At 68.4% G+C, this 53,297-nt stretch carries 68 protein-coding genes and 6 tRNA genes (2 of these 74 only partly in view); 51 read left to right on the forward strand and 23 right to left on the reverse strand.

Annotated elements, in window-relative coordinates; all coding sequences use genetic code 11:
* From J5226_RS12700 to J5226_RS12790, 19 genes are all read right to left on the reverse strand, one after another.
* Nucleotides 1-598 carry the beginning of a DNA cytosine methyltransferase gene (locus tag J5226_RS12700; RefSeq protein ID WP_215840221.1) on the reverse strand. The gene continues 1,067 nt to the left of window position 1, outside the view, so only the first 598 of its 1,665 coding nucleotides appear in the window; it begins with the start codon at nt 596-598; its stop codon lies beyond the left edge, outside the window.
* The gene (locus J5226_RS12705) at nt 591-827 is read right to left on the reverse strand and encodes a hypothetical protein (protein WP_215840222.1); all 237 of its coding nucleotides are present in this window, start codon (nt 825-827) and stop codon (nt 591-593) included. Before J5226_RS12705 ends, J5226_RS12700 begins: the two co-directional genes overlap by 8 nt.
* Nucleotides 820-1,233, reverse strand: coding sequence for a hypothetical protein (locus J5226_RS12710; RefSeq protein WP_215840223.1), 414 nt, complete (start codon nt 1,231-1,233; stop codon nt 820-822). The genes J5226_RS12705 and J5226_RS12710 overlap by 8 nt, the downstream gene beginning before the upstream one ends.
* On the reverse strand, nt 1,226-1,801 hold the full coding sequence (locus J5226_RS12715) for a hypothetical protein (protein WP_215840224.1): 576 nt from the start codon (nt 1,799-1,801) through the stop codon (nt 1,226-1,228). The genes J5226_RS12710 and J5226_RS12715 overlap by 8 nt, the downstream gene beginning before the upstream one ends.
* Nucleotides 1,794-2,279 (reverse strand): hypothetical protein, encoded by a 486-nt coding sequence (locus tag J5226_RS12720; RefSeq protein ID WP_215840225.1) that lies wholly within the window; start codon nt 2,277-2,279, stop codon nt 1,794-1,796. The genes J5226_RS12715 and J5226_RS12720 overlap by 8 nt, the downstream gene beginning before the upstream one ends.
* A gap of 3 nt (nt 2,280-2,282) precedes the next feature.
* Nucleotides 2,283-3,188, reverse strand: a complete 906-nt coding sequence (locus J5226_RS12725; protein ID WP_215840226.1) for a recombination-associated protein RdgC — start codon at nt 3,186-3,188, stop codon at nt 2,283-2,285.
* A gap of 89 nt (nt 3,189-3,277) precedes the next feature.
* Nucleotides 3,278-3,640, reverse strand: a complete 363-nt coding sequence (locus J5226_RS12730) for a hypothetical protein (protein WP_215840227.1) — start codon at nt 3,638-3,640, stop codon at nt 3,278-3,280.
* 104 nt (nt 3,641-3,744) lie between these two features.
* Entirely contained in the window at nt 3,745-4,221 is a 477-nt protein-coding gene (locus J5226_RS12735) for a recombination protein NinB (protein WP_215840228.1), read from the reverse strand.
* Nucleotides 4,221-4,901, reverse strand: coding sequence for a lambda-exonuclease family protein (locus J5226_RS12740; RefSeq protein ID WP_215840229.1), 681 nt, complete (start codon nt 4,899-4,901; stop codon nt 4,221-4,223). Before J5226_RS12740 ends, J5226_RS12735 begins: the two co-directional genes overlap by 1 nt.
* A 7-nt stretch (nt 4,902-4,908) precedes the next feature.
* Nucleotides 4,909-5,574, reverse strand: coding sequence for a hypothetical protein (locus J5226_RS12745; protein ID WP_215840230.1), 666 nt, complete (start codon nt 5,572-5,574; stop codon nt 4,909-4,911).
* Nucleotides 5,575-5,576: 2 nt separating this feature from the next.
* Nucleotides 5,577-6,248 carry an AAA family ATPase gene (locus J5226_RS12750; RefSeq protein ID WP_215840231.1) on the reverse strand — a complete coding sequence of 224 codons (672 nt, stop codon included), beginning with the start codon at nt 6,246-6,248 and terminating at the stop codon, nt 5,577-5,579.
* A gap of 56 nt (nt 6,249-6,304) precedes the next feature.
* Nucleotides 6,305-6,784, reverse strand: a complete 480-nt coding sequence (locus tag J5226_RS12755) for a hypothetical protein (RefSeq protein WP_215840232.1) — start codon at nt 6,782-6,784, stop codon at nt 6,305-6,307.
* Nucleotides 6,781-7,035 (reverse strand): hypothetical protein, encoded by a 255-nt coding sequence (locus J5226_RS12760; protein ID WP_215840233.1) that lies wholly within the window; start codon nt 7,033-7,035, stop codon nt 6,781-6,783. Before J5226_RS12760 ends, J5226_RS12755 begins: the two co-directional genes overlap by 4 nt.
* 5 nt (nt 7,036-7,040) lie before the next feature.
* On the reverse strand, nt 7,041-8,234 hold the full coding sequence (locus J5226_RS12765; RefSeq protein ID WP_215840234.1) for a hypothetical protein: 1,194 nt from the start codon (nt 8,232-8,234) through the stop codon (nt 7,041-7,043).
* Complete coding sequence (locus J5226_RS12770) at nt 8,231-8,491, reverse strand: hypothetical protein (protein WP_215840235.1); 261 nt, start codon at nt 8,489-8,491, stop codon at nt 8,231-8,233. Before J5226_RS12770 ends, J5226_RS12765 begins: the two co-directional genes overlap by 4 nt.
* Nucleotides 8,488-8,841 (reverse strand): hypothetical protein, encoded by a 354-nt coding sequence (locus J5226_RS12775; protein ID WP_215840236.1) that lies wholly within the window; start codon nt 8,839-8,841, stop codon nt 8,488-8,490. Before J5226_RS12775 ends, J5226_RS12770 begins: the two co-directional genes overlap by 4 nt.
* The gene (locus J5226_RS12780; protein ID WP_215840237.1) at nt 8,838-9,050 is read right to left on the reverse strand and encodes a hypothetical protein; all 213 of its coding nucleotides are present in this window, start codon (nt 9,048-9,050) and stop codon (nt 8,838-8,840) included. The genes J5226_RS12775 and J5226_RS12780 overlap by 4 nt, the downstream gene beginning before the upstream one ends.
* A gap of 115 nt (nt 9,051-9,165) precedes the next feature.
* Nucleotides 9,166-9,489 (reverse strand): hypothetical protein, encoded by a 324-nt coding sequence (locus J5226_RS25415; protein ID WP_255323074.1) that lies wholly within the window; start codon nt 9,487-9,489, stop codon nt 9,166-9,168.
* Nucleotides 9,434-10,060, reverse strand: a complete 627-nt coding sequence (locus J5226_RS12790) for a helix-turn-helix transcriptional regulator (protein ID WP_215840238.1) — start codon at nt 10,058-10,060, stop codon at nt 9,434-9,436. The genes J5226_RS25415 and J5226_RS12790 overlap by 56 nt, the downstream gene beginning before the upstream one ends.
* 83 nt (nt 10,061-10,143) lie before the next feature.
* On the opposite strand from J5226_RS12790, the gene J5226_RS12795 reads away from it, so the two are divergent.
* The 39 genes from J5226_RS12795 to J5226_RS12985 all read left to right on the forward strand — a co-directional run bounded on the left by J5226_RS12795 (nt 10,144) and on the right by J5226_RS12985 (nt 37,423).
* Nucleotides 10,144-10,434: a YdaS family helix-turn-helix protein gene (locus J5226_RS12795; RefSeq protein ID WP_215840239.1), complete on the forward strand. Its 291-nt coding sequence runs from the start codon at nt 10,144-10,146 to the stop codon at nt 10,432-10,434.
* A 49-nt stretch (nt 10,435-10,483) separates the two neighbouring features.
* On the forward strand, nt 10,484-10,636 hold the full coding sequence (locus J5226_RS12800) for a hypothetical protein (protein WP_215840240.1): 153 nt from the start codon (nt 10,484-10,486) through the stop codon (nt 10,634-10,636).
* Nucleotides 10,637-10,744: 108 nt separating this feature from the next.
* Complete coding sequence (locus J5226_RS12805) at nt 10,745-11,122, forward strand: hypothetical protein (protein ID WP_215840241.1); 378 nt, start codon at nt 10,745-10,747, stop codon at nt 11,120-11,122.
* Nucleotides 11,122-11,364, forward strand: coding sequence for a hypothetical protein (locus J5226_RS12810; protein ID WP_215840242.1), 243 nt, complete (start codon nt 11,122-11,124; stop codon nt 11,362-11,364). Before J5226_RS12805 ends, J5226_RS12810 begins: the two co-directional genes overlap by 1 nt.
* Nucleotides 11,361-11,570 carry a hypothetical protein gene (locus J5226_RS12815; protein ID WP_215840243.1) on the forward strand — a complete coding sequence of 70 codons (210 nt, stop codon included), beginning with the start codon at nt 11,361-11,363 and terminating at the stop codon, nt 11,568-11,570. Before J5226_RS12810 ends, J5226_RS12815 begins: the two co-directional genes overlap by 4 nt.
* Nucleotides 11,567-11,791: a hypothetical protein gene (locus J5226_RS12820; RefSeq protein WP_215840244.1), complete on the forward strand. Its 225-nt coding sequence runs from the start codon at nt 11,567-11,569 to the stop codon at nt 11,789-11,791. The genes J5226_RS12815 and J5226_RS12820 overlap by 4 nt, the downstream gene beginning before the upstream one ends.
* 4 nt (nt 11,792-11,795) lie before the next feature.
* Nucleotides 11,796-11,939, forward strand: a complete 144-nt coding sequence (locus J5226_RS12825; RefSeq protein ID WP_215840245.1) for a hypothetical protein — start codon at nt 11,796-11,798, stop codon at nt 11,937-11,939.
* The gene (locus J5226_RS12830; protein ID WP_215840246.1) at nt 11,936-12,427 is read left to right on the forward strand and encodes a hypothetical protein; all 492 of its coding nucleotides are present in this window, start codon (nt 11,936-11,938) and stop codon (nt 12,425-12,427) included. The genes J5226_RS12825 and J5226_RS12830 overlap by 4 nt, the downstream gene beginning before the upstream one ends.
* On the forward strand, nt 12,424-13,653 hold the full coding sequence (locus tag J5226_RS12835) for a helicase RepA family protein (RefSeq protein ID WP_215840247.1): 1,230 nt from the start codon (nt 12,424-12,426) through the stop codon (nt 13,651-13,653). Before J5226_RS12830 ends, J5226_RS12835 begins: the two co-directional genes overlap by 4 nt.
* 187 nt (nt 13,654-13,840) lie before the next feature.
* Nucleotides 13,841-14,431 carry a hypothetical protein gene (locus J5226_RS12840; protein ID WP_215840248.1) on the forward strand — a complete coding sequence of 197 codons (591 nt, stop codon included), beginning with the start codon at nt 13,841-13,843 and terminating at the stop codon, nt 14,429-14,431.
* Complete coding sequence (locus J5226_RS12845; protein WP_215840249.1) at nt 14,428-14,769, forward strand: hypothetical protein; 342 nt, start codon at nt 14,428-14,430, stop codon at nt 14,767-14,769. Before J5226_RS12840 ends, J5226_RS12845 begins: the two co-directional genes overlap by 4 nt.
* On the forward strand, nt 14,766-15,254 hold the full coding sequence (locus J5226_RS12850; RefSeq protein WP_215840250.1) for a hypothetical protein: 489 nt from the start codon (nt 14,766-14,768) through the stop codon (nt 15,252-15,254). Before J5226_RS12845 ends, J5226_RS12850 begins: the two co-directional genes overlap by 4 nt.
* Before the next feature lie 265 nt (nt 15,255-15,519).
* Nucleotides 15,520-15,756, forward strand: coding sequence for a hypothetical protein (locus J5226_RS12855; protein WP_215840251.1), 237 nt, complete (start codon nt 15,520-15,522; stop codon nt 15,754-15,756).
* Between the two features lie 12 nt (nt 15,757-15,768).
* Nucleotides 15,769-16,197, forward strand: coding sequence for an N-acetylmuramoyl-L-alanine amidase (locus tag J5226_RS12860; RefSeq protein ID WP_215840252.1), 429 nt, complete (start codon nt 15,769-15,771; stop codon nt 16,195-16,197).
* Nucleotides 16,197-16,490 (forward strand): hypothetical protein, encoded by a 294-nt coding sequence (locus J5226_RS12865; RefSeq protein WP_215840253.1) that lies wholly within the window; start codon nt 16,197-16,199, stop codon nt 16,488-16,490. The genes J5226_RS12860 and J5226_RS12865 overlap by 1 nt, the downstream gene beginning before the upstream one ends.
* On the forward strand, nt 16,487-16,960 hold the full coding sequence (locus tag J5226_RS12870; protein WP_215840254.1) for a lysis system i-spanin subunit Rz: 474 nt from the start codon (nt 16,487-16,489) through the stop codon (nt 16,958-16,960). Before J5226_RS12865 ends, J5226_RS12870 begins: the two co-directional genes overlap by 4 nt.
* 5 nt (nt 16,961-16,965) lie before the next feature.
* The gene (locus tag J5226_RS12875; protein WP_215840255.1) at nt 16,966-17,424 is read left to right on the forward strand and encodes a hypothetical protein; all 459 of its coding nucleotides are present in this window, start codon (nt 16,966-16,968) and stop codon (nt 17,422-17,424) included.
* On the forward strand, nt 17,424-17,810 hold the full coding sequence (locus J5226_RS12880; RefSeq protein WP_215840256.1) for a hypothetical protein: 387 nt from the start codon (nt 17,424-17,426) through the stop codon (nt 17,808-17,810). Before J5226_RS12875 ends, J5226_RS12880 begins: the two co-directional genes overlap by 1 nt.
* Nucleotides 17,811-17,812: 2 nt before the next feature.
* Complete coding sequence (locus tag J5226_RS12885; RefSeq protein ID WP_215840257.1) at nt 17,813-18,601, forward strand: hypothetical protein; 789 nt, start codon at nt 17,813-17,815, stop codon at nt 18,599-18,601.
* Between the two features lie 4 nt (nt 18,602-18,605).
* Nucleotides 18,606-20,009, forward strand: coding sequence for a terminase family protein (locus tag J5226_RS12890; protein ID WP_215840258.1), 1,404 nt, complete (start codon nt 18,606-18,608; stop codon nt 20,007-20,009).
* Nucleotides 20,009-22,111 carry a portal protein gene (locus tag J5226_RS12895; protein WP_215840259.1) on the forward strand — a complete coding sequence of 701 codons (2,103 nt, stop codon included), beginning with the start codon at nt 20,009-20,011 and terminating at the stop codon, nt 22,109-22,111. The genes J5226_RS12890 and J5226_RS12895 overlap by 1 nt, the downstream gene beginning before the upstream one ends.
* Before the next feature lie 8 nt (nt 22,112-22,119).
* Nucleotides 22,120-22,980, forward strand: coding sequence for a hypothetical protein (locus J5226_RS12900; RefSeq protein WP_215840260.1), 861 nt, complete (start codon nt 22,120-22,122; stop codon nt 22,978-22,980).
* A 15-nt stretch (nt 22,981-22,995) separates the two neighbouring features.
* A complete protein-coding gene (locus J5226_RS12905; RefSeq protein WP_215840261.1) occupies nt 22,996-24,225 on the forward strand; it encodes a P22 phage major capsid protein family protein in 1,230 nt (409 codons plus the stop codon).
* A gap of 78 nt (nt 24,226-24,303) precedes the next feature.
* Nucleotides 24,304-24,681: a hypothetical protein gene (locus J5226_RS12910; protein ID WP_215840262.1), complete on the forward strand. Its 378-nt coding sequence runs from the start codon at nt 24,304-24,306 to the stop codon at nt 24,679-24,681.
* On the forward strand, nt 24,682-25,101 hold the full coding sequence (locus J5226_RS12915) for a packaged DNA stabilization gp4 family protein (RefSeq protein ID WP_215840263.1): 420 nt from the start codon (nt 24,682-24,684) through the stop codon (nt 25,099-25,101). It begins immediately after the preceding gene.
* A complete protein-coding gene (locus tag J5226_RS12920; RefSeq protein ID WP_215840264.1) occupies nt 25,098-26,501 on the forward strand; it encodes a packaged DNA stabilization protein in 1,404 nt (467 codons plus the stop codon). Before J5226_RS12915 ends, J5226_RS12920 begins: the two co-directional genes overlap by 4 nt.
* Entirely contained in the window at nt 26,498-27,046 is a 549-nt protein-coding gene (locus tag J5226_RS12925) for a DUF6445 family protein (RefSeq protein WP_215840265.1), read from the forward strand. Before J5226_RS12920 ends, J5226_RS12925 begins: the two co-directional genes overlap by 4 nt.
* Nucleotides 27,046-27,498, forward strand: coding sequence for a GNAT family N-acetyltransferase (locus tag J5226_RS12930; protein ID WP_215840266.1), 453 nt, complete (start codon nt 27,046-27,048; stop codon nt 27,496-27,498). The genes J5226_RS12925 and J5226_RS12930 overlap by 1 nt, the downstream gene beginning before the upstream one ends.
* The gene (locus J5226_RS12935) at nt 27,498-28,196 is read left to right on the forward strand and encodes a hypothetical protein (protein ID WP_215840267.1); all 699 of its coding nucleotides are present in this window, start codon (nt 27,498-27,500) and stop codon (nt 28,194-28,196) included. The genes J5226_RS12930 and J5226_RS12935 overlap by 1 nt, the downstream gene beginning before the upstream one ends.
* 12 nt (nt 28,197-28,208) lie before the next feature.
* Nucleotides 28,209-29,855 (forward strand): D-Ala-D-Ala carboxypeptidase family metallohydrolase, encoded by a 1,647-nt coding sequence (locus tag J5226_RS12940; protein WP_215840268.1) that lies wholly within the window; start codon nt 28,209-28,211, stop codon nt 29,853-29,855.
* Entirely contained in the window at nt 29,855-32,260 is a 2,406-nt protein-coding gene (locus J5226_RS12945; RefSeq protein ID WP_215834927.1) for a hypothetical protein, read from the forward strand. Before J5226_RS12940 ends, J5226_RS12945 begins: the two co-directional genes overlap by 1 nt.
* Nucleotides 32,261-32,456: 196 nt before the next feature.
* Nucleotides 32,457-33,287, forward strand: a complete 831-nt coding sequence (locus tag J5226_RS12950) for a hypothetical protein (protein WP_215834928.1) — start codon at nt 32,457-32,459, stop codon at nt 33,285-33,287.
* Entirely contained in the window at nt 33,287-33,940 is a 654-nt protein-coding gene (locus tag J5226_RS12955; protein WP_215834929.1) for a hypothetical protein, read from the forward strand. Before J5226_RS12950 ends, J5226_RS12955 begins: the two co-directional genes overlap by 1 nt.
* Nucleotides 33,941-34,026: 86 nt before the next feature.
* Nucleotides 34,027-35,475 (forward strand): capsid cement protein, encoded by a 1,449-nt coding sequence (locus tag J5226_RS12960; RefSeq protein ID WP_215834930.1) that lies wholly within the window; start codon nt 34,027-34,029, stop codon nt 35,473-35,475.
* A gap of 45 nt (nt 35,476-35,520) precedes the next feature.
* Entirely contained in the window at nt 35,521-35,871 is a 351-nt protein-coding gene (locus J5226_RS12965; protein WP_215834931.1) for a hypothetical protein, read from the forward strand.
* A 226-nt stretch (nt 35,872-36,097) separates the two neighbouring features.
* Nucleotides 36,098-36,174, forward strand: a tRNA-His gene (locus J5226_RS12970).
* Between the two features lie 86 nt (nt 36,175-36,260).
* Nucleotides 36,261-36,336 (forward strand) — tRNA-Lys (locus J5226_RS12975).
* Between the two features lie 89 nt (nt 36,337-36,425).
* On the forward strand, nt 36,426-36,881 hold the full coding sequence (locus J5226_RS12980) for a hypothetical protein (protein ID WP_215834932.1): 456 nt from the start codon (nt 36,426-36,428) through the stop codon (nt 36,879-36,881).
* Nucleotides 36,882-36,883: 2 nt separating this feature from the next.
* Nucleotides 36,884-37,423 carry a hypothetical protein gene (locus J5226_RS12985; protein WP_215834933.1) on the forward strand — a complete coding sequence of 180 codons (540 nt, stop codon included), beginning with the start codon at nt 36,884-36,886 and terminating at the stop codon, nt 37,421-37,423.
* A gap of 94 nt (nt 37,424-37,517) precedes the next feature.
* Here J5226_RS12985 and J5226_RS12990 read toward each other — a convergent pair whose 3' ends face one another.
* Complete coding sequence (locus tag J5226_RS12990) at nt 37,518-38,663, reverse strand: hypothetical protein (protein WP_215834934.1); 1,146 nt, start codon at nt 38,661-38,663, stop codon at nt 37,518-37,520.
* A gap of 130 nt (nt 38,664-38,793) precedes the next feature.
* Between J5226_RS12990 and J5226_RS12995 the strand changes: the two genes are divergently transcribed.
* A complete protein-coding gene (locus J5226_RS12995) occupies nt 38,794-39,018 on the forward strand; it encodes a hypothetical protein (protein WP_215834935.1) in 225 nt (74 codons plus the stop codon).
* Between the two features lie 237 nt (nt 39,019-39,255).
* Here J5226_RS12995 and pip read toward each other — a convergent pair whose 3' ends face one another.
* Entirely contained in the window at nt 39,256-40,215 is a 960-nt protein-coding gene (gene pip / locus J5226_RS13000; protein WP_215834936.1) for a prolyl aminopeptidase, read from the reverse strand.
* Between the two features lie 153 nt (nt 40,216-40,368).
* Between pip and J5226_RS13005 the strand changes: the two genes are divergently transcribed.
* The 4 genes from J5226_RS13005 to clpX all read left to right on the forward strand — a co-directional run bounded on the left by J5226_RS13005 (nt 40,369) and on the right by clpX (nt 44,671).
* Nucleotides 40,369-40,453 (forward strand) — tRNA-Leu (locus J5226_RS13005).
* A 532-nt stretch (nt 40,454-40,985) separates the two neighbouring features.
* Nucleotides 40,986-42,287 carry a trigger factor gene (gene tig, locus J5226_RS13010; protein ID WP_215834937.1) on the forward strand — a complete coding sequence of 434 codons (1,302 nt, stop codon included), beginning with the start codon at nt 40,986-40,988 and terminating at the stop codon, nt 42,285-42,287.
* Between the two features lie 258 nt (nt 42,288-42,545).
* The gene (gene clpP, locus J5226_RS13015) at nt 42,546-43,172 is read left to right on the forward strand and encodes an ATP-dependent Clp endopeptidase proteolytic subunit ClpP (RefSeq protein WP_215834938.1); all 627 of its coding nucleotides are present in this window, start codon (nt 42,546-42,548) and stop codon (nt 43,170-43,172) included.
* 203 nt (nt 43,173-43,375) lie between these two features.
* The gene (gene clpX, locus J5226_RS13020; protein WP_215834939.1) at nt 43,376-44,671 is read left to right on the forward strand and encodes an ATP-dependent Clp protease ATP-binding subunit ClpX; all 1,296 of its coding nucleotides are present in this window, start codon (nt 43,376-43,378) and stop codon (nt 44,669-44,671) included.
* 207 nt (nt 44,672-44,878) lie between these two features.
* Here clpX and J5226_RS13025 read toward each other — a convergent pair whose 3' ends face one another.
* Complete coding sequence (locus tag J5226_RS13025; RefSeq protein ID WP_215834940.1) at nt 44,879-45,532, reverse strand: hypothetical protein; 654 nt, start codon at nt 45,530-45,532, stop codon at nt 44,879-44,881.
* 197 nt (nt 45,533-45,729) lie between these two features.
* On the opposite strand from J5226_RS13025, the gene lon reads away from it, so the two are divergent.
* The 7 genes from lon to rlmH all read left to right on the forward strand — a co-directional run bounded on the left by lon (nt 45,730) and on the right by rlmH (nt 52,377).
* Nucleotides 45,730-48,174: an endopeptidase La gene (gene lon / locus J5226_RS13030; RefSeq protein WP_215834941.1), complete on the forward strand. Its 2,445-nt coding sequence runs from the start codon at nt 45,730-45,732 to the stop codon at nt 48,172-48,174.
* A 238-nt stretch (nt 48,175-48,412) separates the two neighbouring features.
* Nucleotides 48,413-48,685, forward strand: a complete 273-nt coding sequence (locus J5226_RS13035; protein WP_215834942.1) for an HU family DNA-binding protein — start codon at nt 48,413-48,415, stop codon at nt 48,683-48,685.
* A gap of 60 nt (nt 48,686-48,745) precedes the next feature.
* Nucleotides 48,746-48,820: transfer RNA gene (locus J5226_RS13040), tRNA-Val, on the forward strand.
* A 104-nt stretch (nt 48,821-48,924) separates the two neighbouring features.
* Nucleotides 48,925-49,001, forward strand: a tRNA-Asp gene (locus tag J5226_RS13045).
* A gap of 104 nt (nt 49,002-49,105) precedes the next feature.
* A tRNA-Asp gene (locus J5226_RS13050) sits at nt 49,106-49,182 on the forward strand.
* A gap of 261 nt (nt 49,183-49,443) precedes the next feature.
* Nucleotides 49,444-51,438 (forward strand): SurA N-terminal domain-containing protein, encoded by a 1,995-nt coding sequence (locus J5226_RS13055; protein ID WP_215834943.1) that lies wholly within the window; start codon nt 49,444-49,446, stop codon nt 51,436-51,438.
* 468 nt (nt 51,439-51,906) lie between these two features.
* Nucleotides 51,907-52,377, forward strand: a complete 471-nt coding sequence (gene rlmH / locus J5226_RS13060) for a 23S rRNA (pseudouridine(1915)-N(3))-methyltransferase RlmH (protein WP_215834944.1) — start codon at nt 51,907-51,909, stop codon at nt 52,375-52,377.
* A 273-nt stretch (nt 52,378-52,650) separates the two neighbouring features.
* Here rlmH and J5226_RS13065 read toward each other — a convergent pair whose 3' ends face one another.
* Nucleotides 52,651-53,297: the 3' portion of an energy transducer TonB gene (locus J5226_RS13065; RefSeq protein WP_215834945.1), read on the reverse strand. The gene runs 40 nt beyond the window's last position; the window shows 647 of its 687 coding nt (coding positions 41-687); its start codon lies off the right edge, out of view — the gene reads right to left on this strand; it ends in the stop codon at nt 52,651-52,653.

Consider the following 53,297-nt stretch of genomic DNA (forward strand, 5'->3'; position numbering starts at 1 on the left):
CGAACTGGCGCCAGGTGCGGCCCTCGTGCCGCTTGTCTGGGACCAGGAACTGCTCGCGTAGCGGCGTGCGCTCGCCAGGCGCGGCTATACTTCCATCGAGCTTGACGACTCGGCCGGTGGTCTTGTCGCGCTTTGCGACAAGCGGCCCCCATTTCAGCATCTGCTCGACATTCTCCAAGCTGACGATCCGCGGCGGCGCGCCGCGCTTCCTGGTCTTTCCTACCCACTTCAGGATCACCCACGCCAGCGCGCGAATTTCCCTGCTGCGCGGCTGACCTCCTTTCGCTTGGCTGAAATGCGTGCAGTCCGGCGACGCGTGCAGCCAGCCAATTCGGCGGCCGCCGGTTTCTGCGCAGGGGTCAGCCTTGAAAACGTCCTCGCACAAATGCCTCGTGAGAGGGTGGTTCGCGGCGTGCATCCCGATCGCGATTTCGTTGTGATTGATGGCGATGTCGACTGCCCGGCCCAGCTCGGCCTCAAGGGCGTAGCTGGCCCCGCCGCCGCCGGCGAACAGATCGACAACAAGTTCGCCTGCCGGCAGCTTGGGCGGCGCGCTGTGCCGCGGGAAATTGAACTCGTGCTGGGAGCCGTCAGCCATTGGCGACACCCTCCCGCGCAACGTTGAGCAGGCGCTGCAGGTCATCGGCGCGGACGCGCACGTAGACGCGGCGCGCCGGATTCGCCAGGTCGAAACCCAGCTCAAGCTCGCCGGGCACGTCGGCCTCGGCGATCAGCTCCAGCAGCGCCGTCGTGTGCGCCATCGCGTCGGAGCCGTCGCGCGCGAAGGCGTTGACGGTGACGGCGGCGAAGCGGTCCAGATCAGCCATGCTTACGGCCCTCCGCAGTGAGTCGCTCCGCGGCGATCGCTGCGCGCGCGTACTCGGCCATCTGTTCGGCGTCGAACACCGGATCGGAGCCGGTTCGCGGCATCCCGTTCCACATGCCGTGCCGCTCCAGATGGCCGAAGGGCTCCGGCAGCGGCGGAAGCGCGCCAGGCGCGGGCGGCGCAGCGCCATGAACGTCGCGTGCGTGGTCGGCCAGGCCGGCGGCCTTCACCAGCTTGCCGCAGGTCGGGCAGGGCACCTTCGCCACCTTCGGCGGCGCCGGCCGGTAGTCGTCGCGGCGGCAGTCGCGGCAGCGCCGCGGGAAGCCCCGTGCGCCACCGTCGCCCATGTAGACGCCGCAGCCTTCGCACAGCGTCCCGTCCAGCATCATGTCGGCGATATCACCCACGGCCGTTGCCCTCCCCGCAGCCAGGACCGATCAGGCCCGCATCGTCCGGATCGGTGAAGTCGCGCCAATGCACCCAACCACGCTCGGGGCAATGGAAACCCCACTCGCGCACGACCGGACCCATCAGGAACAGCGTCCAGCAAGGTGCGAGCCCGGCGGCGGCCGGCATCAGTTCCACGCGATGCGCGCGGCTCGGCAGGCTGAACTTCATGCTCGGCGCCTCGCGGTAGCGGCGGCGATGGATACCGCCGGCTGCGATGGTGTGCTCGGTGTAGCTGCCCTTAAGCAAGATCGAGCACCAAGCCCACGGGTGATCGTGCAGGGCGCGGTCGTCGTCGTTGCGCATGAAGTGGTGCAGGTATGCGTTCGGCAGGCGTCGCGCGATCCAGCGCTTGGCGCGGTTGATCCGGGTCGGGTCGCGCTCGGCGGCTTCGGACCAGCGGCGCCACGGCAGCAGCCACCAACGCCGCAAGTAGGGATCGTCGGCGCGACCGATAACGAAGTCCGGCGGCCGGCGCGTAACGTGCGCGATCAGGGTGTGCGCGAGTCGCGCGAACAGATCACGCATGGCGGCCGTCCTGGGTCAGTTCCGGGCCGAGCGGCAAACAGCCTTCTTCCGGATATTCGGTGATCCACGCGACATGCGAGTAACGGCGCAGCGCGCCGACGTCGTCCGGAACGCCATCGAGCGGCGCCTCGGAAATCGTGTACTCGCACTCCAGCTCTTCGTCCGGCGGCATTTTGCTGCGGTCGAAGTGCAAGCCGGTGAACTCGGCAAGCTCCAGGATTTGAGCGACAGTGAGGGTCACGCTCTGGCGCGGCGCGGGCTCCGCTGCGGCTTCCTTGTGTCGCTTCCAGTACGCCAGCGCCGACCCGGGCACGCGGTCGATGATGGCGCGGCCGTAGACGGTTTCGCCACCGGCGCCGATGGGGTCGATGCTGTTGATCGCGCAGTCCAGCGACTTGCAGCGATCGCCGATCACGAAACCGCCGCTCGGGCTGGTGTAGATGATCGCGTGCAGGGTTTCGGGCAGATTCTCGTCCACGGCTCAGGCCTCCGGCGTGACGAAAGTGAAGCCGGCGTGCAGCGCTTGGAAAACACGCTTCAGTTCGGCGGAGAACAGCGCGAACCGCGCGTCCAGCTCGGCGCGCAGGCCGTCGCTGTCGTTGTGCTCGAGCTTGTCCACCGCGCCATCGAGCAGGCGGAATTTGCGCAGGACCAGGTCATCGCCGACGACGAACGAGGCTTGGTCGTCCAGGGTCAGCGCCAGGCGCGAAACCTGCATCCCGGTGTCCAGGTGCCGGCCGATTTCCTCGCTCTCCACCTCCTGGCGGGTGAACTTGGCCTTGGCGCGCTCGTCGGCGGAATCGGACAGTTCGCACTCGTCGCCGATCGCCAGCCCTTCGGGCAGGTCTTCGCCGGCGACCCAGCCGGTCAGGATCGAGCGCGCCGCCGATTCGGCGCTGAGCGGCAGCGCTGGAAAGCTCCCCAGCGCGCGGCGAATCTCGCTCACGACGCCCTCGGCGGCCTTGCGGCTGCTGGTGTTGACCGCGATCAGGCCCAGGTCCAAGTCGAGCACGGCGTCGATACGGCCGGGTCGCACGAACGCGCGCGGCAGCATGTCGACGATGATTTCGTCCTTCAGGCGGCGGCGCGTGCGCGGGCCCGGAATGGCGCCTTCTTCCTTCTCGATGGCGGCCAGGCGCTTCGCCAGCGCCTCGCTCACCACCGCGCCGGGCAGCAGACGGTTCTCGCTGCCGACCGTCAGCCAGATGGCATTGCCGATGCGCTGCGACAGCGCTTCGCAGTCGCGGCCGAACGGGGAAATGAAGCCGGCCGACGACAGCTCGAGCGGGCCGACCGGCTTCAAGACGCACTCGGCCAGGCCGGCGTCGAGCGCGGACAGGTCGAGCGACGTCGGGAAACGGAACATCGTGACGTTGCGGAAAAACATGGAGGCCTCGCGAATGAGGGCCGCGGCGGTCGGCGGCGAAGTGGGTGGCCGCTTACGGCGGCCAGTCGGTGGCGCGCGGCTGCGCCGGCTCAGACGGTCAGGCGATGCAGGATCGAGTTCAGGCGCGCGCGGATCGCCAACTGCAGCGACAGGCGCTGATCGATTTCGTTGCAGATCGCGGACGGCGCACCCGGCGACGCGCCGCCGCAGGCCGTCTTCTCTTCCGGTTCGGGGCTGAGGACGAAGCTCAGACGCGACTCCAGCTCGGTGACGAGGCTGAAGGTCTCGTTCTGCGATTCGCGCAACTCGCCCAGCCGCGAATCGGTCGCGGAAACGGGCCGCGGCGGCCCGAGCTGCGCGCGCTTCTGGATGGCGCCCAGGTCGCGGGGGCCGCTGACGCCGGCGACGGAAGCGGCGTAGGCCTCGGAGGCGGTGTAGTTCTGGTCGTGCATGGCGTTCTCTCCTATTGCGGTTGAAGGTGGCGGCCGCCGGCAACGCGGCGGGGGAGGCTGGGCCGCGCTGGGGAGCGCCAGCGGCCGCCGAAGAAATGGGCCGGCTACCTGCCGGCGGGAGGCGCGGACCAGATCACGCCGCGCTCGTTGCCGAACTCGTCGATCAGGTCCATAAGCTGGGTGAGTTGCCGCACGCTCATCTGCGACGTGCGCTCGCCGAAGGCGACGACACCGCCGTACAGGCCGGCGAAGGTGTGCGGCTGGAAAAGCGCCGCGGTGAACAAGTCCTTGAACTGCGCGGACGTCAGGCGCCGCGCGCGGGGAAACTCGGACAGCAAGACGTAGGCGCCGTCTTCGATCAGGCGATCAGCGCGCCAGCGCGCCGGCTTGTAGCCGACCTGTTCGGCCAAGTCCTGGAGAAGCACCCACATGCGAGCGTTCTGCTCGTTGGAGCGCTTCGGCTCCGCGATGGTCACGCTGCGCGCGCCCTCGCGAAGCTCGGAGCCGAGGGCGTCCAGGAAGCGGCGTTTCACCGCTTCGTACTCCGGCAGCCGCCGATCCAGGACGAAGGTCGCCATCATCAGAACCTCACGTCCGGATCGCTGATGTCGAACCCTTCAGCGCGCGGCGGCTGGTACGTGTTCCGGCTGTTGCCGATGACTTCGATCCACTGCTGAACCTTCGGCTCCAGCAGCGCCACGCGCTCTTCCATCTGCTGGCGCTCGTCCTCAGTGATTTCGCAGTCGATCAGCAGGCCGCCGGCCTGCGGGTGGTAGGCGAGGAATTCCAGCCCGTCGAGCTGCCCGACCCACATCGCCCAGCGCGTTTGCCAGCGATATTCAGCCGGAACCTTGCCCTGCTTTTTGCAGGACATCCAAGCCTTGTGCAGCGGGCACTTCGCCTCGATGGCGCGGCGCGCGTCGCCGACGTAGAGCCCGTCGGGAGACCAGCCCACGTTCGGCAGCGTAGCGTGCAGGACGAAGCCGACCTGCTCGATTTGAACGCCGCGCTCCTGGCAGAACCAGGCGCGCGCCTCGGGCTCCAGCTCGTTGCCGCGCTCCATCGCGGACGACTTGAACCCGCCGCCGGTGGGGCCGAAAACGCGCTCCCACGCGATGTCCTGGATCAGCGACGCGAGTCCGCCGGTGTCCAGGCCGCCCATGATGACGGCGGCGCTGGACGCGCTCCACTTCCCGGCTTTGATCGCGTACCACTCCGGGCTGTGCTGCTCGATTTCGCGATGAATGAGGGGTGCGGACATGTCAACCTCAGAACGGGATGTCGTCGTCGGCGAAGTCGTCGGAGGGGGCGCGCGACGATCCGCCGCCGCGGCTGGTGCTGGAGCTGCCGCTGGACGTGCGCGGCGTGCCGCGCAGCGGCTTGATCGGGTTCTTATCCAGCCACGCCAGCAGGCGGTCCAGCGACTTCGCCTCAGAGGCCTGCGACAGGATTTCGTCGGCCATGCGACGGCTGGCCGGATCGAAGACGCCGACGACGATCATCCGCACCTTCGTTTCCCCGTTGCCGGCGATGTGCTCCTCGCCCTGCAGCACGAGACCGATGCGCGGCCCCATGAGGGCCGGATACACGTCGCGATCGCGCACGACGTCTTCGCCGGCGGTGAAGTCGTAGAGCGTGACCTTCCCGGGCTTGGTCTCGATGCGGCGCAGGCGCAGACACGCCATGATCGCGTTCAGCGTCTTGTACGACGGAAGCGCTTCGCCGTCGCCGTTGTGCGTGTAGAGCGACAGCAGGCCGGTTTCCTGCCCGTTCTCGGCGGCCAGGATCAGGTTCACCGACTCGGTGCCGCGCTCGTTCTTCTCGTAGAAGGCGGCGCGGAAGGTGCCGACGTAGGGGCCGGGCTGGGTGATGCGCTTGCCGGCATTGCTCGCCTCTTTGGCGGCGCCGGTGTCGAGTTCGAAGTTACGGGACATGGTCAGGCGGCCTCGCGGTTGGTGCTGGCCGGCGCAATCTCGTAGAACTCGCAGATGCAGTCGTCCACCAGCTTCAGGTCGTTGGGAATGCGCTCTTCGTCGAACAGGCCCATCGGGGCCTTGACGGTGTCGGCGCCGCTGTTGCGCGTGCTGAACTCGTGCTTGCCGTCGGTGACGGTGGCGCGCAGCACGATGGAGACCAAGCCTTCCAGGACGATTTTTTCGTCCAGCATCTTGCCGATGGTCTTCAGCTTGGTCGTGCCGTTCTCGTCCTCCTGGCTGTGGCTCAGCAGGTAGACGCGGACGTCGTCGGGGAGGGTGGAAAGCACGGTGAACACCTCCCAGCCGTGCTTCGCGATGTCGGTGAACTTGTCGTAGCCGCGCTCGTCGCTGCGGCGCATCAGCTCGTTTGCGAGCATGTACTGGAAATCGTCGATGACGATGACCTTGCGGCTGGTCTTCGCCGCGATCTTCAAGATCGTCGCCGCCTGATCGGTGGTGAAAATGTTGCCGGTCGGGCAGTTTTCCGGGTGGAAGTGCTTCCAGGCACCGGACTTGAACGGCAGCGGCTTTTTGACGACCTGCACGAGCAGGGTTTGCGCCGGGTCCATCCCGCGCAGGCTGGCGGTCTTGCCTGCGCCGGACTTGCCGATGATGACGGTGACGGTGCTCATTGCGTGCTCCGGTGATTGCTTCGGTTGCTTAGGTGGCTTCGATGCCTAGGGCTGGATCAGTGGGCGGATTGAGCGGCCGGCACCAGCGCGGCGCGGTCGTTGGCCTGGTTCTGCGCGCGCTTGATCGCACCGGCGGGCGTTTCGGGCAGCTCGGACAGGGCGCGCACGTCGATGTCGTGGTCGTCGACCTGCACGGCGATGACGGTCGGCGAATAGGGCTCGGTGAGCCGCGCCGGCGGCTGGTTGCGCTCGAGCGGACGCTGCAAGTCGCCCTTGACGAACGCGGCCTGCACGGCGCCGACGTGATCGGAGGCGAAGCGCAGCAGCATCGCGGCGGCCAGCGAGTCGCGGAACTGTTCGACGTCGAGCTGGCCGAGCGCCGAGAGCTGGTCGCCGCCGGCCTCCTTCGCCATGCTGTTGATGATGTCGCGCACGCCGGTCAGCGCGGCCATGCGACCTTCGGCGTTCGCCTGCATGTCGGCGAAGTGGTCATCGCCCAGCGTGGCGATCACGGTGATGCGGATGTTCTTGCTCATGGTGCGGTGCTCCTCGGGGTGGTCGGTTGCGGCTTGCGCTTGCGGAGGGCGTCGAGCCCGTAGGCGACGACGAGGATCGCGGCGGCAGCGCCGGTCAGAAGGCGGAACGAGAAGGGGTCGGGAAACCAAAGGGCGAACAGCACCAACCCCAGCAGCAGGTAAGAGGCGGACATCGCCAGCCAGTCGCGCCAGGTCCACGGCTCTTTCAGCTCAACGCCGGAGCGAGGGTTCGGCTCGATTTGCGCCGTCATGGCCGTCAGGCCTCCACCGGCCGGCCGTCGCGCAGCAGGTAGAACGTGTCCGCCTTGATTCCGTCGTGGCCGGCGATGCCGGCCCACACGGCGACGATCTTGTAGTCGTCATCGCGCTCGACCAGGAAGAGCGCGCAGCCATCGGCGCCGGACGCGCGACCTTCGTACCCAGAGGCCATCGCCGCGCCCTGGTAGCCCGTCGCGCTCGCCGCGCCCCGGGTGCCCGTCGCGCTCGCCGCGCCCTGGTCGCCCGTCGCGCTCGCCGCGCCCTGGGTGCCCGTCGCGCTCGCCGCGCCCCGGGTGCCCGTCGCGCTCGCCGCGCCCTGGTCGCCCGTCGCGCTCGCCGCGCCCCGGGTGCCCGTCGCGCTCGCCGCGCCCCGGGTGCCCGTCGCGCTCGCCGCGCCCTGGTAGCCCGTCGCGCTCGCCGCGCCCTGGTAGCCCGTCGCGCTCGCCGCGCCCTGGTCGCCCGTCGCGCTCGCCGCGCCCTGGGTGCCCGTCGCGCTCGCCGCGCCCCGGGTGCCCGTCGCGCTCGCCGCGCCCTGGTGCCCGTCGCGCTCGCCGCGCCCTGGTAGCCCGTCGCGCTCGCCGCGCCCTGGTAGCCCGTCGCGCTCGCCGCCGCCCTGGGTGCCCGTCGCGCTCGCCGCGCCCCGGGTGCCCGTCGCGCTCGCCGCGCCCTGGTCGCCCGTCGCGCTCGCCGCGCCCTGGTAGCCCGTCGCGCTCGCCGCGCCCTGGTAGCCCGTCGCGCTCGCCGCGCCCCGGGTGCCCGTCGCGCTCGCCGCGCCCCGGGTGCCCGTCGCGCTCGCCGGCGACGCCGGATCGATCGGCAGCGCGCGCTTGAACGTGTAGTCGATGGCGGCCTTGATAAGCCCAGGCAGACCAATCTCCAGCTTCACGCGGATCACGCCGCTGGCGATCTTGTTGGCCTCGCGGCTCAACTCGCCCGACTGTTCGACCAGCGCGAAGCGACTGCCCGCGGGCGGATAGAAGCGGAACACATCCAGCGGATACTCGCAGGCGTGGAATCCGCCTTCGCAAGCCTTCACGACGCCGCTGTGCGTGTAGGTCTTGCCGACTTCGTACTGCACGCGCTGGCCGCCGTCCGGGCTGCACGCCAGATCCTTGTCGAAGCCCTTGTAGCTCGTGACGGTCTCGGGCTTGGCGCTGCTGGCCGCTTCGGCGGCTTGGTCGTTGCTGCTCATCGTTCGGTTCCTTGCGCAGTGGAGTGGTTGGGCGCCGACGTGGCGCAGACTTCGCGGGAAAAGGCAGTAAGGACGTGGCGCGGGCGAGCGATCGCCAGGCGCTGCAGGTCGGCGCGCGCCGCCGCAGCGTCGAGACCGGAAGGCGCGCCGAGCGCGGCCATGCGGGCTTCGGGGATGGCGTCGACCACGGCGAAGGCTTCGCGGATCAGGCCGCGGCGCTGGCGCGCGCGGGATTCGTGGGAGCGGTTGCGGCTCACGGCGACACCACGGCGCGCGGGCGCTGCAACATGTCGGCGAAGGCGTCGGCGGCGCGCGCGGTGCGCTCGTAGCGCTTCGCGTCGACCTGCCGTTCGGCGGTGCGGCGCAGGCGCGCGGCAACCAGCCGTTGCATCAGCGCGGTGTATTCGGTCCAGTCGCCCGAGCGGAAGGACGCGACCATCTGCGCGTCGAGCGCGTCGTAATCCTCGTTTTCCAGGCTGCCGAGCGCGCTCAGCACTTCGGCGTCGTCCTGCATCAGCTCGGTGACGCAGGCGGTCACCGCAGCGGCGCGGGCGTCGGCGGTCTCGCCGGCCCAATCGGTGGTGACGTGGAAGTCGCGGGCGCTCACGGCGACACCGCCTCGGCCAGATCGGCGCAGCGCACGAGGCCGTTGTGCGGAACGAAGCGATAGAACCGGGTCGCGGCCTGGTTGGTCAGGGCGTAGGCGTCGGGGGCGTAGTCGCCCGGGGTCGGAACGATCGCGGCGACGACGAGGGTCAGGAACCCGACCCGGACGGTCGCGCCAACTTCCCACCGCTGATTGCTGTTCTGGATCATGGTTCGCTCCGGTGCCCGCTGGGCTGGTGCTGAAAAAGTAGCGCTGCTACTTATTCAAAGCAACAGCCAAGCTGTTTTTCCCGACGAGTGGTACTTATCCACAGGGGCAAAACAGCTAGGGGAGGGCGGGATGGCGCCGAATCAAGCCGGCCTCTTCAAGGCTCAGGCCGTCATCGACGCATTCGCGCGCGGTGTGCAGATCGTTGTAGAGCTGCACCAGGTCATCGTCGGAAAGGTTATTGAGTCCGGCGCGGCCGAAGGTTGCCTGGTCGACCAGGATGCGCAGGCCGTAGCGGTCGCGCAGATGCACGATCATGCGGCGATACGATTCGCGGGTGATCGGATCTAGCCGATCAGGTGCGGGTGCGGCGCGCCGCTGCGGCTCAGCCGTGGCGTCTCTGGCGCGCAGCTCCGCCGTGCGGAGTGCCAGCAGTTGCACCAGTTCCTGAAACCGACCCTTGCTCACCGCCGAAGCCTCCTGCACGAACGCGCTCACCAAACCTCTTGGTCAGGTCGATCACGTTCGCCTTGGTCACCGGGCCGCCGAATTCGGCCACGATGGTATAGGCCAATTCGATCAAAACAGGGTCGGTCACCCACTCCGGCGGGTCGCCGACGACAGCCAGATATTCATGTAGAACCGTGATCGCGTGGGCGATCTTTTGAAAGTCTGGTCGCCCAGTTTGAGACCCCAACTCTAGGAAGGCTTTAAGGCCTGGACCTAAGCCAGGACGTGAAGTCTGCTCTGGAAGGTCCGAGCGAATATCGGTTGGGTCGCAACCGAGCGCGTCAGCAAAGAACAACAGCGCTTTGTAGTTCAGCGCGATCGCGCCGCGCATGTACTGGCTGATGAGGCTCTGGTTCGCCTCGGTGTTGCCGGTCCACATTTCGGCGAGCTTGGCCTGCGTCGGCCGGCGGTCCCGGGGTATCGCCAGCCAGATCGCCTTCAGGCGCGCGGCGGCCGCTTGGTCGGCTTCAGTGATCTTGCGGGTGCCGGCGGCCTTGGTCATGGCCGCAATGCTGGGGACGGCGCTCATTGGGCGCAAACAGCCAAGCTGTTGCCTAGAAAAAGTAGCTGTGCTATTTCTTTCTCATGAGCGAACCCCATCCCCTGGAAGTTGCGGTGTCCCTGATCGGCGGCCAAGCCGCAACGGGGCGCCTGCTCGATGTGAGCCAGAGCCTTGTCGCGCAATGGATCGCGCGGGTACGCGACCCGAATGGGAAGCTGGGCCGGCCTCTGCCAGAGGAGTATTGCCCCGCGCTCGAGCGCGCCAGCGGTGTGCGCTGCGAGCGGCTTCTGCCCGAGGTCGTATGGACCCGGGATACCGCCGGCGCAGTGACCGGTTACCACGTTCCCATCCCCGATTCGGGACAGGCGGCGTGACGTGGCCGCCCGGGGGCGCGAGCAGGAGGGGCACGAAGCGTTCCGCGTGGTGAGCGCGGAACCCGGCGTGCGTTGGCTCATCACCGGCATCGCCGCAAGCGCGCGCCCGCGCCGCATCTGGATCGAATTGGAGCGCACGCCGGAGCCGGCCGAATTCGTCGCCGAGCTGTTCGCGTCGTTGGGGATTCCTCGCAGCACCTGAGTTTCGCCTGGGCTCGGCCACTGGCCGGGCCTTTTATTTCGCCCTCGCACCGACCTTCCACGCTATTCCATTCGGTAGAAGCACATGGCAAACGGCCTTGATTTGCGGGTGAAACGCCCGCTCCGCGACATCCCCGAGCATGAGTGGGCGTGGTCGTCGGAAGCCGCGGCGATCGCGTCCATGATCGCGACCAGCGGCCTGCAGGAAAAAACGGTCGCCATCGAGGCGGAAATCGACGCCTCCACGCTGGCGAAGGTGAAGCAAGGCACCGCGCGGCCGTCCGAGGAAGCGCTCGGCCGGATGATGGACGCGACCGGCTCCGAAGCCTGGCTGTTCTATTGGCTGCTGCGCCGCGGCTACGACCCGCGCAGCCTGCGCCGCATCGAATCCGACGTGGAGCGCGAGAACCGCGAACTGCGCGAGCAACTGGAGCGCGAGCGCCACGAGCGCGAAATCGAGCGGCGCCTGTTCAAGGAGCTGCGGTGATGCGCAAGACCATCGCCGAGTTCGTCGAGCAAATCGCGGCCGCCCTGGACGCCGCCGGCAACCAGCAGGCGCCGATCAAGGTCATCGGCACTCGCGAATACCTGCGCGACAAATTTCCGCCCGCCAAGCGCGGCGGCCCGCTGCTGTGCGGCGAACACGAACTGGTCCTGGCGGGCCGCCCGGGCAAGCCGGCGGCGCTGGCGAACCTGGACCTGTTCCCCAACCAGGAACAACCGGCATGAGCGTTTCCCACTGCATGGGGCGCGCGCTGAAGATCGCGCGCCTGCCGGTCGGCCAATGGCCCGACGAGGTTGCCAAGTTGCCGGAGGACTGCGCGCACGCCGATTGCAGCGCGCCGCGCTCCTGCCGCAAGCGCATCGGCGCCTATCTCGCGATCCAGCGCGGCATCCTGCGCGACCGGCCGGCGCCGGCGAGGGGGCGCCGGTGATCGTTCCCCGCCCCGAAACCGCGCGCTTGCTGCGCGACGATGACCTGATCCAGCTCGAGCGCGAGCTGGCCGAGCGCATCCCGAACGAACAGCGCCTGCTCGCCGCCCTGCGGCGCGAGAAGCGCCGGCGCACCCGGTACGCCCAGCGTCACCCCATTGGAATTGCGCACGAAAACGGTGCAGTTCCGGAGGTTGCTGGGTCCGTGGCCGTGGGAGCTTGACCCGATGCGACGGAAAAAGACCCTCAAGCCCGGCGAAGCCGGCAACCATGTGGCGGCGTTGCGCGCGCTGTATCGGCCCGCGCCGCAGCCGGCGCCGACACCCACGCCGGCCGAGCCCAAGCCCGTGACCAAGGAGCAGCGCGATTGAGCGCGGATGTGCTCCTGCAACGCCTGGACAAGGTCCAGAAGTCCGGCCGCGGCTGGCGCGCGCTGTGCCCCGCGTGCGGCGGCCGCGGCCGGAAGCTGTCCATCACCGAGTCCGACGACGGCCGCCTGCTGCTGCATTGTTTCGCGGGCTGCCCGGCCGGCGCGGTGGTGCAGGCGGTCGGCCTGACGCTGGCCGACCTGTTCCCCGAAGCGCCGGAGGACGACAAGGACAAGCCGGAAGATCGCCGCCGGCGTCGCCGCGCCGCGCGCGAGGCGCAGTGGGGCGCCGCCCTGGAAATGCTGGACTTCGAAGCGACCATCGTTGCGATCGCCGCCGCAGACCTGGCCGCGGGCAAGGCGCTATCGGATGAAGACGCGGCGCGCCTGGCGCTGGCGCGCGAACGCATCGACGGCGCGCGCACCGTGCTGCGCGATCTGCAGCCGTGGCGACCGTCCGAGCGGTTCGTGTCCGGCGAGGCCGCCGCATGACGCCGTCGAACCTGGAATCGCGAGCGGAACGGCAGGTTTACGCCGCGGACGACCGCGACGAGGAACTGGCGAACATGTACGGCGGCGGTGAGCGTGCGCGGGCCTCGGTGGAGCACGCGAGCAAGGCCGCTGCCGCAGCGGCGTCGCCGCGCCTCGCGTTCGTGCCCATCGGCGAGTTCCTGGCGAACGTCACGGCGCCGAAGTGGCTGATTCGCGACATCGTCGAGAGCGATTCGCTGCTGATGATCTTCGGCGACCCGGAGTCGGGGAAGTCGTTCTTGGCGATGGACTGGGCCGCCAGCGTGGCGACCGGCCGCGAGTGGAACGGGTTTCCCGTGAAACAGGGCCCGGTGCTCTACATCAACGGCGAAGGCCGCAACGGCGTCAGCCGCCGGTTCAGCGCTTGGAAAATCGCCAACGGCTGCGCGCTGGAGGCGGCGCCGCTGTTCCTGTCGACGGTGTCGACCGCGCTGACCGACGGCATGGGTCGCGCCGAGCTGGAGGCGGTGGTGGCCGAGTTCGTCGCTGCCTACGGCGCGCCCGCGCTGATCGTCATCGACACCCTGGCGCGCAACTATGGCCCCGGCGACGAGAACAGCACCCAGGACATGACCGCGGCCGTCGCGACCTGCGACAGCCTGCGGGAAATGACGCAGGCCACGATCGCACTGGTCCACCACAGCGGCCACGGCGACAAGAACCGGGCCCGCGGCTCGATGGTGCTGCGCGGCGCGCTGGACGCCGAGTACCGCATGACCCGGACCGAGGGCGGAGACACGATGCTGGAGTCGACCAAGATGAAGGACGCCGAGCACCCGCAGCCGATGGCGTTCAAGTTCGCCCAGGTCGAGCTAGGCCTGGTCGACGACGATGACCGCATGGTCACGTCGGCGGTGCTGCGGCGAACCGAAATGCCGCAGCCCGGAGACGAAGGCGAAGAGCGAAGCGGCGGCCGGCCGCACGGCCGAGGCCAGCCGCCGGGCCGCGGCAAGCACCAAACCCGAGCCCTGGAAATCCTGCTGCGGCTGCACGCCGAGCACGTCACCAATGTGATGCGAGCCGGACGGAACCCGTCTGAGGCGCATGTTCACATCGAGACGTGGCGCGACAACTGCATCGAGGCCGGCATACCGCGGAACCGCTTCAACGATTTGCGGCAGACCCTGGTCAACACCAGGAAGGTCCGCATTGACCTGGGGTTCGTCACCCCATTGGCGGACGCATGAGCCCCGTTCATTTCGACCGGTTTAAGACCGGTTTTCGACCGGTTTATCAGGCTCCGGGCCCCCTTGACCCCGACCGGTTTGGGCCTCGGTATAAAGAACTACGTTCTTTATACCGGCCAAACCGGTCGGTCAGGGCAAGCGACCGGTTTGACCGGTTTGAACTTAAACCGGTCGGACGGTGGTCGCGATGAACTATCGCCTGCACCGCGTAGCCGATGCCCGCCTCGTCGGCATGACCAACGCCTATCCGCAGCCCGAGCGGTTCCCCGTCGGGCACCCCGAGCGTGAGCGCGAGCAGCAGCGGAAGAACGCCTTCGTGGCCGCCTTCGCGGCGGGGCTGCTGCCGCGCCATCCGCCGACATCGCGCGCGTGCGCGCGCAACCTCCATCAGGAGCGACCGGCCATGAGCCATTCCGAAACCCTGCAGCACATGCTCGACAACGACCTGGACCTGCGCGATTCGGAAGCGTCGGCGATCCGGTCGGCGATCTTCGTCCTGTCCCAGGCTCGCCAGCGCCGCGAGCGCATCGCCACAGCGGCGATGCAGGGGCTGCTCGCGAGCGGAGTCGTCTACGAGGAGACGGTCGCGAAAAAGGCTGTGGTGCAGGCGGATGCGCTGCTGGCCGAGCTGGAAAAGCCGCTTCGCCCGTTTGGCTGGTATCGGCCGCGCCAGGGCGAGGACGCTGATCAGGAGCCCGAATTCCGAACCAGCCAGCCACCGCACGGCCACGGCTGGCTGCCGGTGCCGGCCGCTGCGCCGGCGGAGTGGAGCCGATGACGCAGACCGTCGTCACCCTGCCGCTGCGCATCGAATCGGTGCTGAACAAGCGCGAGCACTGGCGCGCCAGGCACCGCCGCGCGAAGGCCAACCGCGCCGCCGCGCGCTACATCCCGACGCCGCCGCTGCCGGTCACGGTGGTGCTGTGCCGGATCGCGCCGCGGCGCCTGGACGGCGACAACCTGCAGGCGGCGTTCAAGGCGCTGCGCGACGGCATCGCCGACCGGTACGGCATCCCCGACAACGACCCGCGCATCCGCTGGGACTACGACCAGCAGCGCGGCAAGCCGCACGAGTACGCGGCGCGAATCACCATCACGAGGAGGGACGAAGGGTGAGCCCGGATCAATTGGAAATCCTGCTGCGCCTGTGGGGCGCGGCCTACGGCGAGCATCGCCCGCGCGAGTGGGACGAGCCGAGCAGCCCGGGCGGCATGAGCCCGCTTGCCCGTGCGGCCGAGTTCGCGCCAGGCCGTAAGGTGCGCCGGCTGGACGCCGCCTATCGCCGCGCGTGCCGTGCCGTCCGCGGCGGCCGGCCGGAGTGGGCCAGCGACCCGGTGCGCTTCACCGAGACCCGCGTCGCCGGCTCGCGCGCACCCACCGGTGGCGCCCGGTCGGTGCTGAACCCCGAGGCCTCGCGCGTCGAGGCGGCCGTGCTCCGCCTGCAGCGCGTCGACGACACGCTGGGGCAGATCGTCCGCGCCGAATACTGCCGACGGGGCGGGCAGGGCGACAAGGCGCGCGCGTTCGAAATGGGGCGCGGCCAGTTCCGCGAGGCGGTCGCCGAGGGCCGCGGCTGGCTGCGGCGCGAACTCGCCTCTTGACTGTCGGACAGCAAGGTGTAAATTCCTGCCATCGTCAAGAATTGTTCCTGCGGCTCGCCATCACCGGCGGGCCGCTTTCGTTTCCACCGATGCGGCGGCGTGGACAGACACGCACAACCCCTTAGACGGGCGGCAGACCCTGGCCGAGCCAGCCGGTGCAATCCGGCACGGGTAGCGCACTAGCCGGCAGCCAATCCGGCCCGCATCGACCCATCCCGAGCCCTGCGAGCGATCGCGGGGCTTTCGCGTTTCTGGAGCCGTCGCCATGACCGCCAAGCTGTACGCGCTGCCGCTGCCCGGCCCGCACAACGTCGCCGAGGTGCTGCGCCGCGTCGCCGACAAGATCGACGCGGGCGAGTACGGCGACGTGGGCGAAGGCGCACTGGTGCTGTACGGCAACGGGCTGGAGGTGTTCGGCCTCGGTTCCGCCGACGGCCACGGCGCGCATTACCTGCTGTGCTGCGGCGCCCGCCGCTTGGAATCCCCCGTCGTTTCGCCCTGACCTGGAATCCCCATGCGACCGATCACCGCCCTGGTTGTCCATTGCAGCGCGACGCCTGCCGGCAAGCCGTTCCGCGCGGCCGACATCGACCGTTGGCACCGCGAGAAGGGGTGGGCCGGCATCGGCTACCACTTCGTCATCCCGCTCGACGGCAGCGTAGAGCCCGGCCGGCCGCTGGCCGAGGCCGGCGCGCACGTCGAGGGCCACAACCGCGACACCATCGGCATTTGCTTGATCGGCGGCGTCGACGCGACCGGCAAGCCGGCGGCGACGTTCAACGAGCGCCAGTACGACGCGCTGGAGCTGCAGCTTCGCGCCCTGCGCGGCCGGTTCCCGCAGGCGCACATCCTCGGACATCGCGACTTCCCCGGCGTCGTCAAGGCGTGCCCGTCGTTCGACGTGCGCGCCTGGTGCCGCACCCGCGGCCTGGACCCGAAGTGATGGACGGCGATTCGGTGGGTTACGCGGTCGGCGCCGGCGGGTTGCTGCTGGCGCTGGGCCAGGCAGCTTGGCAGCGGTTCTTCAGCGCCGAGGGCAAGGCGAACGATGCGCTGGTGCAACAGCTCGGCGAGCGTATCGCAGCGCAAGAGCAGCGCATGGTCGCGCTCGAGCAGGGGCTGGACCGCGAGCGCGAGCAGCGCCGCGCCGCGGAGGACAAGGTGTCCACCCTGCAGCGCACGGTCGACCGGCTCGAGTACGAGCTGCGCCTGCACGGCATCGAGGTGCCGAAGTGATCCGCGCCCTGGCCGCGCTGGCGCTGCTGCTGGCAGTCGCCTTCGGCGTCCAGACCTGGCGCGTCGGCGTCTACAAGCTGGCGTTGCAGCAGACGGCGACCGCAAAGGTCAAGGTCGAGCGAGACGCCGCGAAGGCGGCGACCGCCGCATCCGAGGCCGCCCGCAGCGCCGAGCGCGCCCAGGCCGGCCGCCTGGCCGACATCGGCCGCCAATACGAGCAGGACCGCGCCAATGCGCAAGCTGAGCACGACCGCATCGTCCGTGACCTTCGCGCTGGTGCTGTCCGCCTGCGCGCATGGTGGGACTGCCCCGCCGCCGCGGTGCCCGGAGCCGATGCCGGCGCCGTCGGCCGTGATGACGCCGCCGAACTACGGCGAGCGAGCGCGGCGCGAATTATTGGAATCGCCGACGAATGCGACGCCCACGTCCGGGCAGCGCAAGCCGTGATCCTGGACGACCGCAAGCCGTGAACGACATGTCCGCATCCACCTACACGCCCGAACTGGCCGCGCAGATCATCGAGCGGCTGAGCAAGGGCGAGCCGCTGGCCGATATTTGCCGCGACGAGGGGATGCCGGCTGTCCGCACCGTGAGCGACTGGCGTAGCCGCTACCCCGATTTCGACGAGCAGTTCCTGGCCGCGCGCGACGACGGGTTCGATGCGATCGCGGCCGACTGCCTGCGGATCGCCGACGACGGCACGAACGACTACGTGATGACCAAGAACGGGCCGGTGTTCGACGCGGAAGCGGTCCAGCGCTCCAAGCTGCGCGTGGAAACCCGCATCAAGCTGCTGGCGAAGTGGGACCGGCGCCGCTACGGCGATCACATCACGCACGCCAACGACCCCGAGAACCCGCTCGCCGGCCTCACCGACGAACAGCTCGATGCGCGGCTCGCCGCGCTCGCTGCGCGTCAGGCGCAGGAGGCCTAATGGCCTGGCAGAACGCCTTCGCGCTCGGCGCCTGCGCGGTCGAGGTGTGGCGCAGTGGTCAGCTCATCCCTGCGGGTGAGTATGGCTCCGAGGGCATTTCGGTTCAGGTGTCGGATGCTGGTCTCGTGACTATGTCAGCCCCTGAAATTGGCGGCTCGGGCTACAACTACGAGGTCCGCGTCGTTCCGTCGTACCCGACCAACGGGCGCGCGGTCCGCCTAGCCGTGGCGCTGACGCCGGATGAGGGCGCGCAGTACGACGAGCCGATATGGAGTGTTGGCGCCACTGGCGTCGATCCATTCGAAGGGTTCGAACGGCCTTTCGAGTACACGCCGAAGGGGCCTTGGACGTGGGCCGGATACCGCGCTGGCAAGCAAGGCGTCTAAGCGTGGCTAACCTGCTGGATAGTGGCGCCGACTGGACTCCGTCCGGAGTCTGGAACGACGGCCAAGGGAAGTTCGAGTTCTGGCTGCCGCCGGAAGAGCCGGTAATCACGGTCACTTACCCGGGGCCGACGCCAGTCGGCGGCACGCTGGACCTTCGGTACGAGTGGTCGTTCGGCAGCTTTCGACCGCCGGTCGAGGTGATCGTGAATGGCGCCGTCATCCGCACGATCGATGCCGACGGCGAGTATCACCTGGACGCCTCGGACATTCCTGCGGGCTCAACGCTAGCGCTGCGCGCGACGCGGGCGGAGCCCGAAGGCGAGTTGACCGCCAATGGTTGCCGAATCTTCCGCATCGAGGCTCCTGTCATGTTCGTCATGCAAGTCGCCGTTGAAATCGAGGGCGGCTGCGAAGAGTTCGGCCGCGTTACCCGTGCGTATGTCTCGGCCTACGACCGCGCGCGCGTACATCGCTTCCGCCTGTTTCCCAACGAACGCCGCTGCCTGGTCGCGAACTTCAACGGCGCGCTGCCGAAGGGCGTTCAGATCGACAAGGCCGAGTGGCGCATGGATTGGGTGCAGTCGCTGGCGATGTCGGACGCCTCCATCGAAGGCCGCGAAGCGCGGGTGATGATCCAGGCCTGCTACGTCGGCCACGTCGCCATCCGCTGCAGCGTCACCGTGGGCGGCGAGATTTACACCCAGGTGTTCGTCGGCGAAGTGCTGGGCGGCCCGACCTTCGGCGACGCTGCGCTGGCCGCCGGCCCGGGGGTTCTGACCATCGAGGCCTGACGCCGTGGCGCTCACCGCGGCGGAAAAGCGCGAGCAGATCGCGCTGATAGAAGAGAGCCTTCGGCGCCGGCGCGAAAACCGGCTGGCGCTGTATCGGCCGTATGCCAAGCAGGCCGAGTTCCATGCGCTGGGCGCTGCGATCCGCGAACGGCTGCTGATGGCCGGCAACCAGTTGGGCAAGACCTGGTGCGCCGGCTTCGAATCGTCGATGCACCTGTGCGGCCGCTATCCCGATTGGTGGGAGGGCCGGACCTGGAATCGCGGTGTCGCGGGCTGGGCGGCCGGCGTCACCACCGAAGTGACGCGCGATTCGGTTCAGCGCGTGCTGTGCGGTCGCATCAACGCGATCGGCACCGGCGCGATCCCGAAGAACGCGATCAAGTCGTACACCAAAAAGCGCGGTGTGGCCGACGCGCTCGATACCGTCGTGGTCCTGCACGGCGGCGGCGGCGACATCCAAGCCGACGAAAGTCTGCTGACCTTCAAGAGCTACGACCAGGGCCGCGAAAAGTTCCAGGCAGAAACCTTGGATTTCGTATGGCTCGATGAGGAGCCGGACGAAGACATTTACACCGAGGCGCTGACGCGAACGAACGCGACCGGCGGCATCAATTTCATGACGTTCACGCCCCTGAAGGGCGTGACCACCGTGGTTAAGCGCTTTCTCGTGGAGAAGGTGCCGGGTTCGCAGGTGGTCGGCATGACCATCGAGGACGCCGAGCACTACACCCCCGAGCAGCGCGCCGCGATCATCGCCAGCTATCCGGCGCACGAGCGCGAGGCGCGAACGAAGGGCATTCCGATGCTGGGCAGTGGTCGCGTGTTCCCGATCGAGGAAGCGGCGATCACGGTTCAGCCGTTCGCGATTCCGCGCGAGTGGGTGCAGATCGGCGGCCTGGACTTCGGTTACGACCATCCGTTCGGCGCGGTCCGGCTGGCGTGGGATCGCGACGCCGACGTGCTGTACGTCATCTCCGCGTATCGCGAGCGGCTGGCGACGCCGGTGATTCACGCCGCGGCGCTGCGCCCTTGGGGCGACTGGCTGCCGTGGGCGTGGCCGCACGACGGACTGCAGCACGACAAGGGCAGCGGCGAGGAACTGGCGAAGCAGTACCGGGACCAGAAGCTGAACATGTTGCCCGAGCGCGCGACCTTCGAAGACGGCGGCAACGGCGTCGAGGCCGGTGTGACCGAAATGCTGGACCGGATGCAAACCGGCCGCCTCAAGGTGTTCGCGCACCTGTCCGACTGGTTCGAAGAATTCCGCCTCTACCACCGCGAAAACGGCCGGATCGTCAAATTGAACGACGACCTGCTGAGCGCGACCCGATACGCCCTGATGATGCGCCGCTTCGCTGAAACCAGCCAGGCCGCGCGCCCCCTGCAATTCCGCTCCGAGTTCGGCTGATGACGACGAAGACCGACAGCACCACCGACAAGATGGCGACGATGCGCGAGCAGTATTCGCGCGCTGTCGCCTTCGATTCGACGATGCGCTCGGATGCCGCGGACGACCTGCGGTTCGGGTTCATCCCGGGCAATCAGTGGGACGCGCGGCACAAGCAGCGGCGCTTGCGCAAGAACCGGCCGTGCTACGAATTCAACAAGATTCGTCAGCACTCCAAGCAGGTCACCAACGACCTGCGCCAGAACCGGCCGCAGATCAAGATCAAGGCGACCAAGGAAGGCACGAAGCGGGCCGGCGAAATCATGCAGGGCCTGATCCGCAACATCGAGGCGCAGAGCCACGCCGACCAGGCCTACGACACTGCGGGATGGTTTGCGACCAATGGCGGCTTTGGCGTAATCCGGCTCACGACCGAGTATTCGGACGATTCGTCGTTCGACCTGGACATCCGCATCAAGGAGGTGCGCAACCCGCTCGGCGTGTACTTCGACCCGAGCGCGAAGGAGCAGGACAAGCGCGATGGCGGGTTCGCCTTCGTGCCCGAGCGAATTTCGCGCAAGGAATTCAAGCGTCGCTTTCCCGAGGCCGACGCGGTCGACTTCGCGCACGCCGGTCAGATCGACCAGGGCGAATGGTGGGGCGCCGATGACGTGATGATCGCGGAGTATTGGGAGCGCGATCCGGTCAAGAAAAAGATCGTCCTTCTGTCCGATGGCCGGGTGATCGACGGCGACAAGTACGAAAAGATAAAGGACGAGCTTGCGAATCCGCCACCGAAGACCCTGGCGACCGAACCGCGCGAGCCGGTCACGATGGTGCGCGAGCGCGTCGTGGACACCTGGAAGGTGCAGGTGTCGCTCGTTTCCGGCAGCGACGTGCTGGAAGGCCCGACGCCCTGGTTGGGGAAGTGGATTCCGCTGGTTCCGGTGTGGGGCGACCTGCTCAACATCGACGGCAAGGAGTTCTGGCACGGCATGATTCGCCACGCCAAGGACGCCCAGCGGCTCTACAACTACAACCGCACGACCATGACGGAAGTGGTCGCCAAGCAGCCCAAGTCGCCGTTCCTCTATACGGCCGAGCATGTGCGCGGCTACGAGGCGCAGTGGGAAAGCATCAGCGAGGGCGACGCCGAAGGGTTGCCGTACAACCCGGACCCCAAGACGCCCGGCGGCAAGCCGTCGCGGGAGCCGCCACCGGCGTTCCCGGTCGCGCTGCTGCAGCTTGCGCAGATCGACAGCGACGACATCAAGGCCATCACCGGCCAGTACGACCCGTCGCTGGGCGCGCGCAAGGGCCAACAGAGCGGCCGCGCGATCCTGGCGCTGCAGCGTGAGGGGGATGTCGCCAACTTCGACTATTCCGACAACCTCGCGCGCGCGATCCGCTTCGTCGGCGAACTGCTCGTCGACCTGGTGCCCAAGATCATGGACACCGAGCGCACCGAGCGCATCCTGGGGGAGGACGGCGCCGAAGAGTGGGTGACGATCAACGAACAGGTGTTCGACGACGAGACCCAGGAATGGGTCACGATCAACGACCTGTCGCTGGCTAAGTACGACGTGGTCGTGCAGGCCGGCCCGAGCTACACCACGCTGCGCCAGGAAGCGGCCGACGCGCTGATGCAGCTCGCGAACAGCGGTGGCCCGGCTGCGCTGATCGCGCTCTATGGCGCGATCAAGAACATGGACGTGCCGTACTCGGGCGAGCTGTTGGAAGCGCTGCGCCGCCTGCTGATTCAGGGCAACTTGATGAAGCCCGGCCCGGAGGACGAACCGCCGCCGGCGCCGCAGCCGAATCCGAAGGACGTTGCCGGCGCCGAAAAGGATGCCGCGCAGGCGCGCAAGGCGAATGCCGAAGCCGATCAGACGGAAATCGAAAACCGCCTGATGGCTGCCGGCATCGCCGGCGCGGCCATGCCGATGCAGTCGCCCGATCCGATGGGCGCGCCGCCCGATCCCGGCGGCGCCAACGCAATGACGATGTTCGAAGAGCCCGCGCAAGCGGGCTCTTTCGTTTCCGAACCCCCCGCCGATTGGCCGTTCGCACAAGGCGGCATGGCGGTTGACCCCTACCCGGATGCGTCCGGGCCCATCCAGTAGAGGAATCCATGACCACCGAGAGCGGAATCGAGGCTGTCGCCACCCCGGCGACGGAGGCGGGCAACGCTGCGCCGGCTCCCCAGCAGACCACCGGCCAGGACGCCGGCGGCGCTGCCGCGGGCACCGAAGGCGGCCAGGCCGCGCAACCCGAGAACGACACCACCAACGACGAAGGCCAGCAGCCCGGGGCGCGCAGCGCCAAGCGCCCGCGCTGGAGCGACGTCAACGCGGCCCGCCGTGCCGCAGACCAGGCAGCGCAGGAGCGCGATTACTGGCGGCAGCAGGCTATGGGCCAGCAGCCGGCGCAGAGTCCGCCCCAGCAGCAGCCGACGACTGCCGGCCCGCGCCCGACGCGCGAACAGTTCGACTTCGACGAAGCCGCCTACGAAGACGCCGTCTACGAATGGCGGCGGACGCAGGAAGTCGCGAAGGAACAGCAAGGCAAGGCGCTGGAAACGGCGCAGCAAGTCCAGGCCCGGTTCGCGGCTGCCCAGGCGACTTTCGCCGAGGCGACGCCGGATTACGAAGACGTCGTGATGAACCCCGACCTGCAAGTCACCCCGCAGATGGCCGGCGCGCTCGCGCAGTCGGACATCGGCCCGCAGATCGCCTACCACCTGGGCCAGAACCCGGCGGAGGCCGCGCGCATCGCCGCGCTGGCGCCTCTGCAGCAGGTGCTCGCGATCGGCCGCATCGAGGCCCAGCTCGCCGCCAAGGGCGCCGCGCCGAAGCCTCCCAAGCCCAAGCAAACCACCAGTGCGCCGCCGCCGCCGCCCTCGGCGGGCGGCTCCGCGCCGGTCAAGAAGGCGGAAGCCGACCTGACCGACGAGGAGCGCGTCGAGGCGATTCGCGCGGCCCGCTTCAAGTAATCGGAGAGAGCCATCATGGCGAACGAATTTTCCACCCAGCAAATGTTCGCGGCCGAGGTGGCCGCGGTCCTCGAGGAGTCGTGCCCGTTCCTGATGGGCATCAACCGCTCGCGCGAGGACGAGTTTTCCAAGGCGCCGAACGGCTTCAAGGTCGGCAGCGAGGTCAGCATCATGGTGCCGGGCGTCAGCCCGGTGTACGACGGCGTCGAACTCGCTGGCGGCGGCGCGGTCGCCGACTTCCAGGAAAAGCGCGTCACCCTGCGCATCGACAACCAGAAGCACACGGCGGTCGACATCAGCGCGTTCGAAGCCGTGTTCAAGCTCGATGCCACCGACCCGCGCCGCAAGGACTACCGCGACCGCGTGCTCAAGCCGCAGTTGTCGAGCCTGACCGCGACCATCGAAGCCAGCCTGATCCGCGCCGCGGTTCTCGCCACGCCCAACCTGGTCGGCATCCCCGGCACCATCCCGACCACCATGAAGACCTTCAACCAGGCTCGCGCCCTGATGCAGAAGGGCCTCGCGCCGGGGTCGCCGCGCGACACGCTGATTTCGACCGACGTCAACACCGAGCTGGTCGACTCCACCAAGATGCAGTTCAATCCGAACGACGACATCGCCAAGCAGTTCCGCGAGTCGTACATCGGCCGCGCCTGCCAGTCGAACTTCCACGAATGCGTCAACCTGCCGGCGACCACCAACGGCAACAAGGTGGCGGGCGTGACGGTCAGCGGCGCGAACCAGACCGGCAGCGCCCTGGTGATCGGCGGCCTGGCGAACGGCGACACCTTCCTCAAGGGCCAGGTGTTCACCATCGCCGGCGTGTTCCGCTCGCATCCGCTCACCGGCGACGTGTTCCCGGAGCTGCAACAGTTCGTCGTGACCGCGGACGTCACCGCCACCGCCGCGACGGCGCAACTTCCGATCTATCCGGACATCAAGGCCGCGTTCCCCAACAAGACCGTCAGCGCCTTGCCGGCGAACGGCGCGGCGCTGGCGTTCGTGGGCGATGCGGAAGAGTCGTTCATCAACAACCTGATGTACCAGCGCGACGCCTTCACCGCGGCGTTCATGGCACCCCCGGTGGTCGCGGGTTGCGAGGGCTACCAGTTCAACGCCAAGGGCATCCGCTTCACCGTCCAGACCGGCGGCAACTTCTCCAACCTGTCGAGCGCGACCCGTATCGATGCGTGGTGGGGTTTCGCCGGCGTGCGCGGGAACCACGCTTCGCGCGTGGCGCAGTAATAGGGCCCGTTCACCTGATCCCCTGCCTGGGACCAACTCGGGGCGCCTTCGGGCGCCCCGTCTTTTTTGGAGCGCGTCATGCTCATCGAATACCCCAAGATGCTCTACGTCGGCGGCGATCCGGCGGCAAAGAACATCATCGTGAAGGACGAGGCGCAGGAACGCAGCGCCCGCGAGTCCGGCTATTTCAGCGCCGGCGAAGACCCCCACAAGGCCGCGCGCGAAGAGCAGGAACGCATCGAAGCCGCGCTACGCGCCGCCGAGGAAGAGCAGAAGCGCGCCGAAGCCGAAGTGGCCGCCGCTCGCGCCGAAGCCGAGCGCGCCGCCCCTGCGGGGAAGGTCGAGGCCGACCGCCCGGCCGCCGAGGAAGAGCAGAAGCGCCAGCAGGCCGAGCAGAAGGCCAAGGAAGCGCAGGAGGCCGGCAAGGGCCAGGGCAAGCAGGCGAAGGGCGCGTAAGTGTCCAAGGTCGCCGACATCATCCGCGACGCGCTGCGGCACCTGCGCGTGCAAGACCCGCGGCAGCCCGTAACGGCCGAGGCTGCGCGCGACGCGCTGCGTATGCTGAACCTCATGATGCGCGCCTGGGAGGGCGAGGGGTTGGCTGTCGGGTGGATCGATGTCACCGACATCACCGAAACGCTGCCGCTGCCGCCGGAGGCCGAGCTAGGCGTCGGCTACAACCTGGCGGTGGTGTTGCGCCCTGGCTACGGCGCCGAACTCGATCCGGACGTCAAGGAGGGCGCCGAGCACTTTTTGGAAACGTTGGCGCGCGACGTCCTGCGATTCTCTCCCATCCGTCACGGCGACGACCTGCCTACGGCTGAGGGCGACGGCGGCGCCCATTACGGCGTTCTCGGCCGGTGGCCGCGGCAATGACCTGGCAGCCCGTCCAGATCGTCGGCGGTGCGTACCGCGACGACACGCGCCCGTTCTCCTGCCAGGACACGGTCAACCTACTGCCGCTCAAGGCCGAGCGGCCGGGCGGCAAGTCGGAGTGGATTCTGCGCAGCGCGCCGGGCTATCGCCAGTTCGTGGCGACGCAGAACCGACCCGTGCGCGGCGCGCACAACGCCGAAGGCCTGTTGTTGATGGTGGCCGGTCGCACCTTGTACCGCGTCAACACGAACAAGACGACGACCGTCCTGGGCACCATTCCCGGCGTGGGCCGCGTCGGGATGGCGCACAACCAGCTCGAGGCCGGCAACGAAATCGCGATCGTCAACGGCCAGTCCGGCTACGTCTACAACACCGCGGTGGGCGCGCTGTCGCCGATCACGTCCGCGGCGTTCCCGGGTTCCTACGTCGTCGACTACATGGACGGCTACATCATCGGCGTCGACCCGTTCGGCCGGTTCTGGTTCATCAGCGACCTGAACCAGGCGACGAAGTACAGCACGCTGGACCGCCAGGACGCGGAGGCCCAGCCCGACAAGGTCGTGACCGCCATCGTGTACGGCGACCTGGTGCTGGTGTTCGGCGAGCGCACTGGTGAGTTCTTCGAAAACACCGGTGCCGAAACCGGCACCTTTCAGCGCGTGCGCGGCGTGACGATGGACATCGGTTGCGCCGCGCCGCACGCCCGCGCGCGCATGGACAACTCGATTTACTGGCTGGGAAACGACGGCAACGTGTACCGCCTGCAGGGCAATTCGCCTGTGCGAATTAGCACGTCTGCGATCGAGCAGGCCATTTCGGGCCTGAACTGGTCCAACGCTTTCGCCCAGGTGTTCGAAGACCGCGGGCACAAGGTCTTCTATCTGACCTTCCCGGACGGCCACACCTGGGGCTACGACGTGCTGTCGGGCGAATGGCATCGGATGCAGTCCTTCGGCCTCAACCGCTGGCGCCTCAACACGCTGACGTCGTGGCGCCGGAAGTGGTACGGCGGCGATTTTTCGAACGGCAAGCTCTACGAGCTGGATTGGGACGAAATGACCGAAGACGGCGCACCGCTGGTCGCCGAGCGCGTCACCGCCGTCAGCCACGCTTACGGCAATCCGATCATCGTCGACGGCGTGCGCCTGGAAATCGACGTGGGCCGCGCCGACGTCGGCGTGTCCGATCACTTCTGCAGCATCAGCTACAGCGACGACGGCGGCCACAACTGGAGCGATCCGGCGATGGTCTCCATCGGCCAGGCCGGCGAGTACCGCCGCACCGTTGAGCTTCGACAACTCGGCATGACCCGGGAGCGGGTATGGAAGGTCCGCATCAGCAGCCCGGCGAAGCGCGACATCATCGCCGCGGCGTGGAAGGCGAGCGGGGGCCGGTCGTGATCGTCGTCGACAACTTTCTGCCCGACGGCGAGGCCGTGCGCGCGCTCGCGCTGCGCTCGCCGTACACCGACGTGCAGGCGCCGGACGGTGAGACCTACCGGCGCGTCTGCATCACCGAGGTGCCTGGACTCGTGCCCGCGCTGGAAGCCGCGGTGGGCCCGGTCGAAATGCTGCTGACCGGATTCCGTCTGAACTTCGGCGGCGAGCTGCCGAACGCCGCCGTTCATAGCGACATCGGGTTCGGCACGCACGCGCTGGTGCTGTACCTGTGCGAGGGCGACGGCGGGACCGCATTCTGGCGGCACCGCGCCACCGGCGCGCATCGGCTCGATCCGGGCGACGTCGCGCTGTGGGAGCAGGTCAAGGGCGATTGGGACCGGCCCGAGGCCTGGCGCCGCATCGACTTGGCCGAGCTGCGCATGAACCGCGCCGTGATCTACGAGAGCGCGCTGTTCCACAGCCGCTTCCCCTTCGCCGCCTTCGGCGCCGGTCCCGAGGACGGTCGGTTGATCGCGGTGGCGTTCTTCAATCTGCGGGGTTCCTGATGGACATTCGAAAGGCCGAGGCCGGCGACATCCCGGCCATCGTCGGCATGGGCGCGGACTTCTATCCCAGCACCCCTTACGCCGCGGCGGGCATCCCGTTCTGTCCCGTCACCGTTGAGGCGATCGCGCGGCTGATGCAGGAAAACGGAATTCTGCTCGTCGCCGACGATGGCCGCCGCCTGGTCGGCATGGTCGGCCTGGTGCTCGCGCCCTTCATGTTCAACGGCGCGTACAGGACGGCCCACGAGGTGATGTGGTGGTGCGATCCAGCCGCGCAGGGCGCCGGCGTCGGCAAGGCCCTGCTTGCTGCCGTGGATGCGGCCGCAAAGGCTGCGGGCGCGTTTTCGGTCCAGATGCTGCACCTGGTCAATTCCCCGCCGCAGGCGGCCGCGCTGTACGAGCGGCTGGGCTACGCGCACTCCGAAACCTGCTTTACCAAGAGGATCGACTAATGGGCGTCGTAACCGCAGCCGCGATCGGCGCCGTCGGCGCCGTCGGCGGCGCCATGATCGCGAACAAGGGGGCGAAGGACGCGGCGCGCGCAAGCGGCCGCGCCGCCGACGCCGGACTGGCCGAGCAGCGCGCCGCGCGCGAGCAGTTCCAGCAGAACATCACGCCGTATCTGAATTCGGGCAACAACGCGCTGATGCGACTGCAGGCCGTCAACGACGGCAACTACACGGACTTCTACAACGCGCCGGACTACAAGGCCGCGCAGGAGCAGGGGACGAACGCGCTGCTGCGCGCCGCCGCTGCGCGCGGCGGGCTGCGTAGCGGCGGCACCGATGCCGACCTGATGCGCTTCGGCCAGAACCTGGCGGCCGGCCAGCTCGGCAATTACCGGAACGCCCTGATGGGCCTGGCGCAGATGGGCCAGAACGCGGCCACCGGCGCGGGCGCACTCGGCCAGCAGAACGCGAACGCGATGGCCGGGCTGTACGGCGCGCAGGGTCAGGCCGGCTCGGATGCGGCGATCAACAAGGCGAACGTCATGGGAAATGCCCTGCAAGGCCTGACCGGCCTGGCCGGCCAGTACATGGCGAACCGCCAATCCGCCTACGGCAGCAACAACCAAATCGGCGCGGTGACGCGGCAGCCGATCGCGCTGCAGACGCCGCAAATCCAGATTCCCAAGTACCGCTACGGCTAAGGGGCCGCGAAAATGGCACAACTTCTCCTGCCCGACATCCCGGGCGCCATGCAGCAGGGCTGGGAGTTCGGCACGCGCCAGCGCCTGCAGCGCGAGGGCGAGCAGCGCCAGAACCAGCTCAACGCGCTTTCGCAGCAGACCTTCCAGGCCGCGCCCGAGGCGCGCAACGCGCTGCTGGGGCAGATGGAGGCCGTCCAGGCCGGCGCCGGCGTGCAGTACGGCCAGCAGCTCGGCCAGCAGGAAGCCTTCGACGAAGAGCGCCGGAACAAGACGCTGTTCAACATGGCGCGCGTGCTGGTCAATTCTCCGCAGCAGGCGCGCGCCGGCCTCTATCAGCAGATGGTCCCGACCATGCGCCGCTTCGGCATGACCGACGCGCCGCCGGCCTACACGCCCGAAACGGCGTCGCTGATCGACCAGACCGCGCAGGCGCTGGTGCAGGCCTCGCTCGGCGCGCAGGGTACGCCCACGGGCTTCCGCGAGCTGGACATGACCGCGCGCGCTGCCGGCTATGCGCCGGGCACGGCGGAGTACCAGCAGGCCGCCCAGGTAGCGCTCGGGATGCGTGGCCGCGCCGCAACCGGCGGTTTCGGCTTCGAACTGATGAAGGGCCCCGACGGCCGCGAGCGCATGGTGCGCAAGAATCCGCGCACCGGCGCGGTCGAGGTCTACGACGAGGCGACGGGCGATTTCGCCCCGCTGGGGGCCGCTGGCGCGCTCAACCCCGGCCAGGCGCCGGCGGCCGGCGGCGCTGGCGCGGCGTCGAATCTCTCCACGCCCATCGCCATGCCGGCCGACATGGGCCAGGCCTTCGCCGCGCTGGGGAGCGCCTTCCCGGGCACGCGAATCACCAGCACCACGCGCTCGCCGCAGCATAATCGCGAGGTCGGCGGCGTCCCGAACAGCCAACACCTGAGCGGGACCGCGGCGGACTTCGTCGTCGACGGCAGCCAGAAGGCCGCCTTCATCGCGGAAGCGCGGCGCCAGGGGTTCGAAGCGATCGACGAGGGCGACCACGTTCACCTTGAACTGCCGCCGCGGGCGGCCGCTGCGCGCGCCTCGGGCCGCCCCGAGCTGGGCGTCGGCCAGTCGCCGGCCGAACGTACCTACGCCGAGCAGGCCGGTCGCAATGCCGCCGACCTGGCGAACTACGACGCAATGACCGAGAAGGTCACCCGGCGCGAGGCGGCCACGGCAGGCGCGCAGGCGACGGCCAAGAATCAGGCCGAGCGCGCGAACGCCCAACAGGACCGCTCGGCCGCGCTCCGCATGTACGAAACGGCCGTGCAGGGCCTGCGCGAAGGCCTGTCCGGGACCGAGACCGGGCCGTTGCTTGGCCGCCTGCCCGCCGTGACGACCGGGCAGCAGACCGCCGAGGGCGCCGTCGCCGCGATGGCGCCGATTCTCAAGCAGCTTTTCCGCAGCGCCGGCGAAGGCGCCTTCACCGACAAGGATCAGGACTTGCTGTTGAAGATGGTCCCGACTCGCACCGACACGCCGCAGGCGCGCGCGAACAAGTTGGCGAACATCGACCGCATCGTCCGCGCCAAGCTGAGCGCGGCACCCACGGCCGCCGCGGCCGCGCCGGCACGCGCCAGCGGCGGCGCCGCGGCCGGTGGCGGTGTCGATGACCTGCTGAGCAAGTACGGGGTGCGCTGATGGCGACGCTGGAGCAGATCGAAACCGCGCTGCGCGCCGCGGACGCGGCCGGAAACGTCGAGGACGCCCGCCGACTGGCGCAGGCCTACGCCACCACCCGCGATTCGCTGGCGGCGCCTGCGGGCGCCTTCGACGACGTCCGCGCGGGCGTGTCGTCCACCGATCGCACTGGCGCCGCGCCGGCGCCGAAGCAGCGGACGGCCGGCCAGCGCTTCGTTCGCGAGGTGCTGGGGCTCGGTACTAGGAACGTGGTCGAAGGCGCTGCGGACCTGGTCGGCATCCTTTACGACCCTATCGCCGATGGCGTGAACTGGCTGGGCGAGAAGGGCCCCACGACGAACTCGCTCATCACCGGGCAGCGTGAGCGCTACTTTCCCCGCCAGGCCCGCGCCCGCGACGTCTCCGACATGATCCTGGACGGGATCGGCGTGCCAAAGCCGGAAACGGCCGAGGAGCGCGTCGCCGGCGACGTTGGCCGGGCGCTGACCGGCCAAGCCCTGACGATGGGCGCCGGCACGCTCCTGCAGACCGCGCGCGGCGCGGGCGCGGCTGCCGCGGCGCCGACCACCGGCAACGCCCTGGCCCGCATGGGGGATTTTCTGACCGCGCAGCCGGTGCAGCAGGCCATCGCGGCCGGCGGCGGCGCGCTGGCGTCCGGCGCCGCTCGCGAGGCCGGATTCGGCCCTGGCGGGCAGGCCTTGGCCGGGCTGGCCGGGGCGCTCACCCCGGCAGGCCTGGCCGCCGCCGGCGCCGCTGGCCTACGCGGCCTGGTGCGTGGCCGCTCCGGCGCCGGAATGCAGCAGGCCATCGACGACTTCGCCGCGGTGGGCGCCACGCCCTCGGTCGGCCAGGCCTCGGGCAACGCGCTGATCCAGGGCGGCGAAAACCTGCTGTCGAAGTTCCCGACCAGCGCCGGCGTGGTCAACCGCTTCGCCGAGGGCCAAGCCGACGACATCGGCGCCGGCCTGCAGGCCGCGGCCGAACGGCTGTCGCCGCGCGCCAGCGCCGAGCGCGCCGGCCGCGCGATCGACCGCGGCATCACCGGCGAGGGCGGGTTCAAGGAACAGACCAAGGCGGTGCAGACGCGCCTGTATGACACCCTGGACGCTCAGATCGACCCGGCCAAGCGCATCGGCATCACGAACGCCGAGCGCGCGCTGCCCGAGATCAACCCGGCCATCCCCGGCGCGCCGAACCTGTCGCCGCTGTTTCAGAACGCGCGGATTCGCAACATCGAGGGCGCGCTACAGCGCGACGCCTGGGGCGCAGAGGCGGTCGGCACCCGGCCGGGCATGCCGCAGGTGATCGACGACGCGCGCGGCACGCTGCAGGCCCAGACCGATGACATCGCGCGGATCAACACGGAAGTTGCGGCCGAGATCCAGCGCAAGAACGTGTTGCGCACCGCGTTGGGCCAGAAGCCCATCGAATTCGTGCCGTACCCGGAGATGGGAAAGCCGGAGATCGACAACGAGATTTTCGCGCTGTTGAACGGCAAGGCCGACGGGAAGTTGCCCTACGAGGCCCTGAAGAAGTTGCGCACGCTGGTGGGGCAGGAAATCGAAAACGCGGGGCTGATGTCCGACGTCCCGCGCAGCAAGTGGCGCGCGCTATATGGTGCGCTCGCGCAGGACATGCGCGTCGCCGCGGAGGAGGCCGGCCCCGAAGCCGTGCGCGCCTGGACGCGGGCCAACAACTACACCAAGCACCTGATTAGCCGCATGGACGCGATCGTGCACGTCGTGGACAAGAACGGCGGCCCCGAGGCGGTGTTCAACGCTGCGCTGAGCGGAACGCGCGACGGCGGCACGACGTTGCGAGCAGTGATGCAGTCGCTGCCGAAAGAAGGGCAGCGCGCTGTTACCGCCTCGGTTATCAAGCGCATGGGCCTGGCCACTCCGGGCGGGCAAGATGCGGCCGGCGACGTGTTCAGCGCTGCCACGTTCATGACCAACTGGAACAGGCTCAGCAAGGAAGCCCGGGCCGCGCTTTTCGATCGCTACGGCAAGGACTTCAGCGCGAACATGGATCGCGTCGCGCGAGTCGCCAGCAACATCAAGGAAGGCGCGAGGGTCTACGCGAATCCGTCGGGAACCGCCGACAGGGCCGCAGCGTTGACCTACGGCGGCAGCCTTGTTGCTTCCATGTTCGACCCGACGCTCATTTCCACCGGCGGCGTTATCGGCGGCGGCGCCGTCGCTCGCTACTTGGGCGGAAAGCTGACCGACCCTGATTTTGTGCGTTGGCTCGCAAACACGACGGCGGTTCCTGCGGGCGCTGCGCTCGCATCGATTCAGTCTCTGCGCGCTCTTGGCCAGCGGCAAGGTGACGCGGAACTAGTCCAGGCCGCGGATCAGCTAGAAGCGCAGTACCGCGAAAGCAATGGCGCCCGCACAGGCAACTAACAGTAGGAGAGCGGCCACGAATCCGACCGCCTGCCACGAGCCGGTGTTCGGCTCGCGAGCCCGGTCTAGCCAGTCCTTTTTCTGATCCATGACGCACCCGTAGCCCAGGGCGCCCCGCGGCGCCGGCGCGCCAATCCTACCGCACACCCCGCAAGCCCGGCCAAGCGCCGGGCTTTTCGTTTCTGGAGACCCCGAAATGGCGAGCTTCCGAGTCCTGGACCCCCTCCAGACGTTCTTCAACCAGAACAGCAGCGCGCCGGCCGCGGGCGGCGAAGTCCGGTTCTACGAGGCCGGGACCAGCAATCCCAGGGCTGTCTATGAGGGCCCCGACCTGGCCGTGTCCAACGGCAGCACCATCACGCTCGACGCCGCCGGGCGGCTCGCCGTCGACTGCTGGGGCTCCGGCGCGTATCGGGTGCGCGTGCTGGACGCCAACGGCTCCCAAATCCGCGACCTGGACAACATCCAGCCGGCCGGCGGCGCTAGCCTGCAGATTCCGACGCCGCTGGAGGCGGGCGCGGCGCTGTTCAACGATGGAGCGCTGCTCCTGTGGGACTTGATCCGCCAGTTGCCGGACATGGCCGGCCAGGGCGGCAAGGCACTCTTCACCGACGGCACGAACCCAATCTGGCAGACGCTGAACATCCCGGCCCCGCCGGCACCGGACATCGTCATCGTCGGCGACCGCGACGCCGGCAGCATTCGCGTCGGCATCGCCTCCAGCCCGACGAAGGTCATGCTGCAGTGGGGGGCGGCTTCGTCCCCGAACACCGGTCAACGCCAGTCGGCGGTCGACGTTGTCCTGCCGACGGCGTTCAACAGCTCGGCGATTTGGGCGGACGCGATCATCGAGTCCGCGGCGCTCACGTCGAATGGCCTGATCGCGGCGAAGGCAACTCCGGTGCTGGCGCCGGATCGCGTTCGGTTTCATTTCGACTCGCAGGACTTCGGCAACAACGCCTCGCGCTTCAATCAGGCGATCCCGCTGCGCTGGCTGGCACTCGGCCTGGTGACGGTGAATCCGTAATGGCCGGCGGATTCCCCACGTCCAGCGAGCGCCTGGTCGAAACGGACGGCCGTCCGACGTTCGCCTGGTTCCGCATCCTGTCGCGCATCGGGGACATGGTGTCGCTTGGCGACGTGAAGGCGTTTTTCCGCGCGCTGCTGGTCAAGCTCGGTTCGCCGGACGGAACGCTGGAAAACCTGCCGCCGGTTGCGACCGGTTCGTTTCTGACGAAGGACACCCGCGTTGAGGGCGAGTTTTCGGTGGACTACTCCGGCACGCTCGAGTCCGGCCTGGTGCGCCTGTCTCTGGTCGGCGACGAGGAGGCGCCGCTGCCGACGAGCTACTACGGCACGGGCCCGATCGGCGAGAAGGGGTGGCGCACGATCGCGTCGGCGTTCCTGCCCGGCGAGGGCATCACCCTGACCGAAGCCGGCGACGGCTCAGGCGTCATCACCGTCGCCCTGGCCGAACTGGCCGACGCCGGCGGCGGCGAGCTGCGCAAGTTCGTGCGCGACGCCTACGGGCGCCTGGCCGGGACCAGCGCGGCTACGACCGACGACCTGGCCGAAGGGCTGGGCAATCTCTACTTCACCGACGCGCGCGCGGTCGCTGCCCTGGAAACGACCGGCCCCGATTACCTGCAGTTGCTGCTCAACGAGTACAACCCGCCGTGAATCTTTCCCTCGCGTTTACGCAGATCGGCCAATGGTTCGCCGCGCACGCGCTGCGCCTGCTGCCCGGCGGCGGCACGGCCGGCCAGGTGCTGCGCAAGGTCGACGGCGCCGACTACAACGTCGAATGGGCGACGCCCGACGCCGGCGGCGCGCAGACGATCCAGGCGAAAGCGCTGACCAACATCCCGGCCGGCACCCTGGTGCGCCTGACCGTCGAGCTAGGCGACCCGGCGACGATCGCGCGCACGAACGCCCCCGATCCTGGCGGCCGAACCGTCGGCGTCGGCGTGCTGGCCGACGACGCCACCGCCGGTGATCCGGTGACGGTCAAGCTGGGCGTGGTCTACACCGACCCGGCCGGCGGCTTCTACGCCGGGTATCCGGTTTACATGCGCGCGGACAACACCCTGTCGATCAGCCCCGTGGGGACCGCGCCGGGCATCGGTGTGGCGCAGACCGAGACCGACGTCCTGCTGACCAACGACGTGCAGCGCGCGGGCACCGTCGACTTCAACGCCTACAACCCGGACGGCTCGCTGACGCCGGCGCCGGAGGCGGCGATCTACCTCAGTTACGCGGACGGCACCAACGCGCTGCGCCGCACGGGGGCGGGCACCTATCAGCTCTCGCGCGCCGCCGAGCTGGTGACAACGGCCGGCAGCAACGCCGGCGGCTACGGCGTCCCCATGTACTCGGACACTGCTGTTGTGCTGTGGGATTCGGCCGAGTCGACGGTGATCGACGCGGCGGCATTCACCGCGAACAAGCCGATCCTGTTCGTGCAGCTCGGTGTCGGCCAGGTCAAGATCGACGGCTTCAACACGAAGTGCAAGGGGCTGCCGATCACCGAAACGGCGAACGGCGCGATCACGCTGACCCCAACGCAGTACGGCGCCAACGTCGTCACCGGCGACCTGGCCGCGGCCGACATCGGCCCCTATTACACCGGCCTGCATGAGAACGGCACTTCGTCGTTCCCGTTCTTCGGCGGCACCGTGGACAGCGGCGGCTTTCAGGTGGCGGCCGGCGGCGCGATTCTCTCCGCGCGCACACGCGACGCGATCCCGATCGTTCGGACTTACGTCGAGTTCTCGGTGCTGTTGAACGGCGGCGGCACGTTCGGATTCGCAAAGGGCTTCTACTTCGGCGGCGAGCTGGGCCTGGACGCGAACAGCATCGCGCTGCGCGTCTCCGCGGACCTCGCCGATCTGGAGCTGCGCCACAACAGCGCCGCGCTGGCGACAATCCCCGGCGCAGGCTCGCTGGCGAGCGGCGTGAGCCGCTTCGGCGTGCTGATCGACCGCGCGACCGGCGAGCTGTGGCTGCGCGCGGCGAGCGGCTGGCTCGGCCCCGATCCGGCAACCGACCCCGGCCTGCCATACTTCCCCGGCGGCGACGGCGGCACCGGCTGGTTCGCGCTGGAAGGCCGGCCCAACGGCGGCGAACAGCGGCTTTTCTTCCTGCCCTCGTCGCTGACCTGGGCGACCGAGGCCACGGCCGCCGGCGCCGTACAGCTTGGAATGCGCGCCCCCTGACGGTCGGTCGCAGCGCCTGAGATTGCCGGGCCTACGATGCCCGGCATGGACCCGTCGTTGCGCCAACCCTACGCCTTGCCGCCCCGCTTCGAATGGGCGAACTCAGCGCACACCGATTTCCGCGACGCGCACATCATCGTCTTTGAGCGGGAGGTGTGGGTGGCGCTGACCCTGCCGCGGCAGCGGGGCAGGGGATGGGAGGCCTGCACCGGCCCCTATCGCGAGTACCTGAAGGTCAGCCGCTGGAAGGACTTGGAGACCGAGGCCGGGGCCGTCCGCTGGATTGCAACCTGGGTGAGCAAATATGCCGACCGAATCGCGGCAGAGGTGCCCAAGCGCCGGCACAGGCCGACCATGTCGCGACGGACCCGGGAACAGCTCCAGTACGGCCGATGACGTGGGGGCTTGCATCCTGGCCCCGACTCCTGAAAAATACGCGGCTCGCGTCGCTCCGGCGCATGTTCCACGGGATGCCCTCCTGAAAAACGGAAGGCATAAGCTCTTGATAGTGCAGTACTGACTATCTGACTTCTAAGCCGGTGGTTGCAGGTTCGATTCCTGCCGGGCGCGCCAAATTCGCAAGCGTCGTGCGGTACAATGCGCGGCTAGTAAGTGTTCGATGGTGGCTGTAGCTCAGCTGGTTAGAGTACTGGATTGTGATTCCAGATGTCGGGGGTTCGAGTCCCCTCAGCCACCCCATCTAAATCGTTGCGACGAAATTTGTTGTAACGAAAGTGTTGTGCGGAGCGGAGTTGTTGTGTAAGATTCCGCTCCTCGGTTTTACCGGGCCGTTAGCTCAGTTGGTAGAGCAGTTGACTCTTAATCAATAGGTCCAAGGTTCGAATCCTTGACGGCCCACCAAACAAAAAAGGACTCGGCGAAAGCCGGGTCCTTTTTCTTTTGCGGACGAACGTCCGCGTTCGCGCGAGTGGCGGTCAAAGGATTGCGGAATGGATTCGAGCGGCATCGAGCGCGCCGGCATGGCGTGGAAGCGCATCGCCGGATATTCGCTGGCGTTGCTGATCGGCAGTTCCGCCGTGGGTTTCGCCTGCGGCTTGTTCTCCAGCGACGACACGGCCGATGCGGCGCGGATCGAAGCGATCGGGATGGCGGCGACGTTCGCGGTGTATCTGGCGGTGTTCACCCGCATGGCGGCCGGTTCGGCCGTGCGTCCCATCGCCAGTGCCGCGTGGGCTGCGTTCGTCGCGACGGCGCTGTCGTTGGTCTTGTTGTGGGCCGTGTCCGCGGCATGGCCGCGCGTGTTCTTCGCGCCCTTCGATGCGCTCGACATCGCCGTGGACGTCGCGCTGCTGGCGCTGGCGGCGACGTTCGGCGTCGGCCTGGGCAGTTATCTGCGCGACCGTCGGCGTGCGTCGTCGACCGCTGCGTCGCGGAGCGCGCGCTGAGGATGCGCGGCGAGTCGGGCATCTCCAAGCTGATCGCGACCTGCCTGCTGAGCCTCTCGGCCGGCGCCGCCATCGTGTACGTCTGCACGACCGAGCCCGGTCCGCCGCCGCGCTCGCAGCTCGCGCGCGCGTCCGGGCGCGTGGAGTGGTTCGAGCGGAGCCGGCACGATCTCCACTTCGGTCTGAGCGGTTCGCCGCGGCGGTTCTCGTATCCCGCCTGGGGCGGCGGCTGGGACGCGGTCCACGCCGCGTTGAGCCGCGAGGGCGCGAACGTGGAGGTGGGGTTCGATGCATCCGATTCGAGCGCGCCGCCGTGGCCTTGGCGGCACTACATCGCCGTGCGCGAGTTGTCCGCCGACGGCCGGCCGGTGCGCACGTACGAACAAATCGTGGCCGGCCGGCAGCGCGATCTGAGCGTCGGCGTTTACCTCGGCTTCGCGTTCCTGGCGGGCGGCGCGATCTGTGCCGCGCAGGCCGGGCGCCGCATCCTGCGGCGGCGCCGATACGGCGGAGGTTTGCCGCCGCCGTGGCTGCAACGCTGATCCAGACGAGCGCGCGGCGAATCCTCGCTCTCGCCTTCGGCCGGCGTCTGTCCGTTCGCGCCTAAGCGCGAGCCGGCGATGTCCGATCCGCGACTTACTTGCGCGCGTGTTCCGCGTCCAGCCGCGTGCGCGACTTCGCATCGCCCAGCGCCGCGCCGCGTTCGAGCAGCGCCAGCGCCGGCGCGCGCTCCCCGCGTTCCAGCCGCATCAGCGCCGCGTTGTAGGCGGCGACCGCGCTGCCCTTGCTCGCGGCATGTTCGAGACCGGCGAGCGCTTTGTCCGGGCACAGGAAGAAGACGTCCCAGCCGGCCGCGGCGCGCATCAGCATCTCGGCGTCGTCTTCGGGAATTCGGTCCTCGACGAACGCGGGCCAGCCGGCGACGAGCGGGACGAACAACTCGTCGCCCTTGGGCAGGAAATACGAGCCGGCGCCTTCGCGCATAGTGAAGGCTTGACGCGTGGTGCGGCGGGTTCCGTCCTTCTTCATCCACAGAAAACCGTTCTCGCCCTTGACCGGGAAACCGTCGAGAGCCTTGGAGACGCGCTCGGCCAGCGACGGCGCGCCCGGCTTCGGCGATACGCCGGTCCACGAGCCGATCAGTTCGACGCGCTTGAATTTGCCGTCGAGGCGGGACTTCACGGCGGCGGCCACGTCCTCGGCGGTGAGGATGCGCATCGATCCGTCGTACATATGCCACGGGCTCGATTGCAGGCCGATGGTGAAGAGCGAATCGTCGTCCGGCACCGCGTCCATGTACTCGGACAGCGCCCGGCTCGAGTCGACGCAGTCGGTCGAACCCTGCTTCGGCGAGCAGGTCGTCACGCTGAGCGCGCCCGACAGCGACAGGTGCGAGGTGTCGCAGGCCAGCGCGGCCGGGCTGAGCAGGCACAAAGCGAGCAGGGCGTGCTTCATCGGAATACCGGAAGGGAAGATCGGAGGAAGCATAAGACCGTTCGGCGACGCCGCGATGCAGGGTGTGCGCGGGTTTCGCGGCCGTCCGTCGGAGGCGCCGGCGGACGGAGGCCGATCGGGCCGTCGTCGCGGCCGGCCTTTGCGCGGCTGCCGGCCATCGATGCGCATCGTGTCGACCGCGGCCGAAAAACTGCGCGGAACCATCACGTTTTCCATGTGATCCCCGCGCCGGGGCGTCGGACAGCGCGCGGGAAATCGGTTATCCCTGAACCTGCGAAGCCGCTGCGTTTGCCTCGGCCGGTTTCCGCTGTTGCGCCACTCCCCCACGACGCACCGATCTCCTTGGCGCGGGCCGAATCGCTGGCGGCCCGTCGCCCGGCTCTTGCACGGCCGCTGCTTGCGTCCGCGCGGAGCGTGGGAGCGAATCCAGCGACATCATCATCAAAAGGAGAAGTACATGAAGCGGACCATGATGAAAGCGGCGACGGCGGCGGTGTTCGTGGTGGGCTTGGCGGTCGGCATCGGCGCGGCCAACGCGCAGGTCGCGGGCCAGTACTGCAGCCCCAACGGGGCCGCGACCACCATCGTGCAGAACGGGTGGCGCTACTACTACACCTGCAGCAACCACAAGTGGGTGTTCGTCAGGGCTTGCCCGGTCGGCGGCGGTCACTGCATCGAGTGATCGCGTTCGCGCGGTCGCGATCCGCGAGGGCGCTCGGGTTTCGGCTCGCTGAGCCGGGCGCCGAGCGCCATCGCGCTTGAAGCGCTCGCGCAAACGGCGGACCTGCCGGCAAGATCGCCGGCAGGTCCTGCTCTTCGTTCCAGACGGGCAGGGCGCACGCGTGAGCGCCTCGCCTCGCCGATGCCGCGGTCGTGAGCGCACCGACCGCGGCCGCGGACGGCCGCGCGAGCGAGCGCCTCAGCGCCCGCCGAAGCGCTCCAGCAACCCGTCCGTCGCCGTCACCAGCGCATCCACGATCGCCGGATCGGCCGCGCTGTGCCCGGCCAGCACGATGCGCAGCTGCGCTTCCGGCCACGCCGCGGCCAGATCGACCGCGTTCTTGACCGGGCAGATCATGTCGTAGCGGCCGTGCACGATGGTCGTGGGGATGTGGCGGAGGCGGCCGACGTCGCGCAGCAGTTGATCGGGTTCGAGGAACACGTCGTGGCGGAAGTAGTGCGCTTCGGCGCGCGCCACGCTGACCGCGGCGTCGCTGTCGCCGTGCACGCCGGGTTCGTACGGGTCGTGCAGCAGCGTGGTGCTGCCGCCTTCGCAGTCGCTCCAGGCCAGCGCGGCTTCGCGCCGCACCTGCGGGTCGGGGCTGTCCAGGCGCCGCCAATAGGCTTCGATCATCTGCCCGCGTTCTTCCTCGGGGATGTAGTCGAGATAGCGCTGCCAGCGTTCGGGGAAGACCCAGCGCGCGCCGCCGTCGAGTTCGTTGAACCAGCGCAGCTCCGGCGGCCGGCCGAGGAAGATGCCGCGCAGCACCAGCGCCTGCACCGGCTGCGGGTGGGTTTGCGCGTAGGCCAGGGCGAGGGTGGAGCCCCACGAGCCGCCGAACACGATCCAGCGCTCGATCCCGAGCATCGCGCGGATGCGCTCGATGTCGGCGACCAGATCCCAGGTGGTGTTGTCGCGCAACTCCGAGTGCGGCGTGGATTTGCCGGCGCCGCGCTGATCGAACAGCACGATGCGGTAGCGGCCCGGATCGAAGAAGCGGCGGTGATACGGCGACACGCCGGCGCCGGGGCCGCCGTGCAGGAACAGCACCGGCAACCCGTTGGGGTTGCCGCATTCTTCGACGTGCAGCTCGTGGATCGCGTCCACGGCCAGGCGGTAGGTGCGGTAAGGCTCGATCTCGGGATACAGCTCGCGCATGGCGGTCGCAGGCGGTGGGGAAGGGCGCAGCATAGCCGCGCGCGGCGGTCGCCGGCTTGCGCGCGTGCGGGCGCGTGAGGCGGGCGGCGCGCGGGGCTCGGCTTTGCGCCGGCGCGCCGTTAGAATGCGGGCCCGGCCTCGCGCCGGCGAATCGCGAAAGTGGCGGAATTGGTAGACGCACTGGATTTAGGTTCCAGCGCCGCAAGGCGTGCGGGTTCGAGTCCCGCCTTTCGCACCACGGCGTCCGGCAGAGAACACAGCCGCTACGCTGAGCTTCGATGGCCGGCCGCTCCAGCCGGCGCGGTTCTCTGCGGCATCGGTTGGATACTCGGCTGCCGCGACGGCCCGGCGTGCTCGCGGCAAAGCCCTCGCTCGAATCGGTCGCCGTGGCCGGGCAGGGTTCTTCGCAGCGACGTTCCGCTGCGTTCGGCCCGAGTCCAGAGCCGTCTAATCCCGGAGCGGCGCGTCCTGACGCAGGTCGGCGTCCTCCATCCGGCTAAATGATCCCCGTCGTCGTGCCCTTCGCCGACCGCGCGCCCCTTCGCCGCCGGCCTCAATCCCACCGCAGCCTGCGACACGCCCCGCAAAACCCGCCAGCGACCCCAAAACCCGCGACCCACGGCCCGCCGGGCCTTCACGGTGCTGGCAGCCCAGCGCGTAATCGGCCAAACTAGCAAGTTCCGCTGGCCGGCGAGCTTTCGTCCCGCCGGCGGCCGGACCGGATCAACAACATCGTCGCCGCGGCGGGTGCCGCGGTCGCAGGAGTGGATATGCAAGTTTCGCTCGAATCGCTGGGCTCGCTGGAGCGCCGACTGACCTTCAGCCTCCCGGCCGAAAACCTGGAAACCCAGGTCGGCGGCCGCCTGCGCGAGATCGCGCGCGGCGCCAACATCAAGGGCTTCCGCCCGGGCAAGGTGCCGGCCAAGATCATCGAGCAGCGCTTCGGCGCCCAGGTCCGCGCCGAAATCCTCGACGGCATGCTGCGCGAGAGCTTCGGCGACGCGATCCGCAAGGAGCAGCTGCAGATCGCCGGCAACCCGAACATCGAGCCGGCCGGCGAGACCGACGGCACGCTGTCCTACGTCGCCACCTTCGAAGTGGTGCCGGACTTCGGCGACATCGACGTCAGCAAGCTGGAGATCGTGCGCCACACCGCCGAGGTCTCCGACGCCGACATCGACGCGATGATCGAGAACCTGCGCCTGCAGCGCCGCACCCTGAAGTCGGTCGAGCGCGGCGCCCAGGAAGGCGACGTGGTCGAAGTCGAGACCTTCACCGAAATCGACGGCATCCGCCTGCCGGCCGAGGGCGCCGAGTACGGCAGCACCCAGATCGGCTCCGGCGCGATGTTCAAGCCGCTGGAAGACGCCATGGTCGGCGTCAAGGCCGGCGAGGAGAAGGTCGCCCAGGTCGAATTCCCGGCCGATTGGCGCGCCGCCGAGGTCGCCGGCAAGACCGCCAACGTCCACCTCAAGCTCAACCACGTCTCCGAGCCGGTGATGCCGGAGGTCGACGCCGAGTTCATCAAGAGCTTCGGCGTGCGCAGCGGCGACGCCGAGCAGTTCCGCGCCGACATCCGCACCAACCTGGAGCGCGAGCTCAAGGGTTCGCTGATGAACCGCCTGCGCCAGGAAGTCGGCGAGCAGCTGGTCAAGGCCTACGAGTCGGTGGAAATGCCGCCGAAGCTGGTCGAGCAGGAAGCCCGCAACATGGTCTGGCAGACCGTCGAGCAGGCCCGCCGCCAGGGCCGCCAGATCTCCGCGCCGGACGACGCCCACCTGAACTACCTGGATTCGGCGCGCAAGCGCGTCCTGGTCGGCCTGCTGGTCGGCGAAATCGCCCGCCGCAACGATCTGCGCCTGGAAGCCAAGCGCGTCAACGAGACCCTGCGCCTGATCGCCTCGACCTACGAGGAGCCGCAGCAGGTGATCGACCTGTACCGCAACGACCAGCAGCTGATGGCCGGCCTGCAGAACCGGGTGATGGAAGAGCAGGTGATCGATTGGATCGCCGAGCGCGCCCAGCACACCGAGCAGGCGCTGGCGTTCAGCGACGCGATCCGGCCGAACTGACCGATCGCCCCGGCCCGCGGCCTCGCCGCGGGCCGTTTGGTTTTGAAGGCCCGCGCCCGCCGCGCGGGCCTTCGCCGCGATGGCCGGGCCGTGGCCGGATCGCGCTTCGGGCGGGCCGGATCGCGCTCAGGCCCGCCGCCCCGCGCGTTTTTGGCAATCGCGCCTCTTGCGCTGCGACGCGGCCGGCCCCAAGTTGGGCTCAACCGCGCAAGCAACCCCTGCGCCCCCCCCTATGTCAGCCACAGGTGCCGTTTACGCATGGACAACCTAACCAAAGCCCTGAATCTGGTGCCGATGGTGGTCGAACAGACCAGCCGCGGCGAGCGCGCCTACGACATCTATTCGCGCCTGCTCAAAGAGCGCGTGATCTTCCTGGTCGGCGGCGTCGACGACCACGTCGCCAACGTGATCGTGGCCCAGATGCTGTTCCTCGAGGCCGAAAACCCCGAGAAGGACATCAACTTCTACATCAACTCCCCGGGCGGCGTGGTCACCGCCGGCATGGCGATCTACGACACCATGCAGTACATCAAGCCGGACGTGAGCACGATCTGCATCGGCCAGGCCGCCAGCATGGGCGCGCTGCTGCTCGCCTCCGGCGCCAAGGGCAAGCGCCTGGCGCTGCCGAATTCGCGGGTGATGATCCACCAGCCGCTGGGCGGCTTCCAGGGTCAGGCCACCGACATCGACATCCACGCGCGCGAGATCCTGACCCTGCGTCAGCGCCTTAACGAAATCCTGTCGAAGCACACCGGCCAGTCGCTGGAGACCATCGCCCGCGACACCGAGCGCGACAACTTCAAGAGCGCCGAGGCCGCGCGCGATTACGGCTTGGTCGATCAGGTGCTCGAGCGCCGTCCGGACGAGACCATCCAGGCCTCGTAAGCACGCCGCCGGGCGGGCCGACACAGCGCGCAAACCCTTGATCGCATTACGATATACGGCGAAAGAGGCGGCCCGGGACGCTGTGCTATTCTCGGGCCGAGCCGCCTGAACCCGCCTCGGCGGCGCTTGCCGCCCAGGCGTTTTGGGCATATTAAGAAGCCAACGCGCACCACAAGACTGAGCACCAACGGGCCAAATCAAGCATGACCGACGAACGACAAGGACGCAGCACGGGCGACAGCAACAAGATCCTGTATTGCTCGTTCTGCGGTAAAAGCCAGCACGAAGTCCGCAAGCTGATCGCGGGCCCGAGCGTGTTCATCTGCGATGAGTGCGTGGAGCTGTGCAACGACATCATCCGCGAGGAACTCGAGGAGAAGGCGCAGTCGGCGCGCAGCCACCTGCCCAAGCCGCGCGAGATCCTCGAGGTGCTCGATCAGTACGTGATCGGCCAGCAGCGCGCCAAGCGCACGCTCGCGGTCGCCGTGTACAACCACTACAAGCGCATCGAGAGCCGGCAGAAGAACGACGACGTCGAATTGTCGAAGTCGAACATCCTGCTGGTCGGCCCGACCGGTTCGGGCAAGACCCTGCTGGCCGAAACGCTGGCGCGGCTGCTCAACGTGCCGTTCACCATCGCCGACGCCACCACGCTGACCGAAGCCGGTTACGTGGGCGAGGACGTGGAGAACATCATCCAGAAGCTGCTGCAGAAGTGCGACTACGACGTCGAGAAGGCGCAGCAGGGCATCGTCTACATCGACGAAATCGACAAGATCTCGCGCAAGAGCGACAACCCGTCGATCACCCGCGACGTCTCCGGCGAAGGCGTGCAGCAGGCGCTGCTGAAGCTGATCGAAGGCACCATCGCCAGCGTGCCGCCGCAGGGCGGGCGCAAGCATCCGCAGCAGGAATTCCTGCAGGTCGACACGCGCAACATCCTGTTCGTGGTCGGCGGCGCGTTCGCCGGTCTGGACAAGATCATCCAGCAGCGCAGCACCGAGGCCGGCGGCATCGGCTTCGGCGCCAAGGTCAAGAGCGCCGAGCGCAAGATCGACATCGGCAAGATCCTCGCCGACGTCGAGCCGGAAGATCTGATCAAGTTCGGCCTGATCCCCGAGTTCGTCGGCCGCCTGCCGGTGGTCGCCACGCTCGAGGAGCTCGACGAGCCGGCGCTGATCTCGATCCTGACCGAGCCGAAGAACGCGATCACCAAGCAGTTCCGCAAGCTGTTCGAGATGGAGAACGTCGAGCTGGAATTCCGTCCCGACGCGCTCTCGGCCATCGCCAAGAAGGCGCTCAAGCGCAAGACCGGCGCGCGCGGCCTGCGCACCATCGTCGAGTCCGTGCTGCTGGACACGATGTACGAACTGCCGTCGCTGGAGAACGTCAGCAAGGTGGTGGTGGACGAGTCGGTGATCGAGCACAAGTCCGAGCCGTACCTGATCTACCAGACGCCGCCGGCGCAGCCTCAGCCCAAAGTGGCTTCGGCCGAGTAAGACCTTCGCCCCCGCCCAGTGCGGGGGCGATCGTTTTTGGGGCCGCGGATTTCGCGCGCTCGCGATTGCGGCGCGGCGCCTTGGGGTCGCGCGCGTCCGCGCGGGCGCGCATGTACGAGCGTTACCCGCGCGCTGCGCGAGGCGCATCCTGGCGCCGCGGTTCCGGCTGAGCCTCGAGGTTCGTCGAAGGCCGCGCCGCGGCTTCGCTCAAGCCGAGTCTGCGTCCTCGCTCCCGTCCCCGTGCCACTCGATCATCGCCTGCCGCGCGCGCTCGACGCCCTCGCACAACACCTCCTCCAGCGACTGCCGCGCCGGACTCGCCGCCAGCATCGCCCGCAGCGAACGCTCGACGTGGCCGAAACCGTCCTGGTCGTAATACAGCGCGCCGAAGCGTTCTTGCGCATCTGCGTACACGTACCACGCGCTCTCCGACACCGTATCGGTGCGGTACCAGCCGAAACAGCGGTAGCCGGCGTTGAGCGCGTCCAGCTCGGCCTGCGCGAAGGCCTCGCCGGGCTCGAATTCGTAGCGGTCGTTGCCCCAGCTGTGGACGATCACATCGACCAAACCCAGCGAGCGGATACGCTGCCATTCGTCGGCCCGCTCCAGCCCTTCGGCCAGGGCGGCGGGGGCGGGCAGTTCCAGGCAGTGCGATTCGGTGTTGTGGTGGTTGTGCAGGCCGCCGAAGCGCCGGTAGAAGGCCTCCAGCTCCGCCGGCAGCGGCCGCGGCTCGCGCTCGCGCAGGCGGGCGAGATCGGCCTCGGCGGCCGGGCCGGGGGCGAGCAGGGTGGTGTAGTCGTGGTCCCAGCAGCGGGTCCGGCTTGCGTTGTACTGATCGATAGCGTCCTGCAGTCGTTGCATCGGCGGCGTCCGGGCGGGCGGATGGGCGGAATACTCCATCCCGAACCCCGCTTTGTATCACAAGCTTATGATTCAAAAGCGGTTTTTATCGATTCTGCGGGTCGCCCGGCGGGCTTTGCTTGCGCTCCCGGGCGGCCACCCCCATAACGGGAGCCTGGATGCCCCGGCATCCTCACCCCACGCAGTCGAGAGCCCCGATGACCCAGTCCTCCGCCGAATCCATGACCCTGCCGGTGTTGCCGCTGCGCGATGTGGTCGTGTTCCCGCACATGGTGATCCCGCTGTTCGTGGGCCGCGACAAGTCGATCCGCGCCCTCGATCTGGCGATGGAATCGGACAAGCGCATCCTCCTGGTCGCGCAGAAGTCCGCCGAAACCGACGACCCGGGCGCCGAGGATCTTTACGAGATCGGCACCCTGGCCCAGGTCCTGCAATTGCTCAAGCTGCCCGACGGCACCATCAAGGTCCTGGTCGAAGGCGTCTCGCGCGTGCGCGTGGACGAGGTCGCCGAGCGCGACAACGCGCTGTCCGGCCACGCGGTCGTGGTCGAGCCGGAAATCGATCGCGAAGAGCGCGAAGTCGAAGCGATCGCGCGTTCGCTGATGGGCCTGTTCGAGCAGTACGTCAAGACCAACCGCAAGCTGCCGCCGGAGCTGATGCAAACGCTCGCCGGCATCGACGAACCCGGCCGTCTGGCCGACACCGTCGCCGCCCACCTGGGCGTGCGCATCGGCGACAAGCAGAAGCTGCTGGAGACGCACGCCATCGGCGCGCGCCTGGAGCAGCTGGTCGGTCTGGTCGACGGCGAAATCGACGTGCAGCAGCTGGAAAAGCGCATCCGCGGCCGGGTCAAGTCGCAGATGGAGAAGAGCCAGCGCGAGTACTACCTCAACGAGCAGATGAAGGCGATCCAGAAGGAGCTCGGCGAGATCGACGACGCGCCCAACGACATCGACGAGCTCGCGCGCAAGATCGCCGAGGCCGGCATGCCCAAGCCGGTCGAGACCAAGGCCAAGAACGAACTCAACAAGCTCAAGCAGATGTCGCCGATGTCGGCCGAAGCCGCGGTGGTGCGCAACTACCTCGACTGGCTGCTGGGCGTGCCGTGGAAGAAGCGCAGCAAGATCCGCAAGGATTTGAAGGCCGCGCAGGACGTGCTCGACGCCGACCACTTCGGCCTGGAGAAGGTCAAGGAACGCATCCTGGAATACCTCGCGGTGCAGTCGCGGGTGAAGAACATGAAGGGTGCGATCCTGTGCCTGGTCGGCCCGCCTGGCGTGGGCAAGACCTCGCTCGGCCAGTCGATCGCCAAGGCCACCAACCGCAAGTTCGTGCGCATGTCGCTCGGCGGCGTGCGCGACGAGGCCGAGATCCGCGGCCATCGCCGCACCTATGTCGGTTCGATGCCGGGCCGGATCGTGCAGAACCTCAACAAGGTCGGCAGCAAGAACCCGCTGTTCGTGCTCGACGAAATCGACAAGATGTCGATGGACTTCCGCGGCGATCCGTCCTCGGCGCTGCTGGAAGTGCTCGATCCCGAGCAGAACAACGCCTTCAACGACCACTACCTGGAAGTCGACCTCGACCTCAGCGAAGTGATGTTCGTCGCCACCTCCAACTCGCTCAACATTCCCGGCCCGCTGCTGGACCGCATGGAAGTGATCCGCATCCCGGGTTACACCGAGGAGGAGAAGCTCAACATCGCGATGCGCTACCTGCTGCCGAAGCAGATCAAGAACAACGGCCTCAAGCCGGAAGAGATCAAGATCGCCGAAAGCGCGGTGCGCGACATCGTGCGCTACTACACGCGCGAGTCGGGCGTGCGCAATCTCGAGCGCGAGATCTCCAAGATCTGCCGCAAGGTGGTGAAGGAAATCGCGCTCGCCGGTCCTAAGCCGGCGAAGAAGGGCAAGGACAGCGCGGTCAACGTCACCTCCAAGAACCTGGAGAAGTACCTGGGCGTGCGCCGCTTCGATTTCGGCCGCGCCGAGGAACAGAACGAGATCGGCCTGGTCACGGGTCTGGCCTGGACCGAGGTCGGCGGCGATCTGCTGCAGGTCGAAGCCACGCTGGTGCCGGGCAAGGGCCAGCTGATCCTCACCGGCCAACTCGGCGACGTGATGAAGGAATCGGTGTCGGCGGCTTTGTCGGTGGTGCGCGCGCGCGCCGAGCGGCTCGGCATCGATGTGGAATTCCTGCAGAAGCACGACGTGCACGTGCACGTGCCGGAAGGCGCCACGCCGAAGGACGGCCCCAGCGCCGGCATCGGCATGGCCACCGCGCTGGTGTCGATGCTGACCAAGAACCCGGTCAAGGCCGATGTGGCGATGACCGGCGAGATCACCCTGCGCGGCCGCGTGCTGCCGATCGGCGGCTTGAAGGAAAAGCTGCTGGCCGCGCTGCGCGGCGGCATCCGCACCGTGATCATTCCGGAAGAGAATCGCAAGGATCTGGCCGATCTGCCCAAGACCGTGACCCAGGGCCTGAAGATCATTCCGGCGCGTTGGATCGACGAGGTGCTCGACATCGCGTTGGAGCGTCCGATCGCGGCCGCGCCGGCGGCGGCGTCGGGCCAAGGCGAGGGCGAAATTCCGGTGCGCGAAAGCGGCAAGAGCACCCCGCAACCCGACGTCAAGCACTGACTTCCGCCGCCGGTCGGAGGCCGCCGAACGGGGGCGCGAAAAACGCTGAAAGCCGCGCCGCTGTTGGCTTTCGCGCTTGCGCCCCCTATAGGCCGCTGGTATAACGACCGCAACCGCGCAGCCCCAATCCACAAGCACAACTTCTGCGCGGCACGCTTGATCGGACGCACGCCTCCTGCGGCGATGCTCCGATTCTCAGAACATCGCGGTCGCAACCGCACAGGGAGTCAAAAAAATAATGAACAAGGCCGAACTCGTAAGCGCCGTCGCCGAAACCGCCGAGCTGTCGAAGACCGACGCTACCGCCGCCGTCGATGCGCTGATCGACGTCGTCACCAAGGCGCTGAAGAAGGGCGACACTGTTACGCTCGTAGGCTTCGGCACCTTCCAGGTGCGCAAGCGCGCCGCTCGCCAGGGCCGCAACCCCAAGACCGGCGAGACCATCAAGATCCCGGCGTCGAAGAATCCCTCCTTCAAGGCTGGCAAAGCGCTGAAGGATGCCGTAAACTAACCAACTCGGCGGCGATGCAGTCATCGCCATCGGAACCCAAGCAGTTAGCCCAAGTCATTCGGGTGCTTAGCTCAGCGGTAGAGCGTCTCCCTTACAAGGAGAGGGTCGGGGGTTCGAAACCCTCAGCACCCACCAGAGTCGCTGGTCTGTCTGCCGTTGCTTTTTCCGCTTAAAAAAGCGGGTTTAGCGAGAAACGGGTTTCCGAAAACGGGTTTTGGTAGTAAAGTTTCAAAATACGCGGAGTGGTAGTTCAGTCGGTTAGAATGCTGGCCTGTCACGCCGGAGGTCGCGGGTTCGAGTCCCGTCCACTCCGCCAGTTTTGCCGAAGGCGCCGGAAACGGCGCCTTCGTTTTTATATAAGTGAGGGCTCTCGATTTTGTCGCGATGCGGTACGGATCGAAGGCCGGAGTTTCAAAGCGCGGAGTGGTAGTTCAGTCGGTTAGAATGCTGGCCTGTCACGCCGGAGGTCGCGGGTTCGAGTCCCGTCCACTCCGCCAGTTGCACCGAAAAGGCACCGGAAACGGTGCCTTTTCTTTTTTCCGCATTTTGATTTCGCCGCGCCGATCGGCGACCGGATAATCCGCGCGAACGTTCGCGCGACCTCGGCGGGGCCGTCCGCCGTCGGGGCCGCCCCGCCGCTGCGCCCAGGCCGCGCCCCGGCCCCGGCCCGCGCCCGAATGCGACATCCGTCGTCCCGCGCCGCCCAGGCCGCGGAACCGCGCTAAACTGTCCGGCTTACGACTTAACCCGACCCGGACATGCTGCAGACACTCCGCGACAAGACCTCGGGCTGGATCGCCACCGTGATCCTAGGCCTGCTGATCGTTCCCTTCGCCTTCGTCGGCATCGAGCAGTACATGGTGCAGCGTACCGACAACGCGGTCGCGCGCATCGAGATCGCGCCGTCGTGGTGGCGTTCGGCGCCGTCGTGGTGGCCGGCGTCGATGCTGTGGAAGAAGGAAGCGATCGAACGCGGCGAATTCGACGAGCGCTTCAACCGCGCCCGCGATCAGGCCCGCGCCCAGCAAGGCCCGAACTTCGACGCGCGCGAATTCGAGAAGCCCGAGAGCAAGCGCAAGGTGCTCGACGCGCTGATCGACGAACGCATCCGCAAGGTCGCCGCCGAAGTCGACGGCGTGACCGTCAGCGACGCGCTGGTGATCAAGACCATCCAGTCGGTGCCGGACTTCCAGGACGGCAGCGGCAAGTTCAGCCAGGAGCGCTACATCCTCGGCTTGCAGATGCGCAATCCGCCGCAGACGCCGACCCAGTTCCAACAGTTCGTGCGCGACCGCCTGCAGGAAACCCTGTTGCCGTCGAGCCTGGCCGACAGCAGCTTCGTCACCTCCGGCGAAACCGATCGCCTGATCAAGCTGCTGGGCGAGAAGCGCGACATCAGCCTGGTCGAGCTGCCGGCGCCGGCCGCCGACACCGCCGAGGTGAGCGCGGCCGACATTCAGAAGTGGTACGACGGCCACGGCAAGGACTTCCGTTCGCCCGAGAGCGTGGGCATCGAGTACGTCGAGCTCAACGGCGCGACCCTGCCGCCGCCGGCGCCGCCGACCGAGCAGGCGCTGCGCGATCGCTACGAAAAAGAACAGAAGAAGTTCCTGGCCGCCGAGCAGCGTCTGATCTCGCACATTCAGATCAACGTGGCCGCCAACGCCGACGCCGCCGCGCAGAAGGCGGCCGAGGACAAGGCCAAGCAGATCGCCGCGCAGGCCAAGGCGCCGGGCGCCGACTTCGCCGCGCTGGCGCGCGCCAACAGCGACGACCTGGGCTCCAAGGCCGCCGGCGGCGACCTGGGCTGGATGAACAAGGGCGACATTCCGGGCGCGTTCGACGAGACCGCGTTCGGCAAGCTGCAGGTCGGCCAGATCAGCGATCCGGTCAAGGCCGACGGCGGCTGGCACATCATCCAGGTGCGCGAACTCAAGAGCGGCTCGCAGCAGCCGTTCGAGGCGGTGCGCGAGATCCTCGCGCGCGAGGAGAGCGAAGGCGCCCGCGAGCGCGCGTTCAACGAGTTCTCGGCCAAGCTGGTCGATCTGGTCTACAAGAACCCGACCACGCTGGAAGCTCCGGCCAAGGCGGTCGGTGTGCCGCTGCAGAAGATGGCCGTGGTGACCCGCGACGCCGCCGCCAACACCGGCATCGCGCAGAATCCGGCGGTGGTGCGCGCGGCGTTCACCGATGCGCGCATCCAGGACAACACCGTCAGCGATCCGATCGACATCGGTCAGGACCACAGCGTGCTGATCCGCGTGGTTTCGCACACGCCCGAACGCGCGCAGCCGCTGGCGCAGGTGCGCGAGAAGGTGATCGCCGCGATCCGCGCCGACCGCGTGTCCAAGGCCGCGCAGAAGGACGCCGACGCGCTGATCGCGCGCATCGACGGCGGCGAAACGCTGACCGCGGTGGCCGCGTCCAAGCAGCTGCCCGCGCCGCAGGATCTGCCGGGCGTCGCCCGCGGCATGCCGATGCTGCCGCCGGACGTGACCGAAGCGATCTTCGCGGTGCGCGCGCCGGCGCAGGGCAAGAGCGCCGGCGGCAAGGCCAAGTTGCCCGACGGCCGCTACGTGCTGTTCGCGGTGACCAAGGTCGCGCCGGGCGACAAGTCGGTGCTGAAGCCGTCGGAACTGGACATGCTGCGCACGCAGTCGGGCCAGGCGACCGCGGTGGACGAGGTGACCGAACTGACCTCGGCGCTGCGCAAGCGCATGGTGATCAAGGTGATGGAGGAGAACCTGCGCTGAGGCGCGGTTCGTTCGACATCGTCGTTCGACGAAGGCCCGGCGAATGCCGGGCCTTTGTTTTTGCGGCGATTCTTTGTCGCGGTCATCGCGTTTTTGGTGCGCGCCGCTAGCGGCGTCGTAGCTTCGTTTGCGCGGTCGCGGCTCGCGCCGCTCCTACAGTCGATTCGACGTGGTTGCGTTCCTCCCTGTAGGAGCGGCGCGAGCCGCGACCGCGACAATTCGACGACGACGAACCTTCGTCGCAGGCCCATTCGCGGTCGCGGCTTACGCCGCTCCTACATGAAGCCAGGCCGTCGCGAAGCGGCGGTAGGAGCGGCGTAAGCCGCGATCAACCGAAGCGACGCCATACCACGCACCGCCCCGAAGCCGCTCATCCCCACGCGTAACCACCCACCGCCGCGATTCCGATCACCGGCCCCAACGCGCCGCCGAACGCCGCCCCCACCACCCCCGAGCTACCATGCCCGCATGAAAAGCAAACTGATCGCCGTCGGCGAACGCGCGCCGCGCTGGGTCGCGGAAGGCTTCGGCGAGTACCAAAAGCGCCTATCGCACTGGTTGCCGCTGGAACTGGTGGAGATCGAACCCGGCCTGCGCGGCAAGGGCCGCGACGCGGTGCGCGCGACCGCGGACGAGGGCGCGCGCGTGCTCGCGGCGCTGCCGAAGAACGCCTGCGTGGTGGTGTTGGAGGGGCGCGGGCGCTTGTGGACCTCGGAGCAGTTGGCGCAGCGGCTGGAGCATTGGCGCGGGCAGGGGCGCGATCTGGCGTTCTTGATCGGCGGGCCGGAAGGGCATGCGCCGGAGGTGTTGGCGCGCGCGGACGAGCAGTGGTCGCTGGGGCCGTTGACGCTGCCGCATATGTTGGTGCGGTTGGTGGCGGCGGAGCAGTTGTATCGGGCGGCCGCGTTGTTGGCGAATCATCCGTATCACCGCGCGTGAGGCGTTCGGTCGGCGGGATTGGATGGTGGAGCGTGCGGTTTGCGAGAGGCGGGGCGTTGCCGGCGGGTCGTCGTAGGTGAGGATTCGCGGTCGCGGCTCGCGCCGCTCCTACAGGGGGAAACGGGACGGCGCGTAGCGAGTGCGGGAGCGATCTGTCGCTGGGATTGTTTCGCTCGATGCGGGGTTAATCGCGAAAAGAAGACCCTCGCCGAAGCGAGGGTCTTGTCGGTGGTGCCGGCGTCGTCGCGCGCCGCTCGCGCAGCGCGAGACGGCTTATTGCCTGTCCAGCTTGAACTCGATCGGCACGCGGCCGCGCGCCTGCACGGGTTGGCCGTTTTCCATCGCGGGCTGGAACGCCCAGCGCTGCAGCACGACCTTGCGCGCGGCTTGGTCGAGCGCGCGGTTGCCGCTGCTGCGCACGATCAGCACGTCGACCGGCTTGCCGTCGAGGCCGACCAGGATTTCCAGTTCGACCGTGCCGGTGATGCCGGCGCGCACCGCTTCGATGGGGTAGTTCGGCGGCGGGTTGCGCAGCACTTGCAGCGTCGCGCCTTCGAGGGTGCGGCCGACGTTGCTGACCGGCGGCGGGGTCGCGATGGCGACTTGTTCGACGCCCTGGAAATCCATCGGCATCGCCGGCTGATCGACGACGACTTCCGGCGGCGGCGCCACGTTCTGCTGCACGACCGGCTGCACCCGCGGCGGCGGGTCCTTGACCACTTGCCGCAGCGGCTTGTCCTTCGGCGGCGGCGGGGGCGGGTCGATCGGCTTGGGCCGGGACAGGATTTCGATGGTCGGCAACTGCTCGAGCTGCTGGGTGACCAACTGCGGAGCGCTCAGCGGCGCCAGCATCAACATCAGCATGGCCGCGTTGAAGGCGATGGCGCCGGCGTTGGCGGCGATGCGGGTGCCGTCCAGGG

The sequence above is a fragment of the Lysobacter sp. K5869 genome, from assembly GCF_018847975.1.
Lineage (GTDB): Bacteria > Pseudomonadota > Gammaproteobacteria > Xanthomonadales > Xanthomonadaceae > Lysobacter.

Bases quoted from the DNA above. Each gene is read 5' to 3' on its own strand.
- J5226_RS12840 (WP_215840248.1), top strand. From the start codon at position 13,841: ATGAACTATCGCCTGCACCGCGTAGCCGATGCCCGCCTCGTCGGCATG.
- J5226_RS12790 (WP_215840238.1), bottom strand. From the start codon at position 10,060: ATGACCAAGGCCGCCGGCACCCGCAAGATCACTGAAGCCGACCAAGCG.
- J5226_RS12920 (WP_215840264.1), top strand. From the start codon at position 25,098: ATGACCTGGCAGCCCGTCCAGATCGTCGGCGGTGCGTACCGCGACGAC.
- J5226_RS12755 (WP_215840232.1), bottom strand. From the start codon at position 6,784: ATGAGCAAGAACATCCGCATCACCGTGATCGCCACGCTGGGCGATGAC.
- J5226_RS12985 (WP_215834933.1), top strand. From the start codon at position 36,884: ATGCGCGGCGAGTCGGGCATCTCCAAGCTGATCGCGACCTGCCTGCTG.
- J5226_RS12900 (WP_215840260.1), top strand. From the start codon at position 22,120: ATGACCACCGAGAGCGGAATCGAGGCTGTCGCCACCCCGGCGACGGAG.
- J5226_RS12880 (WP_215840256.1), top strand. From the start codon at position 17,424: ATGGCCTGGCAGAACGCCTTCGCGCTCGGCGCCTGCGCGGTCGAGGTG.
- clpP (WP_215834938.1), top strand. From the start codon at position 42,546: ATGGACAACCTAACCAAAGCCCTGAATCTGGTGCCGATGGTGGTCGAA.
- pip (WP_215834936.1), bottom strand. From the start codon at position 40,215: ATGCGCGAGCTGTATCCCGAGATCGAGCCTTACCGCACCTACCGCCTG.
- J5226_RS12815 (WP_215840243.1), top strand. From the start codon at position 11,361: ATGAGCGTTTCCCACTGCATGGGGCGCGCGCTGAAGATCGCGCGCCTG.
- J5226_RS12745 (WP_215840230.1), bottom strand. From the start codon at position 5,574: ATGTCCCGTAACTTCGAACTCGACACCGGCGCCGCCAAAGAGGCGAGC.
- J5226_RS12905 (WP_215840261.1), top strand. From the start codon at position 22,996: ATGGCGAACGAATTTTCCACCCAGCAAATGTTCGCGGCCGAGGTGGCC.
- J5226_RS13025 (WP_215834940.1), bottom strand. From the start codon at position 45,532: ATGCAACGACTGCAGGACGCTATCGATCAGTACAACGCAAGCCGGACC.
- J5226_RS12845 (WP_215840249.1), top strand. From the start codon at position 14,428: ATGACGCAGACCGTCGTCACCCTGCCGCTGCGCATCGAATCGGTGCTG.
- J5226_RS12795 (WP_215840239.1), top strand. From the start codon at position 10,144: ATGAGCGAACCCCATCCCCTGGAAGTTGCGGTGTCCCTGATCGGCGGC.
- J5226_RS12760 (WP_215840233.1), bottom strand. From the start codon at position 7,035: ATGACGGCGCAAATCGAGCCGAACCCTCGCTCCGGCGTTGAGCTGAAA.
- J5226_RS12865 (WP_215840253.1), top strand. From the start codon at position 16,197: ATGGACGGCGATTCGGTGGGTTACGCGGTCGGCGCCGGCGGGTTGCTG.
- J5226_RS12705 (WP_215840222.1), bottom strand. From the start codon at position 827: ATGGCTGATCTGGACCGCTTCGCCGCCGTCACCGTCAACGCCTTCGCG.
- J5226_RS12730 (WP_215840227.1), bottom strand. From the start codon at position 3,640: ATGCACGACCAGAACTACACCGCCTCCGAGGCCTACGCCGCTTCCGTC.
- J5226_RS12940 (WP_215840268.1), top strand. From the start codon at position 28,209: ATGGCACAACTTCTCCTGCCCGACATCCCGGGCGCCATGCAGCAGGGC.
- J5226_RS12725 (WP_215840226.1), bottom strand. From the start codon at position 3,188: ATGTTTTTCCGCAACGTCACGATGTTCCGTTTCCCGACGTCGCTCGAC.
- J5226_RS12965 (WP_215834931.1), top strand. From the start codon at position 35,521: ATGGACCCGTCGTTGCGCCAACCCTACGCCTTGCCGCCCCGCTTCGAA.
- J5226_RS12740 (WP_215840229.1), bottom strand. From the start codon at position 4,901: ATGTCCGCACCCCTCATTCATCGCGAAATCGAGCAGCACAGCCCGGAG.
- J5226_RS12735 (WP_215840228.1), bottom strand. From the start codon at position 4,221: ATGATGGCGACCTTCGTCCTGGATCGGCGGCTGCCGGAGTACGAAGCG.
- J5226_RS12810 (WP_215840242.1), top strand. From the start codon at position 11,122: ATGCGCAAGACCATCGCCGAGTTCGTCGAGCAAATCGCGGCCGCCCTG.
- J5226_RS12835 (WP_215840247.1), top strand. From the start codon at position 12,424: ATGACGCCGTCGAACCTGGAATCGCGAGCGGAACGGCAGGTTTACGCC.
- J5226_RS12855 (WP_215840251.1), top strand. From the start codon at position 15,520: ATGACCGCCAAGCTGTACGCGCTGCCGCTGCCCGGCCCGCACAACGTC.
- J5226_RS13035 (WP_215834942.1), top strand. From the start codon at position 48,413: ATGAACAAGGCCGAACTCGTAAGCGCCGTCGCCGAAACCGCCGAGCTG.
- lon (WP_215834941.1), top strand. From the start codon at position 45,730: ATGACCCAGTCCTCCGCCGAATCCATGACCCTGCCGGTGTTGCCGCTG.
- tig (WP_215834937.1), top strand. From the start codon at position 40,986: ATGCAAGTTTCGCTCGAATCGCTGGGCTCGCTGGAGCGCCGACTGACC.
- J5226_RS12780 (WP_215840237.1), bottom strand. From the start codon at position 9,050: ATGATCCAGAACAGCAATCAGCGGTGGGAAGTTGGCGCGACCGTCCGG.
- J5226_RS12980 (WP_215834932.1), top strand. From the start codon at position 36,426: ATGGATTCGAGCGGCATCGAGCGCGCCGGCATGGCGTGGAAGCGCATC.
- J5226_RS12860 (WP_215840252.1), top strand. From the start codon at position 15,769: ATGCGACCGATCACCGCCCTGGTTGTCCATTGCAGCGCGACGCCTGCC.
- J5226_RS12715 (WP_215840224.1), bottom strand. From the start codon at position 1,801: ATGCGTGATCTGTTCGCGCGACTCGCGCACACCCTGATCGCGCACGTT.
- J5226_RS12910 (WP_215840262.1), top strand. From the start codon at position 24,304: ATGCTCATCGAATACCCCAAGATGCTCTACGTCGGCGGCGATCCGGCG.
- J5226_RS12930 (WP_215840266.1), top strand. From the start codon at position 27,046: ATGGACATTCGAAAGGCCGAGGCCGGCGACATCCCGGCCATCGTCGGC.
- rlmH (WP_215834944.1), top strand. From the start codon at position 51,907: ATGAAAAGCAAACTGATCGCCGTCGGCGAACGCGCGCCGCGCTGGGTC.
- J5226_RS13055 (WP_215834943.1), top strand. From the start codon at position 49,444: ATGCTGCAGACACTCCGCGACAAGACCTCGGGCTGGATCGCCACCGTG.
- J5226_RS12995 (WP_215834935.1), top strand. From the start codon at position 38,794: ATGAAGCGGACCATGATGAAAGCGGCGACGGCGGCGGTGTTCGTGGTG.
- J5226_RS12945 (WP_215834927.1), top strand. From the start codon at position 29,855: ATGGCGACGCTGGAGCAGATCGAAACCGCGCTGCGCGCCGCGGACGCG.
- J5226_RS12825 (WP_215840245.1), top strand. From the start codon at position 11,796: ATGCGACGGAAAAAGACCCTCAAGCCCGGCGAAGCCGGCAACCATGTG.
- clpX (WP_215834939.1), top strand. From the start codon at position 43,376: ATGACCGACGAACGACAAGGACGCAGCACGGGCGACAGCAACAAGATC.
- J5226_RS12765 (WP_215840234.1), bottom strand. From the start codon at position 8,234: ATGAGCAGCAACGACCAAGCCGCCGAAGCGGCCAGCAGCGCCAAGCCC.
- J5226_RS12875 (WP_215840255.1), top strand. From the start codon at position 16,966: ATGTCCGCATCCACCTACACGCCCGAACTGGCCGCGCAGATCATCGAG.
- J5226_RS12895 (WP_215840259.1), top strand. From the start codon at position 20,009: ATGACGACGAAGACCGACAGCACCACCGACAAGATGGCGACGATGCGC.
- J5226_RS12935 (WP_215840267.1), top strand. From the start codon at position 27,498: ATGGGCGTCGTAACCGCAGCCGCGATCGGCGCCGTCGGCGCCGTCGGC.
- J5226_RS12955 (WP_215834929.1), top strand. From the start codon at position 33,287: ATGGCCGGCGGATTCCCCACGTCCAGCGAGCGCCTGGTCGAAACGGAC.
- J5226_RS12750 (WP_215840231.1), bottom strand. From the start codon at position 6,248: ATGAGCACCGTCACCGTCATCATCGGCAAGTCCGGCGCAGGCAAGACC.
- J5226_RS12950 (WP_215834928.1), top strand. From the start codon at position 32,457: ATGGCGAGCTTCCGAGTCCTGGACCCCCTCCAGACGTTCTTCAACCAG.